We start from the raw sequence: 57671 nt of genomic DNA, 5'->3' as shown, positions 1-57671 counted from the left end.
ACACCTGCTACTGGGGAATCCGGCGCTGCTCAAACAACATCAGGTCGATATCACCGCAGGCGAAACGCTGATCAATGAGCAGGCTCAGCGCGGTATCACGCCGGTATTGCTTGCGGCAAATGGTCACATCATTGCGGTGTTTTCCATCCACGATCCGCTGCGAGCGGATAGCATCAGCGCCTTGCAGCGCCTGCACCAGCAAGGTTACCAGCTCGTCATGCTCACAGGGGACAACCCGCTCACGGCGAAGAGCATCGCGAAAGAAGCGGGTATCGACCAAGTGATTGCTGGCGTACTGCCAGACGGAAAAGCGGAAGCCATCAAAAAGCTACAGGCTCTGGGCAAGCGTGTGGCCATGATTGGTGATGGCATCAACGATGCGCCGGCACTGGCACAGGCCGATGTCGGCATTGCGATGGGCGGCGGCAGCGATATCGCGATTGAAACCGCCGCTATCACGCTGATGCGCCACAGCCTGCACGGCGTCGCCGATGCGCTGGCGCTATCCAATGCCACGCTGCGCAATATGAAGCAGAACCTGCTGGGCGCGTTTATCTATAACTCGCTGGGGATCCCCATTGCCGCAGGCGTACTCTACCCGCTGACCGGGACGCTACTTAGCCCAGTGGTAGCCGGTGCCGCTATGGCGCTATCCTCCATCACGGTGGTCAGCAACGCCAACCGCCTGCTGCGTTTTAAACCTAAAAGCCAGTAATGCAAACGCGGCGCGTTGTTGAGACGCGCCGCGTTTTCCTTTGCCGAAAACCATCGTGATTTTATCGCTGGCAACCAGACCTATTCACCCACGCTTACTCCAGTTCATGGCGTGCGGCTTCTGCCAAAAAATGGCTGCGATCGCGATAAGTACCCGGCTGCTCTCGCACGCGATTATCAATACGCTGTATCAACGTATCGGGAAGTGAAATGTTCAATCGCTGCGGTTTTCCCTCAAAAACCGATAAATCCACATCCAGCACGAACCAACTATCGTAGTCCGCAAAATCTGGCATTGCCGCATAGATGAGATGTCCAGCGTCATTAAGTCGTTTAATATCCAGATTTCCGCGGCTCACCGCTTCATCAATCAGGGTTAAAATCGCTTCCCGCGCCATGCGTGCAATCTCTTGTTGGCTGTCAGCTGCAGAGAAGCAGCCATAATCATCAGTACATAACGCCGGAACGATCAGCCCATATGCCGTAGCATCATCTTTTGGCGTTTCAACACCGACTGAAAAAAACATATTGCCTCCGAAAAGGCGGGGATCAAATCCCCGCCATTTTTTTGATGGATTTGACAGTTCCAAGTGGTAAATCCTTTTTTGGATGCGGCACTGGAAATGTTTTTCCAGTAATGGGTGACCACCATATTTGGTGACTCCCGCCGTTATGCCGTTTGCACTCACAACCTGCCGCTGCCAGCTCCTTTATCAGGTCAGTTGATTTCATGTATCCTCCTAACCTGATTTTCATTATACACACCAATACACACCCATCAATCTTTACGCATAGGGAGAATTGAGTAACCAAACACGTGGGCTTCCGTGCCCTTAAGATTGGTATACCTTGTATTGTTCCGCATCTAGCGTTTAGCATAGTTATTCCACATCAGGAGACGGAACCAATGGGGCAACTGCTGCGTAGAATCGCGACTTTTCTTGGCTTTATCTCACCGCTGGCTTACGCCTACCCAGCGATAGACGTTCAGCTTGCCAATGAACGGCAGCTGCATCTGGTCGGCAGCATTCATATGGGTAGCAAAGATATGGCACCGCTGCCCGATACGCTGCTGCAACAGCTCCGGCAGGCGACCGCACTCATCGTCGAAGCCGATATATCCGATTCACATTCCCCCTTCGGACACAGTGACGCCGAACCACCGCTCGAACAGCGCCTCAGCCCGGAAAACTACCGCCAACTGCAAAAAATCTGTGAGTCGCTTTCTTTCGATGAGAGCAATATCAGTACGCTTCCTGCCTGGCAGGCCGCACTGATGCTACAAGCGAGACAGGCACAGTTGCTGGGCTTACGCCCCGACTACGGTATCGATTATCAGTTAATTAACGCCGCGAAATCTTACGGTATTCAGGTTATCGAACTGGAAGGACAGCAGACGCAGGTTGATTTGTTACAACAACTACCGCAGGGCGGCCTGCTGTTGCTGGAGGATACGATTAAACACTGGCGCACTAACGCCCATTTGCTACAAACGATGGTGGGCTGGTGGCTAGACAGCAGACCCGGCAAATATACGCCGGATATCCCCACGACGTTCAGCAATGAAATGACCGACCTGCTGATGGGCCAGCGTAACCGCCGCTGGCAGCAGCAGCTTCAGGAATTGCCACCCGGAAATTACGTTGTGGCCGTAGGCGCACTGCATCTGTATGGCGATGAGAATTTACCCACGCTGCTCAAAAACGGTCATACCGCAACTCCATGAAAGAACACGTTATGACGCGTAGCCGCGTCCGCAAGATAAGGCCCGCAACAGGGTTAAGGATAGTGAAATCATGACACCCGCAGTCAATCTGCTCGAAAAAAACAAGGTCGCCTTTACGCTACACAGCTACCACCACGACAGCGATGAAACCAACTTTGGCGAAGAAGCGGCCAGAAAGCTGGGACTGAATAAAGAACAGGTTTATAAAACGCTGCTCGTTTCTCTGAATGGTGATGCGAAAAATCTCGCCGTGGCCGTTACGCCAGTCGCCGACATGCTGGATCTCAAGAAAGTCGCCCGTGCGCTGTCGGCTAAAAAAGCAGATATGGCCGATCCAGTCATCGCTCAGCGTGTCACAGGTTATCTGGTAGGAGGAATCAGCCCACTGGGGCAGAAGAAACTGTTGCCAACCGTGATTGATGAACCAGCACGCCAGTTCGGTACCATTTTCATTTCCGGCGGTAAGCGTGGGTTGGATATTGAACTATCGGCAGACGATCTGGCACGCCTGCTGCGCGCCACCTTTGCCGATATCGCCAGGCATGATTAATACTCGCGATTAAATGAGCATAACCTGCCTGACGATGTAGCATCAAAACGAAGCAGATAGCAGAGGACTCCACGGCCAGTGTGTCCCCTGCTACCGCTTCATAATCGATTACTGATCGACTTTCGCCCCTTTATCCAACTGCATCACTGGGCCTTCTTTCACATTCAGCGTCAGGCCTTTGGTCTGCAACTCCGCATTTCTTACGCGAATGCCTTTATCCGCATCAATACGCACATTATCAAAGTGGAAACCACTGAGCGGGGCTTCCGGTACGCCGATAATATACGCAGCGGCCTTGGTCTTACCGGTCGACTCCAGATTCTCGATCGTCACATTGCTGAAATGCGGCGTCTTGTACTGATCAAACGGCTGCTCTGGATCGGTATCCGGCGGATAAATTTGCTCCCCCATCGTGAAGCCACCTTCGGCCAGCATTTTGTCTACTTCAGCCTGCACAATCGGCGCGGCTTTGTAGTAAGCGGCAAAGACCAGCGGGATTTCAACATCCACCATTTTGGTATTACGGTAAGTGATGTTTTTCACTTCACCGCCTTTACCACGCAGGGTTTTAATACGGATACCGTACATGGAACCTTCGAACTGGTTATTTTCAACCAGCACGTTATTTACGCCGCCGGAGGTTTCGCTGCCGATAGAAATGCCGCGCCCCTGCTTCAGGATATTGTTGGCGATATAGATGTTATCCACGACGCCATTCGGGAAGCGGCTATCCGGCTTCTCGGCTTTTATCGCGATGTGGTCGTCATTACAGTCGATATAGTTATTGGTAATACGGATATTCTGGCTGTCGATCGGGTCGATAGCATCGGTATTTGGCGCATGCCACGGCGACAGAATCCGAGTACCGTTCACATCCACATCATGCGAGTAACGCATTACAACGTGGAAGCTCGGGGAATGCGTCAGCGTGACGCCATCCACCAGCACGTTATTAGAGCTTTTGATATAAATCAGACGTGGACGATCGGTGCCGCCTTTCTTGCCAGTTGCACGAATATTCTCGCGCCAGCGCTCCCACCAGACAGCGCCCTGCCCATCAATGGTGCCTTGGCCAGTAATAGCCACATTCTGTGCATCGGCAATACTGATAAAGGGAAGCCAGCCATTTTCCGCTTCAGCGTACTTGGTTTTTTCCGTCGCGCGATACGCTGCTTCTTCGGTCGACGCGACGATGGTCGCATCTTTTGCCAGATCCAGCCTTATGTTACTTTTCAGGAACAGCGGATCGACCAGATAGTTACCGCGAGGAACGTGTACCGTTCCGCCGCCAGCCGCAGCACAATCATCAATCGCTTTCTGGAAAGCCTGGGTATTCAGTGCGATTTGTAGGCGGCGGCCTTCGGCCCCGTATTGCGTTACGTCACAGATTTTATCGGGAAATTTCACTGAACTGGCCGCTTGTGCGGTACCCGCTTGAATACCCAACGTGATGCAGGAAGCCATTAATGACAGGGCAAGACCACTACGCATACTTAACCTCACTAAAAAATGAAATATCGTTTTAATAAAATACCACTCATATTCCATTAAAAAGCGAGAGGCGATCACGTTTTAGATGTATTCGTAATAATTACAATAAGGTAGGAATTTTTTTGTGCAATTGCACGATTCCCATCCTGCGAATGTATCTATGGCGAGGCAGTCCGCCGCATAAACAGAGCAAGGGGTGTAAAAGAAAGTAGGACCGAGGGAAATCGTGCTGGCCTGAGTGACCAGCACAGAGAAGATAAATGGCGTTATGCCGTCAGGCGAGCAAAAGCATCACGGATTTCCTGTTCAGGTAAATCCACACCGATAAACACCAGCACGCTCTTTCTTTCTTCATCAGCGTGCCATTCTCTGTCCCAGTCGGCGCTATACAAGCGCTGAACCCCCTGAAACAGCAGGCGGCGGTCATCACCGTTGATGGCCAGAATGCCTTTATAGCGCAGCAGATTATCGGAGAATTGCAGCAGCAGGTTTTCCATCACATCGGAAACAGACTGAAGCTCAACCGCCTTATCGAGATACACAACGATTGATTGCACGTTATTCTGCGCGGGGGCAACAAAGCGAAATACTGGCGTTTTCACGTCCAGCTTGTCGCTGAGGACAAAACCGTCAATGTTAAACAACACGCTCAGATCGATATCGCCATGGACGACAGGGTAGATCGGTGCACGCGCATTGATACGCTGAAGACGCGGTAGCAGCGTTTCGTCTTCGCTTGCCACGTCGGTTTTGGTTAGCAGTATGCGATCGGCATAGCCAATCTGCGACTGCGCGATGGTGAACTGATCGAGCTGCTGCTGCGCATGTACTGCATCCACCAGCGTGATAATCCCGTCCAGAACAAAGCGTTCACAGATAATTTCATGCGAGAAAAAGGTCTGCGCCACCGGCCCCGGATCGGCCATCCCGGTGCATTCAATAATGACGTGATCAAAATCGAGCGTGCCATTATCTACGCCATCAATCAGATCGAGCAGCGCATCGGCCAGTTCATTGGACTGCGTACAGCAGATGCAGCCATTGCTTAGGGTCGTAATTTGACTGGCGCGTTCTCCAATTAACGTATTATCAATCGGGACTTCGCCAAATTCGTTTTCAATCACGGCGATTTTATAGCCGTGCTCGGCATTCAGAATATGCCGTAATAAGGTCGTTTTTCCTGCACCAAGAAACCCAGTCAGAATAGTGACATACACGGGTTTAGTCACATCAGATGATAAAGGTTGAGTCATAACAGATCCCAAGTCGTTAACAGCAACGCATCCCGCCTTTGCCGTCTCCGCCGTAACGCGCCTGCTGGCGTTCGCGGAAGAATTCTTCGTACGTCATCGCAGGTTTATCCGGGTGATTAGTCTGCATATGCTGCACATAGGTATCATAATCTGGCATACCGACCAGCATACGCGCCGCCTGGCCCAAATATTTTCCTGCTTTTCCCAGATTGCCAAACATCATTACCTCCAGACTATCGCCTGCAATAGCAGCTAGATAAAAAATACCCTGTATAACGTTATACATTATACAGGGTATCTGTACCCGTCATCTTTCACGTTCAGCCTTGCTAGCTGTCTCGCAAAATCCGACGGGCGCGAGTCACTTAGTGGCCGGAAGAAACTTTAACGCCACCTTCAGGAACCGGAACATACGGGGTTTCCTGATCGGTACGTTCAGCCACTTTACGTGCAGCCAGTGCCGCTTTAATACCGTACGCAATAATACTGTACACCACGATCAGGAACAGAATGCTCAGACCGGCGTTGGTATAATTGTTAGTCACGATATGGTTCATGTTCGAAATCTGCTGCGCGCTCAGATCGGCACCGCCTTCCGCAATTTTGCCCTTGAACATGTTCGCCATGTAGAAGAAGCCTTCCAACTGAGGATTGTCGCTGAACAGTTTCAGGCCCAGCGCCCAAGTAGTACAGATCAGCAGCCAAATCGCCGGAACCAGCGTTACCCAGATGTACTGCGTACGTTTCATCTTAATCAGGATAACCGTGCCCAGAATCAGCGCCACGGCAGCCAGCATCTGGTTGGAGATACCGAACAACGGCCACAGGCTCTTCACGCCGCCCAGTGGATCAACCACGCCCTGATACAGCAGGTAGCCCCACAGACCGACGCAGCCCGCCGTACCGATCATACCAGCAATCAGAGAGTCGGTTTTCTTCAGGAACGGAACGAAGTTACCCAACAGGTCTTGCAGCATGAAACGGCCAGCACGCGTACCCGCATCCAGTGCCGTCAGAATGAACAGCGCTTCAAACAGAATACCGAAGTGATACCAGAAGCCCATGTTGGCACCAGGGATGATCTGGTGGAACACGTGTGCGATACCAACAGCCAGCGTAGGTGCACCGCCTGCACGGTTCAGAACGGAAGGTTCACCGATGTCTTTCGCCGTTTGCAGAATCTGCTCAGGAGAAATCACGAAGCCCCAAGAGCTAACGGTCGCCGCCGCGTGGGCGGATACATCCTGCAACTGTGCCAGAATCATCGGCGCATCTGCTGTACCCAGACGATGCAGATCCGGCATAGTAATACCCAGCGCCGCTGGCGGAGTATTCATCGCGAAGTACAGACCCGGTTCGATGATAGACGCCGCAACCAGCGCCATGACCGCCACGAAAGATTCCATCAGCATGGCACCGTAACCGATGAAACGCGCATCGTTTTCGTTAGCCATCAATTTCGGCGTAGTACCGGAAGCAATCAGCGCGTGGAAGCCAGACACCGCGCCACAGGCAATCGTAATAAACAGGAACGGGAAAAGCGTACCTTTCCAGACTGGACCGGTGCCATCCACAAACTGCGTTACCGCTGGCATTTTCAGATCGGGATTCAGAATCACGATACCAATCGCCAGGCCGACGATGACACCAATTTTCAGGAAGGTCGCCAGATAGTCACGCGGCGCCAGAATCAACCATACTGGCAGCAGTGCGGACACGAAGGCATAACCAATCAGGGTATAGGTGATGGTCGTATCTTTGAAGGTCAGCGCTGGGCCCCAGTACGGGTCATGTGCCACTACGCCACCAAACCAGATTGCCAGCACCAGCAATACGATCCCGATCACCGAGATTTCACCGACTTTACCCGGACGGATAAAGCGCATGTAGACGCCCATGAACAGCGCGATCGGCACCGTAGAACACACGGTAAAGACGCCCCACGGACTTTCTGCCAACGCTTTCACCACGATCAGTGCCAGTACGGCAAGAATGATGATCATGATAAGGAAGCAGCCGAACAGCGCAATCGTACCCGGTACTGGGCCTAATTCCTTCTTAACGATTTCGCCTAACGACGCGCCGTTACGACGGGTCGAAATAAACAGGACCATGAAGTCCTGCACAGCACCCGCCAACACCACACCGCCCAACAGCCATAAAGTGCCCGGCAAGTAGCCAACCTGCGCGGCCAGCACCGGCCCAACCAGCGGACCTGCACCTGCGATAGCAGCAAAGTGGTGCCCGAACAGGACGTTACGGTTCGTTGGCACATAGTTAAGACCGTCGTTATTCACAACGGCGGGGGTTGCTCTGGTCGGATCTAACTGCATGACTTTTTGTGCGATATACAGGCTGTAGTATCGATAAGCCACGAGGTAAACGGCGACAGAAGCAACAATAATCCATAATGCACTAATGTGCTCGCCGCGACGTAGTGCGACTACGCCGAGGCAAGCAGCCCCGATGATTCCAAGAATCATCCAAGGGATGTGTTTAAGAATGGCGTTGCTCTTCATAAGACATCCTTCAATTAAAAATCACAATCGTTTGATTTTGTTAGCTGTAGAAAAATAAACCCTGGTAATGCGTCGTGCGATAACGCGGGTTATCGCGTATTTCAGATAAAGGAAAATAGTGGCGGCACATTACGCCATCGCGTACGCGCGTGGGGCGGGTATTTGGGTAGGCGGCAGAATAGCGAGCTAAGCGGTTAGAATGACGCAGTGAGTGGCTGGGGATAAATTGGGCGGTATAAAACGAAAAGGCCGCGACGTTCGCGGCCAGTAGAGTGTTAATGTGATGGGCGATTACGGAACCTGATACGCCAGTTTGTAATTACCCGCCGTCGCGGTGCGGAATGTCACACTGTCGGTGCGCCAGCGGATTTCCACTTCCGCGGGTGACTGCGCTTTCCAAATGGAAGCATCGTTGACGTTCAGCACCAGTCGGTCAATGGTCGCGACATCTGCCGATGGATCGGTAATATCGAGTGCGAACGCAAACGCCAGTGAGTCCGGTACGCCGTTGTTAGATAAAAATAGTTGCGTCCACTGTGCCGCAGTAATGCCGCCAAACTCTGCGGGTGTCATGCCGTCAGCAATCAGTTTCGTTGCACCTGCGGTATCTGCTGACAGCGCACCCACATCGACCCACGCCCCGTTCCGCAAGACATGCCAGTTCACCAGATCCCGCGTCACAGCAACACGCACTTTGCCGTTACCCGTCTGCGTTGCTGTTAGCGTGGCAGCATTGATTTGAGCCCATAAACCAGCAGAGGCAGATAATAGAGATTTGTTGATAACAATTTGTGAATTCGGGAGATACGTCAATTTAATATTACGCTGATTCTCTGCATGTACTGAGAACGGAGAAATAGCAGAAACATCAGATCCATTAATCGTCCCAGATGATGAAAACCCACGACCAAAGTCAGCTGTTGCAATATTCTCCAGCAATCCATTATTAACCGTATACCATGCATTATCACTGCCATTAATCAACATGCGGGCATGAGGGAATAATTTAATGTTTTGTATAACAACATAGTTAGTATTTGGGTTTGATTCAGTGATAATAATTCGGTATGACGCATACGCTACTGATGAGGATATTCTGTACTCTCTGATAACCCCAGTGTTACTATTCGTATCATTATTAACAGAATGAAGGGATTCCCATGTAATCCCATCATGACTTCCCTCAAATCGCCATGATCGTGGGCTACTGATAACAGATGATAATCGATTCTGGATTGAATAGCCGCCGATAGCTTCTGGGTTCGGTAGATCTACCCGCAACCACTGAGGTGCTTCAGCTGTTGGTCCAACTTCAGAATTCCAAAAACCAGGATTGGTCGACGAAAACGCCATCCACCCAGAATATGCAGGAGTGTATATCGATGATGAAGAAATCGTATATCCGCTCGGAGATACATTTGATTCCATATCAGGGATAATGGATGTTGTTTCCATATCATCGATTGATAACGATTTAGCATCAGGTTTTATATCTGCAAAATATTCTCCACCTGATCCGACCAATTCGACAACTCCGCCCATATACGGCTGTACTTGCCCATCAAAAACAACCGCACTCGTTGCGTTATAACCTGACTCACTCGACGCATTAAAGTCATCAACAACGTAAGTCTGATTTACCGCCCCTGCTTCTTCTTTCAGCGCATACGCCGCGAGATTAAATGTATTCTGTGGGCGAATGCTGAACGCGTGGTTTTGCCCTGCCGTTGCGCTCAACCGTTCGGCAACAATATAACCCGAACCGCCGACGGAACCACCGCCTGCTGCACTAATAATGGTTTTCTCATTCGCTGGATTATAACTCAGCGTCACACCCGATCCGGCTTCCAGCGAGGAATGAATGAGCTGCTTTGTTTTTTGTGTGTAGTCGGTGATTTCCGCTGTGGTGTGCGTGTGATCTGCGGCCGCAACGCCCATCTGCGCTGGCGTCGGTGAAATATCGCCGCTGCCCAGCAGCGATTGGCCAAAGAGCGTGCGGATAGTGGTGCCAGAAATTAATGCATCCTGCTTCGCATTCCAGACTGCTTTTTCATCCGGCGAGGCAAATTTTCTGGTGGCGGTTTCGGTAATCTGATCGGCTGTATAGTCGCCAGTGTGTGCCGTTACAACGCCAGTCCGTCCGAATACGGAGGCAACGCCAGAGACACCGGGTTCTTGACCACCGCCATTGTCTGAATGGCAGCATGTATGGGGATGAACAGTGCATGTTGATTTTCCTGTACTGTCACAAACATTAATTTCAATATTGATATCTTTCATAGTATTGATGACTCCATTAATAAAAGGAATAAGGAGTATCACTTATTTATCCAGTGTATTATTTCAACGAACTTTACTAATCCACCTTTTCCTTTTATATAAAAAAGAAGCAAAAATGGCCGCAAATACGCGGCCAGTGAAATATGTTATCGGGTGAATAATTACGGAACCTGATACGCCAGTTTGTAATTACCAGCCGTCGTAGTGCGGAATGTCACGCTGTCCGTGCGCCAGCGGATTTCTACCTCCGCCAGGGTCTGCACTTTCCAACTGGAAGCGTCGTTGACGTTCAGCACCAGTCGGTCAATGGTCGCTACATCGGTGACCGGGTCAGTGATATCGAGTGCAAACGCAAACGCGAGTGAGTCCGGCACGCCGTTATTGGATGAAAACAGCTGCGTCCACTGTGCCGCCGTAATGCCGCCGAACTCCGCTGGCGTCATGCCGTCCGCAATCAATGCTTCTGCGCCAACTGTATCTGCTGACAGCGCCCCCACATCAACCCACGCCCCGCTCCGCAACACATGCCAGTTCACCAGATCCCGTGTGACGGCGACACGTACCTTGCCGTTGCCCGTCTGCGTCGCTGTCAGCACTGCGGAGTTGATTTGTGACCATAACGCCGCGCTCGATGCGACTTTCTGTATTGCAATTTGAGGATGCGGTGTATATAGCACTTTTGCATCAATATTTTTTGATGAAAAAATCGTTACTGGCTGTATTCCTGACAATGATGATTCAGGTATTACGCCAGATGACAAAAAACCAGTCTCATAAAAATCTGCCGCCACAGATGGTGCTGGGACCGATGTTAATATCCCATTGTTCGCTGAATACCACTTACCATCACTACCGTTAATCAACAGTCGCTCGCGGCGGAATATTTCAAACTCCCCAATTTGGACATGTGGGCCAGCATTTTGCGCGGTTATTAAAATACGGAATGATGAATACGGCGTGTTATTGGTGAACGTATATTCTCGAACCGCTCCCCTCCCATCACGAGTATCATTAGATACCGTATGTAACGTATCCCACGTTGTACCATCATTACTCCCCTGAAACATCCACGATTTCGGGCTGAGTGGCCCAGGATTCAGGTTTTCGTTTGTTATTCTGTATGTATCAATCAATACAGGAGCCGCCATAGTAATACGCAACCAATGTGGGTTAGCCACTGTTGGTACGGTTTTGGATGCCCAGTATCGATTTAACGTTCCATTGAATGCTGTCCACGCCGCGTATTGCGTTGAATACTCGGACGATGCGTCAACCATGTAGCCAACTGAACTATTATTTGCTGTCATCGCAGGAATCAACGTTTTATTAACAGCATCAATTTCAATGCTTTTACCGTCTGATTTAACTGGTGACGAATAAAAATTACCGGACTGCACCAGGTTATATAGCTTTCCGACATAGGGACGTAATGTGTTATCAAACACAGCAGCATGAGTTACGTTGTAGTTCCCTTCGCTAGACACGCCGAAATCATCCACCACATAAGTCTGATTCGTTGCGCCAGCGACTTCTTTCAGCGCATACGCCGCGAGATTAAACGTGCTTTGTGGGGTAATGTTGAATACGTGATTTTGCCCTGCCGTTGCGCCCTGACGATCGGCAACGATATAGCCAGAGCCACCGCTGCCCGAACCACCGCCCGTAGCACTGATTACCGTTTTCTCGTTCACCGGGTTATAACTCAGCGCCACCCCCGTCCCGGCTTCCAGCGAGGAATGGATGAGCTGCTTCGTTTTTTGCGTGTAGTCAGTGATGTCCGCGGTGGTGTGCGTGTGATCCGCGGCCGCAACCCCCATCTGCGCTGGCGTCGGTGAAAAATCACCGCTGCCCAGCAGCGATTGGCCAAAGAGCGTGCGGATAGTGGTGCCAGAAATTAATGCATCCTGCTTTGCATTCCAGATTGCTTTTTCATCCGGCGAGGCAAATTTTCTGGTGGCGGTTTCGGTGATCTGATCGGCGGTATAGTCGCCGGGTTGTGCAGTCACGATACCGGTACGCCCGAATACGGAAGCAACACCGGAAACACCGGGCTCCTGACCACCGCCGTTGTCTGAATGGCAGCAAGTATGGGAACCAGCTTGAATGAGGGGATTAACAGTACAGGTTGATTTTTCCGCGTTGCCACAGACGTTGATTTCAATATTTACGTTTTTCATCGTACCGACTACTCCGTTAGTTAGGGTGTATCAGGAGTATCGTGTATTTGGCAGGTCTTTTATTTTAAAGCACTTTACTAAACATAAGGTTATTTAATCAATTAAATCAGCAAATTAGATTTAATGCCTTTTGGTAGTTAAAGGTTTAAATGCGGCATGATTATCTCAGAATAACACCCAGAAAAAATGGCGGTTTATGTCATCAGTGAAGAGACAAAAACCGCCATCACTATTTGTTACTTATAAACGATCTCACCTTTCGGCGCGTAGGCTTCCGCATCCAGCGGTGAATGCTTCTCGATATACTGCTTCAGCACTTCAGCATCAACGAAACCGGTGTTCACATAGCCCGGCAGATTATCAAGGCGTGGGTAACCATCGCCGCCCATCGCATTAAAGTTCAGCGTTGCCATACGGTAAACTTTATCGGCCTGCAACGGCTCACCTTTGATCTTCACATTCTGCACACCCTGCCCGTCTGCCGTCAGGCTGACGTTGAGGAATTGCGCATAGGCACCGGAATCCACCTTTTTATTGGCGGCTACGGCCAGATATTTCTCGACGTCGCTACCTTTCATATCCACGTAAACCAGCGTGTTGGCAAACGGTTGAACCTTCAGCACATCTTTGTAGGTGATATCACCTGATTCAATCGAGTCGCGTACACCGCCGCCGCTCATGATGGCAAAATCAGCCCCTGCACGCTCAAGCTGTGCCGACAGCAGCACGTGCGCCAGATTGGTCTGACGGAAACGCACCTGATTGCGATCGCCTTCCAGTTTGCCTTTCACGCTACCGATCTTGATGCCCAACTGCGCCTGCCCTTTTTCCTGGAACGGCGTCAGCATTTTCATAACGTCAGGATCCTGCGTGATTTCATGCGTATAGAAAACACGCTCGGTCTTGCCGTCTTTCTCTACCTTTTTCTTCAGGTTGATCGGAATCAACTGGTAATGCTCAAGCTTCAACTCACCATTGCGGAATGTGAAATCGGCACGGCCGACATATTTACCCCACTCATGCGCTTGAACAATCCAAGTACCGTTCTGACGATCGGGTGCACAAGGCGTGCCCGGCACATAATCCACCTGCTTTTTATTTTCCTGCGCCATACAGACCGGATCCTGCGAGTGACCGCCGACAATCATGTCCAGATATCCAGCAGGCAGGCTACGCGCCATTTCCACATCACCCGGAGCATTAGAACCGTGATTACCGTCGTCATAGTGCCCCATGTGCGTCGCGGCAATAATCACATCCGGCTTTTCGCTCTTCCGCAACTGCTCAACAACCTGCTTTGCTTCCGTAGAAGGGTTACGGAATTCAATATCGGTAAAATACTCAGGATTGCCTAATTTGGCCGTATCGTCCGTTGTCAGGCCGATAACCGCGATTTTCACACCTTGCTTGTCGAATAGGGCATAAGGCTTAAATAAGCGCTGACTGGTACTTTTTTGATAGATATTGGCCGATAACAGAGGGAATTTCGCCCATTTCTCCTGCTGACGCAGGACAGACAGTGGATTATCAAATTCGTGGTTGCCGAGTGCCATGGCATCATAGCCGACCATGTTCATACCGCGGAAATCTGGCTCTGCATCCTGTAAATCGGACTCAGGCACGCCGGTATTAATATCACCGCCGGAAAGCAGCAGTACGCTGCCACCTTTACTCGCCACTTCCTGACGAATCTGATCGACCAGCGTTTTTTGCGCCGCTAGCCCATATTCACCGTGGTCGTTATGCCAGAAGTGGCCGTGATGGTCATTGGTATGCAAAATAGTGATGGCGTACGTTTTATCTTTTTCCCAAGCCATTGACATAACAGGTGTTAGCGCCAGCGATACCGCCAGCGCACATCCCAGAGCTTTTGTTGAAAAGCGCATGATAAATCTCCGTTTATTTTAAAGACCCAGTGGAACCACTGAGAAATTCACCACACAAATTAGCACAGCAAGATGAACAATGCGCGAAGCGCATTCACCCTGTCCGTCAGCAATGTGCGATAGCCGACAAAATCAGATTAGGTATAGCAGTTAGAGTGATATCGCGCTGACTCGACACTGTCGTCGTCCCGTCACGAACTCTTGCTAATATGGATGCTTCATCGGAATAATCCGGCATCACACCGCTTATCCCCTGTTTTCTGGCGTTTTACGCCAGTGGATAAAATTATTCCGCTGAATAGACAGAAAAGCAGTAAGGCATTACGACCAAGAACATCACTCTATCAGAATAATTACGCATGTTTATCAATGCTTATCGCGAGAAACCACCCTTAAATCTGTGTTACACTATCTTTAGCTGGATAAACTGATATTTTTCACAAAATACCACTTTTATCCAAGCAACATTTCGCTATATGCAATAGAATTTATCTATGCCCAGAATAATTGGCGTTGCAGCCAGACAGCAAACGAACGAATCCCAATACGCTTTTCGGTACATAATAAGAGTGATCAGGGTACGTAAGCGCCGCTAACCACGCTGTAGCATCAAGGCAAGAAGGGTAAATCCGCTCAATTACGTTTCACCTATGGCACAAGGAGTTGGGATGCATGCTGCAACACCGCTAATTTCTACTATCGCTGGGGGGCTGGTTCTTGCTTTCCTCCTTGGTATTCTGGCAAACCGCCTGCGAATCTCTCCCCTTGTTGGTTACCTTGCCGCAGGCGTACTTGTCGGTCCTTTTACCCCCGGCTTCGTTGCCGATACCTCACTGGCATCAGAACTCGCTGAACTTGGCGTCATCCTGCTGATGTTTGGCGTCGGCCTGCACTTTTCACTGAAAGACCTCATGGCGGTAAAGTCCATCGCCATTCCCGGCGCGATAGCCCAGATTGCCGTGGCAACGCTGCTTGGAATGGGGTTATCCACCATGCTGGGCTGGAGCCTGGCGAGCGGCCTGGTTTTCGGCCTTTGCCTCTCAACCGCCAGTACCGTCGTTCTGCTACGTGCGCTGGAGGAACGACAGCTTATTGATAGTCAGCGTGGTCAAATCGCTATCGGCTGGCTGATTGTGGAAGATCTGGCGATGGTCCTTACGCTGGTTCTGCTACCGGCCTTCGGTGACATGATCGGCTCTGAGCATGCCGACACCAGCAAACTGCTAACCGATTTGGCCTGGACCATCGGTAAAGTGATTGCGTTTATTACCCTGATGATTGTCGTAGGTCGTCGTCTGGTGCCTTGGGTATTGGCAAAAAGCGCCAGCACTGGCTCACGCGAGCTTTTCACGCTGGCAGTGTTAGCCATGGCACTGGGTATCGCCTTTGGCGCGGTGAAACTGTTCGATGTCTCCTTTGCACTGGGCGCATTCTTCGCTGGTGTGGTATTGAACGAATCTGAACTCAGCCAGCGTGCAGCGCACGATACGTTGCCGCTGCGCGATGCCTTCGCCGTACTGTTCTTCGTTTCCGTCGGTATGCTGTTTGATCCGATGATCCTGCTGAACGACCCGATTTCCGTACTGATCACGCTGGCGATTATCGTGTTCGGTAAGTCAGCCGCCGCTTTCGTGCTGGTTAGACTTTTTGGTCACTCTAAGCGGACAGCATTAACGATTTCCGCCAGTCTGGCGCAAATCGGTGAATTTGCCTTTATTTTGGCTGGACTCGGTATTGTGCTGGGGCTGTTGTCCGAAGAAGGACGGAATCTGGTACTGGCCGGTGCCATTCTCTCCATCATGATAAACCCGTTGCTGTTTACGCTGCTTGAACGCTATCTGGCGAAGAACGAAACAATAGAAGAGCAGATCGTGGAAGAAGCGATTGAGGAAGAGAAACAGATTCCTGTCGATATGTGCAACCATGCGCTGCTAGTCGGCTATGGTCGTGTTGGTAGCCTGATTGGTGCCAAACTGCATCAGGCAGGGATTCCCATCGTTGTCATTGAGAATTCACGTACACGCGTCGACGCACTGCGTGAACAGGGAATTAAAGCCGTATTAGGTAACGCCACCAAGCCTGAAATCATGGATATTGCGCGTCTGGACTGCGCCCGTTGGCTATTGCTGACCATTCCGAACGGCTATGAGGCGGGGGAAATCGTCGCGGCAGCCCGTGAGAAGCGTGCCGATCTGGAGATTATCGCCCGGGCGCACTATGACGATGAAGTCAGCTACATTATGGAGCATGGTGCCAACGAAGTGGTCATGGGAGAGCGGGAAATCGCCAACAGCATGATCACTATGTTGAAGCTGGATGACATGCCACCCGCGCCTCAGGCGTGTCCTATCTAAGTGGCTACACGCTGAATACGAAAATGGCGGGCAAATAAATGCCTGCCATTTTTTTTACGTTGTGCGATATACCCGTCAAGCATCGCCAGACAAAAACTGTCTTGCCCCTACTCTGCTTTGCTCACTAACTGTTCCAGCAGATCGATGTGCAGCGGATCGTCATTGAGCGCAGGAATATAGTGAAATGCCTCTCCGCCTGCGTGCAGGAAAATTTCACGGTTCTGTTCCTGAATCTCTTCCAACGTTTCCAGACAGTCAGCCGCAAAACCGGGGCACATGATCTGAATGTGCTTGATTCCCTGCGCGGGCAGCCCCTGCATGGTTTCATCCGTATATGGCGTCAGCCAGGGTTCACGGCCAAAACGCGACTGGAAAGTCATCATTATTTTGCCTTCCGGCAGCCCCAGCGCAGCAATCAGCGCCTCTGTGGTCGCTCGACAGCGCTGCGGATAGTCATCCCCTTCATTGGCATACCGCTCGGGAATACCGTGATAGGAGATCACTAATCTGTCGGGTTCACCATGTTCAGCAAAAGACTGCTCGACACGGTGCTTCAACGCTGCAATATAAGCAGGATGTTCGGCGTAATCACGGATAAAGCGAATCGCAGGCAACTGACGATTATCACGCAGTTGCGCCGCTAACCCATCCCACACGGCTGCTGTTGTTGAGCAGGAATACTGCGGATACATCGGCAAGACCACCAGTTGCGTTACGCCTTGCGCCAGTAGCTTATCCAGCGCCGAACGCAGACTGGGCGAACCATAGCTCATCCCCAGTTCAACAGGCGTTTCCGGCATACGTGCAGCCAGTGCCTGCTGCTGCCGACGGCTAATCACCAACAGCGGCGATCCCTCTTCCATCCAGACCGATTGATAGAGCTTCGCCACTCGCGGTGAGCGTGTTGGCAGGATGATACCGCGCAACAGCGGCCACCATAGCAGACGCGGCGTGTCCACCACGCGTCGATCGCTGAGAAACTCCGCCAGATAACGCCTCACCGCCTGCGGCGTCGGGGCATCGGGTGTCCCTAAGTTCACCATCAGCACGCCGTATTTCTCTTGTTTCATCGCCGTCTTCCTTTTATGGAGAAGCAGGCTTTCTCTCAGCCCGCCAGTGCGTAACATCAAATGTCTATTGTAGCGAAAAAAAGCTAAACAAATACGGGTAGATAGCAGGGATAACGCCGATGCTACCAATAGAGGAAACAAAGCAAACGAGGATTTCAGAACGAAAAAATGCCAGACGGTCGTCTGGCATTCAGGTGTTTGGTATGATTCGTGTAGAAAAATTAGCCCAGAATGGTTTCCAGTTCTGCGCGAACTTCTTCCACTTTACGCGTGCCTTCTACTTTGAAATAGCGCGTGTTACCCGCGTCAGCTTCTTTCTGATAGTAAGAAACCAGCGGTGCAGTTTGCTGATGGTACTCAACCAGACGCTTACGCACGGTATCTTCCTGATCGTCTTTACGAATAGTCAGATCTTCGCCCGTCACGTCGTCTTTGCCTTCAACTTTAGGCGGATTGAATTTTACATGATAGACACGACCGGACGCCGCATGAACGCGACGGCCAATGATACGATCGATGATCAGTTCATCAGGAACGGCAAATTCGATAACGTAATCCACATTGATGCCTGCATCTTTCATCGCATCAGCTTGTGGAATGGTGCGTGGGAAACCATCCAGCAGGAAACCGTTACGGCAATCCTCCTGGGCGATGCGCTCTTTAACCAGAGCAATGACCAACTCATCAGTGACCAGCTTACCTGCGTCCATGATTTCTTTAGCCTGCTTGCCCAATTCAGTACCCGCTTTTACCGCTGCACGCAGCATGTCACCCGTGGAAATCTGCGGAATACCGTATTTCTCCATGATGAATTGAGCCTGAGTACCTTTGCCTGCGCCCGGAGCGCCCAGCAGAATAATACGCATCGCGTAAATCCCCTTGCTATGTAATATTTATAAAATAAATTTGAAAAACGCTAAACCATACCATTCCAGACGCTTATGCTCAAGGAACGGGCTCGCTTCAGCAACACGCAGGCAGATGAAAAAAAGCCAGATACCTAAAAATTCGGTTTGCCGTCTGCCCAATGTTGCCATTCAGTGTAGACGAAGAAACACCCAATAGCGGAAGGAAGCGTAAAAGTCAGGGGAAAGACCCCGGCTATCACCGGGGTCTGGAAGATATCACTATCAGGCACTTAACAGCTGATTCATCCGGCGGATGAACAGGTTCGGATCGTCCAGCGTACCGCGTTCGGCCAGCAGAGCCTGATCCAGCAGCAGTTCAACCCACTCGCCAAACTCAGCTTCATCAGAAACGTCAGCCGCACGTTTAATTAACGCGTGCTCTGGGTTCAGTTCAAAAATGTACTTCACTTCCGGTGCCTGCTGGCCCGCTGCGGCGAACAGTTTCGCCATCTGCGTGCTCATCTCATCAGCATCCGTTACGACAATCGCAGGCGTATCGGTCAAACGGTAGGTGAAACGCACATCTTTAACGCGCTCGCCCAGCAGAGTTTTCACACGATCAACAAATGGCTCCAGCGCTTTTTGTGCTTCTTTCTGCGCATCGTTTTCTTCATCAGCCAGTTTGTCCAGCGTGTCATCTGCTTTGCTGACCGACTGGAAGGATTTACCGTCGAACTCGGTCAGGTAGCTCATCATCCATTCGTCAATGCGCTCGGACAATAGCAATACTTCGATGCCTTTCTTACGGAACAGCTCCAGATGCGGGCTGCTCTTGGCCGCCGCATAGCTGTCTGCGGTGATGTAGTAGATCTTGTCCTGACCTTCCACCATCCGGCTAACGTAATCTTCCAGCGATACCGTCTGTGCGGAGCTGTCGGATTGCGTAGTGGCAAAGCGCAGCAGTTTCGCGATCGCCTCGCGGTTGCTGCCGTCTTCCGCCGGGCCTTCTTTCAGCACCAGACCAAACTGTTGCCAGAACGTCTGGTATTTTTCCGCGTCGTCTTTCGCCAGTTTATCCAGCATTTGCAGCACGCGTTTAGTCAGCGCATTACGCAGGTTCTGCGTCACACGGCTGTCCTGCAAAATCTCACGGGAAACGTTCAGCGGCAGATCGTTGGAATCAATCAGGCCGCGCACAAAACGCAGGTAGTTCGGCATGAACTGCTCGGCGTCATCCATAATAAAGACGCGCTGAACGTACAGTTTCAAGCCATGTTTATGATCGCGGTTCCACATATCCCATGGTGCACGGGCAGGAATATAAAGCAGGCTGGTGTATTCCTGCTTACCTTCCACGCGGTTGTGGCTCCAGCTCAGCGGATCGGTAAAATCATGGGAGATGTGCTTATAAAACTCGTTGTACTCTTCATCGCTGACTTCAGATTTACTGCGCGTCCACAGAGCCTGCGCCTTGTTAATTTTTTCCCAGCTAACGGTGGACTCGCCGCCCTCTTCTTCGCTTTCTGTCTGGGATTGGATTTCTACTGGCAGCGCGATGTGGTCGGAATATTTGCTGATGACGGAACGCACACGCCAGTCATCCAGGAATTCGTCTTCACCTTCACGCAGATGCAGGGTGATTTCCGTACCGCGATCGTCTTTGGTGATGTCGGCGATGGTGTAATCCCCTTCCCCGGCAGATTCCCAGTACACGCCCTGATCGGCGCTCGCTCCCGCAGCACGGGTACGCACGGTCACTTTATCCGCCACGATGAAGGCGGAGTAGAAACCCACACCGAACTGACCAATCAGTTGGCTATCTTTAACCTGATCGGAACCCATAGATTCCAGAAAGGCCTTGGTGCCGGATTTCGCAATCGTACCCAGATTATCAATGACTTCGTCACGGCTCATGCCGATACCGTTGTCAGAAATCGTCAGGGTGCGTTTTTCTTTATCCGTAGACACACGCACGCGCAGATCGCCATCACCCGCATACAGCTCTGGTGTGGACAGCGCACGGAAACGTAGCTTGTCTGCCGCATCGGAGGCGTTGGAGATCAATTCACGCAGAAAAATTTCTTTGTTGGAATAAAGCGAATGGATCATCAAATGCAGGAGTTGCTTAACTTCGGACTGGAACCCGCGAGTTTCTTGGCCTTTCATACTCATTATTGCTTACCTCAATCCTAATATTATTCAGGCTGATTAAACTGACGATAAGTAGCAAATGGGGATAAACCGAGGGGATTTCAAGGGGTAAATTTCAGCGAAAAAAGAAAACGGTGAGATGAAAGAGGAAAACAAGACTGCGGCTGCCAGATAATGATGCTGGCAGCCGACAGATTAAAACCGGAAAGGCTGACGACCCGCGAGCGAATGGGAAAGCGTGGTGCCATCGACCATTTCCAGCTCACCACCAACGGGAACGCCGTGTGCAATGCGACTGGCCATCACGCCGTGTTGCGCGCACAGTTCCGCTATATAGTTTGCCGTAGCATCGCCTTCTACCGTCGGATTGGTAGCCAGGATCACTTCGCTTATCGATTCCACTTGCAGGCGCTCTTCCAGCCGCCCCAAACCGATATCGTCCGGGCCAATGCCATCCAGCGGCGACAAATGCCCCATCAGTACAAAGTACCGACCGGCAAACTGCCCCGTCTGTTCAATGGCATGAATATCAGCCGGGCTTTCTACCACGCAAATCTGCCCGTTTTGTTGGCGACGCGGGTTCGAGCAAATCGCACAAACGTCCTGCTCGGTGAATGTCCGACAATCGCTACAGTGACCGATTTCGGACATCGCCCGTGTCAACGCCTGCGCCAGACGCATACCGCCACTGCGGTTACGTTGCAGCAGTTGAAACGCCATGCGCTGCGCCGACTTGGGCCCAACGCCCGGCAGGCAGCGCAGCGCTTCCATCAGTGATTCAAGAAGCGGACTGGTCTGCATCAGAACGGCATCTTGAAGCCCGGCGGCAGTTGCATACCGCTGGAAACAGACGCCATTTTCTCTTTTTGCGTTTCAGCAATACGACGAGCGGCATCGTTGAACGCCGCAGCGATCAGGTCTTCCAGCATCTCTTTGTCGTCTTCCATCAGGCTTGGATCGATCTCAACACGGCGGCAGTTATGCGCACCGTTGATCGTGATTTTCACCAGACCTGCACCCGACTCGCCCGTGACTTCCAGATTCGCCACTTCTTCCTGCATCTGCTGCATTTTTTCCTGCATCTGCTGGGCTTGCTTCATCAGGTTGCCAATTCCACCTTTACCAAACATAGTTTTCTCTCTATCACGTCGGGCTGCGCACTCGCAGCGGTTAAACAGGGCGGATACTTTCTTCGTCCAGTTCCGCATCAAAGAAACGCCGCAGCGTTTGAATCGTTGTGTCGGCCAGAATCGACTGACGCGCCTGCGCCAGCTTCTCTTCATAGATAGCCTGACGCCACTCCAAAGGCGTTCGCACCGCAGGATTGTCGTCTTCAGTAATCAGTAATTCTACAGGATGCCCGTAGTGAGCCGTCAATGCGTCCGCCAGCGTCTTTTGCGCCGCAGGCGAATTCAGATGCCGCTGGGATGAACGCAGATGCAGATGAATCTTGTCTGCCTCTTCGCTCTCTTTAAACGCATTGAGTGCCAGCTGTTGTACCAGCTTTGGCAACGTCAGGCGATGGATTTCCGCCGCCCATGCATCTCGCTCCAGTGACTCTTCCGCCAGCCGTGCCGCCAGTTCTGGCGTTTTTTCGTGCTCTAATGCCGAACGCAGCGCTTTTGGCGTTGCGATGTCGACCTTCTCTTCTTCGACTTTATTCTGCGCCCGCCAACGATACGCTTCCGGCTTTTTGGGCTCGGAGGGGGACGTTTTCGCGTTTTGCCGTTGAATGCTGCGCTCAGTCACCGAAGCCAATCGCTCCAGCGCTGAGGTTGCCGGCCGCGTGTTGTCAGACGCTGCCGGATCAGCCTTTTTTGGTGGCGTACTCCCCTGTTTTCGCAAGAGCTGACTACGCGCCTGTAATAGCTGAGACGTCGCATCAGGCAATTCGCTCTCATCATGCTGCTCCGCTGAAGCGGGCGCTTCCCCTAACGGCGGCGCATAGGCAGAGGCATCCATCGGCGGCTCGGGAGAGTAAGATGACGGCGGCATATCTTCGGGAGCTGCTGTATTTTGTGGCACTGGCGCACGGACCGTCGCCGATACCGTCGCAACGGGCTGCTGCACAGAAGGCTGAATAGAAAGCACACGCGCAGTTTGAGCTGGCGCAGCGCTCACCGGCGCTACAGGCTCGGCGATAATCTGGCTGGGATGAAACGCCAACGCTCTCAGTAGCGTCATTTCAACGCCCATCCGACGATCGGGTGCAAAAGGCAGTTCTTTGCGACCAATGAGCATCGTCTGGTAGTAAAGCTGCACTTCTGCGGGCGGCAGCGCACGCGCCAAATCTCGCATACGCGCTTCAACTGCGGCGTAATCATCACCCAGCGCCGCAGGCAGCAGTTGGACCATCGCAATACGATGTAGCAGCGTCTGGGTTTCCACTAGCAGCGATTCCCAGTCTACTCCGCGTGCCGCGACCTGGTCTAACAGCGACATGACCTGTGCTCCATCGCCTTTCGCCAGTGCTTCAATGAGTGCCAGCGGTTGCTCATCGTCCAGCGTGCCCAACATTTGGCTGACTGAAGCGGTCGTGACCTGCCCTTGCCCCATGGCAATGGCCTGATCGGTCAAACTCAGCGCATCACGCAAGCTCCCATCAGCAGCACGCGCCAGAAGTTGCAGCGCCCGAGGTTCACTGACGAGGTTTTCTGCCTGTAATACCTGTTCCAGATGCGCACGAATCTGTTCGACATCCAGCGCTTTGAGGTGAAATTGCAGGCAGCGTGACAGAATGGTCACTGGCAGTTTTTGCGGATCGGTGGTCGCCAGCAGGAATTTGACGTGCGGAGGCGGTTCTTCCAGCGTTTTCAGCAGCGCATTAAAGCTGTGGCGCGATAGCATGTGTACTTCGTCAATCAGGTACACCTTGAATCGCCCACGCGCAGGCGCGTACTGCACGTTATCCAGCAGATCGCGCGTGTCTTCGACTTTAGTGCGAGACGCCGCATCGATTTCGATTAAATCGACAAAACGGCCCTGTTCGATTTCGCGGCAGTTGTCACACTGGCCACACGGCGTTGCCGTCACGCCCTGTTCGCAATTCAGCCCTTTTGCCAGCAAACGGGCAATCGACGTCTTCCCGACACCGCGGGTGCCAGAAAACAAATACGCGTGATGAATTCTGCCTAGGGAAAGGCCGTTAGCCAACGCGGTCAGGACATGTTCCTGACCGACAACATGGGCAAAGGTTTGGGGACGCCACTTACGGGCAAGAACCTGATAGCTCATCAATACCGCAACAGTCGAGTTATTGAGGCGATCATGCTAACACAGCCACGCCGCTATCGGCGAGACTGTTATGATTAATGTCCGGGGAAGTCAACCAGGCTATAGCAGGTGACACCCATCTCGGTCAGGCGTTGCTCGCCACCCAGATCGAACAAATTGATGATAAAAGCGGCATCGTTGACCGTACCGCCCAGACGACGAATCAATTTCACCGTTGCTTCAAGCGTACCGCCCGTTGCTAGCAGATCGTCGATCACCAGCACATTATCGCCAGCGGAGATTGCATCTGCATGAATTTCCAGCGTATCTGAACCGTATTCCAGTTCATAGCTTTCACTGATCGTCGGACGTGGCAGCTTGCCCGGTTTACGCACGGGAACAAAACCCACGCCCAGCGCCAGCGCAACCGGGGCGCCAAACAGGAAACCACGCGCTTCAGTACCGACAACCTTCGTCACACCGGTGTTGCGGTAACGGTTTGCCAGCATCTCAATACTGGCCGCATAGGCCACAGGATCTTCCAGCAGGCTGGTAACATCACGGAACAGTATGCCCGGCTTCGGATAATCGGGGATGCTTTTGATACTGTTTTTAATTAATTCTGCCTGCTGCTGCGCTGTTACGGTCGTCATAGTTGTGCCTGATAAAACGTTCTGAACATACAATGCCGGTCGCCACAAGGCTTCCATCATCGCATGACGTGATGAAGAGGCATTATGACAAAGAGGAAATGGCGACCCGCGCACGAAAACGGTCAAATCTAGTCAAAGTGACGGATAAATGCAACTGTCCACACTCTGGGTGCGTATTTTTTGTATTCCCGTCACAGAGGCCGCCGCTTACACTATCTTTTCGGATCCGCGCCCTGCGTTTGTTGTTCTGGATCAATCACAGGTAAACGAAGCATGAAGGTCAGCAAAATAGCCAAAATGACCAACAGCAAGATCCTGACCCAGACGAGCTTAACCAGCCAGAGTGAAAGCGCGAACGTTAACAGAATCATGGTGACAGCCTTCCATTTTGCCCCCGGCGGCAACGCCCGATGTTGCTGCCAATAGCGCAGATAGCTGCCAAACCAGGAGCGGTACAGTAGCCAGTCATGGAAACGCGGGGACGAGCGGGCAAAACACCAAGCGGCCAGTAACAAGAAAGGCGTTGTTGGTAATAAGGGCAACACGACACCCAACGTTGCCAGCACAACGGAAACCCACCCCAATATCATCAGCAACACGCGATACATATTCACCTTTCTGCTTTGTTCACTACCAATATGTTTTGTCTGCTCAATATATTTTTGTCTGCGACAATGTCCACCACACTTTATCACCACCTTGCCCGATGGATTAGTTAAGATATCCTCATGCAGTGCAGTAAAGCGGCGTAGACTAACGATATCGATCTATACCACGGGCCGACACACCGCGCGAGGCTAGCTCGCTGAATCATCAGCCTGACCGTAAGGGAAAAAAGTGAACACGCATCGATTGCTACAAGCGCTTGAACAACAAATTAACACGCTAGCGAAAGAGCTTGAGCCGCTGGCGGATAAAGCCGTGCCGCAATCACGCTTCGATCGTCAACTCTTTAGCAGCTACGGCACCCGGCTACGTGATTATCGCGCCGAAGTTGAACAAAATTTACAGGTGATAAAGCAGTTAGTTGCCGAACAGCGCACCGATCGCGTGGCGTTTCTGGCTGAAAAGTTGGTCAGCCAGATAGCCGCATTGCAGCGTGAGCTGGCAACACAGTCATTACGCAGGCAGGAGCAAAGTAATGCACCACAGCCGGAAGATCTGTATCACAAACTCGCGGAACATCAGGATTATGAACGCCGTCTGCTTTCCATGATTCAGGATAGAGAAAGCCTGCTCATCACGCAGACGCAATTCAGCGAGCAACAGCGACTACAGAAAGAGCTGGCGGCGCTGGAAGGACGGCTGTCACGCTGCCGTCAGGCGCTGGCACGTCTGGAACGTCAAATCGAACGCCGTGAGCAAGGATTGTAGTACGGCGGGTTCGCCAAGAAACGAGGAACTGATTCATGTCACTTGAAAACGCCCCACCCGAGGTCAAGCTGGCGGTCGATTTGATTATGTTGCTGGAAGAAAACCAAATCGAACCGCGTATCGCGCTGGCCGCCTTGGAGATTATACGTAACGATTTTGAGAAAAAACTCTCGCAAGAAGGTGGTGGCGCTAAATCCTCCGCCTAAGGTAACAATAGCTCCAGAGCTTAAAGGCAACAGGTATTAGCGCCGTCGATCAACGGCTTATTCAGCGAGTTTACGTAGCGCCGGGCTAAAATGCAGCATATCAATAAAAGCATCTACCAGCGCCGGGGCTTCCTGATCGAGATCGAAACTTTCCGGCATAAATAGCCAGTTTTCCATCACGCCGGAAAAATAGGCACGCATCGCGATTGCTGCACGACGTGGATGAATGTCCGTCGGCAACATCCCCACCCGGATGCACTTAATCAGGTTTTCTTCAATATCGACATAGCAGGAGAGATAAAGCTCTTTGCGCGCATTGTACGATTGCAACATTTCACCGACAAACTCACATTTGTGAAAAGCGATCTCCATAATGGATCGCCAATGTGTATCACTAACGGTTAAACGCAGCATATAAATCAATAATTCACGCATCACGCGGAGTGGATTATCAGGGAATTTTGTCTGATACTCTATTTCAAACTCATCTATTTTTGACTCAGCCAAGGCCCAGATTTCGTCAAAGATTTCGGCTTTGTTCTTAAAATGCCAATAAATAGCACCCCGTGTCACACCAGCAGCGGTGGCAATGTCAGACAATGAGGTCGCGGACACACCATGCTCAGAGAAGACTCTTAACGCAGTATCCAGTATATGTTGTCGGGTTTCCTGAGCCTGTTTTTTGGTTTTTCGTGCCATGATAATTTGGTTTTTCGTGCCATATCGCTGTATTTGAAGGAAAGCGTGATTTACATACATTCGAGAATGTATGTAACATAGCATGAACATAAGACTATAGCAGCAATGGGTTTTTAAGCTTGTGATCCATTGGTCAATTTCAAATCGGACACTTGAGGTTTATCTATGAACAAAAACAGAGGGCTAACGCCTCTGGCGGCAGTTCTGATGCTTTCTGGCGGCTTAATGCTCGCAGGATGTGATAGCGGCAATAATCAGCAAGGCGGCGCACAGCAGCAGATGCCTGAAGTGGGTATTGTGACGTTAAAAACGGAAGCACTGAATGTCATGACCGAGCTGCCGGGCCGTACAAGTGCTTACCGCATTGCCGAGGTTCGCCCACAGGTTGGCGGCATTATCCTCAAACGCAACTTCGTTGAAGGGTCTGACATTAAAGCTGGCGCATCGCTGTATCAAATCGATCCTGCGACATACCAGGCAAGCTACAATAGCGCCAAAGGCTCACTCGCTCAGGCACAGGCTCAGGCAGAAATTGCCCGCCTGACAGTTAATCGCTATAAGCCGCTTTTGGGCACCAACTACGTCAGCAAGCAGGATTACGATCAGGCTGTTGCCACCTCTCGTCAGGCTGATGCTTCGGTTCAGGCTGCTAAAGCAGCGGTTGACACCGCACAAATCAATCTGGCTTACACTAAAGTGAACTCGCCAATCGAAGGCCGCGTGGGTAAATCCACCGTGACGGAAGGCGCATTGGTAGCAACCGGGCAAGCAACGGCATTAACCACCGTGCAGCAGCTTGATCCGATCTATGTTGACGTCACGCAGTCCAGTAATGATTTCCTGCAACTGAAGAAAGAGCTGGAAAACGGTACGCTGAAACAAAGTGAAGGCAAAGCCAATGTCCGTCTACTGTTGGAAAACGGTAGCGAATATGCCGAAGCAGGTACATTGGAATTCTCTGATGTCACTGTCGATGAAACCACCGGTTCCATCACGCTGCGCGCTATTTTCCCTAACCCACAGCACAATCTTCTCCCTGGTATGTTTGTACGCGCCCGTCTTGATTCCGGCGTTAACCCGACAGCCTTATTAGTGCCGCAGCAGGGTGTCACCCGCGATCCGCGTGGTCAGGCCACGGCGATGGTGGTTGGAGAAGGCGATAAAGTAGAACCTCGCACGCTTAAAACCAGTAAGGCAATTGGTGATAAATGGTTGGTTACCGAAGGCTTGAAAGCGGGCGATCGCGTTATTGTCACTGGTCTGCAAAAAATCAGGCCCGGTGCGCAGGTGAAAGCTAAAGAAGTCGCTCCAGAAAATCAGCAGGCGCAACAAGCGTCAGCAGAACCCGCGAAGTCTTAAGACGTTCTAACAGGAGCCGGTACAATTCATGGCTAAGTTTTTTATAGATCGACCCATTTTTGCATGGGTGCTCGCCATCATGGTGATGCTGACGGGGTTGCTGGCAATTGTTAAATTACCGATTGCCCAGTATCCAACGATCGCACCACCCGCGATTGAAGTAACAGCAAATTATCCGGGGGCCGATGCATCGACGCTGCAAGATTCCGTGACGCAGGTTATCGAACAGAATATGAACGGTATCGATAACCTTATGTACATGTCATCAAGCAGTGACTCCTCAGGTACAGTGCAGATTACGCTGACGTTTGACGCGGGTACCGATCCGGACATCGCGCAGGTTCAGGTACAGAACAAACTGCAACTGGCAATGCCGCTGCTGCCGCAGGAAGTACAGCAGCAAGGGGTTAACGTTCAGAAATCAAGCAGTAGCTTCCTCATGGTTGCCGCCTTCATCAGTGAAGACGGCAAAATGTCACAGGAAGATATCGCTGACTACGTGGCTGCTAACGTTAAAGATCCCATCAGCCGTACATCCGGCGTAGGTGATGCACAGCTGTTTGGTGCCCAGTACGCAATGCGTATCTGGCTGGATCCGAACAAACTGAACAACTATCAGTTAACCGCAGGTGATGTCACCGCGGCGATCAGAGTCCAAAACAACCAGATCGCGGCAGGACAACTGGGGGGAGCGCCACCTGTTCCTGGCCAGCAGTTGAACGCCTCGATCATTGCGCAAACCCGACTGAATTCAGCAGAGGAATTTTCTAAAATCCTGCTGAAAGTTAACGCTGATGGCTCTCAGGTTCGCCTTAAAGACGTTGCCCGCGTTGAGCTAGGCGCAGAAAGCTACGACACCATTGCACGTTTCAATGGTCAGCCCGCTGCCGGTATCGGTATCAAGCTGGCGACAGGCGCAAATGCGCTGGATACCGCAACCGCAGTAAAAAACTCACTGACCAAATTGGAAGAGTTCTTCCCTTCTGGCCTGAAAGTGGTTTATCCGTACGATACAACACCCTTCGTTAAGATCTCGATCAACGAAGTCGTGAAAACGCTGGTGGAAGCCATCGTACTGGTATTCCTGGTGATGTATCTGTTCTTGCAGAACTTCCGTGCCACGCTGATCCCAACCATCGCAGTGCCGGTCGTGTTGCTGGGAACGTTTGCTATCCTCTCCGCGTTTGGTTATTCCATTAACACCTTGACGATGTTCGCAATGGTTCTCGCCATCGGGCTTCTGGTGGATGACGCCATCGTCGTCGTGGAAAACGTGGAACGTGTCATGGCGGAAGAAGGTCTACCGCCTAAAGAAGCAACAAAACGTTCCATGGAGCAGATCCAGGGGGCGTTGGTCGGTATTGCGCTGGTTCTGTCCGCGGTATTCGTCCCAATGGCGTTTACCGGTGGTTCTACAGGGGCAATCTACCGCCAGTTCTCCATCACGATCGTTTCGGCGATGGTGCTGTCGGTTCTGGTTGCGTTGATTTTGACGCCAGCGCTTTGTGCAACGCTGTTAAAACCGATCGCCAAAGGCGATCACGGTGAGAAGAAAGGCTTCTTCGGCTGGTTCAACAGACTGTTCGAGAAAAGCACGAGCCACTACACCGATAGCGTAGCAAATATTCTGCGCAGTACGGGCCGTTATCTGGTCATCTATCTGCTGATTGTTGTCGGTCTGGCACTGTTGTTCTTACGCTTGCCGACATCTTTCCTGCCGGACGAAGATCAGGGGGTTCTGCTGAACATCGTTCAGTTGCCTTCAGGTGCGACGCAGGAAAACACCCAGAAAATCATGGACAGAATGACGCAATACTATCTCGAAAATGAGAAAGGTAACGTCAAGTCCGTGTTTACCGTGACGGGCTTCGGGTTCTCTGGTCGTGGGCAGAATGCCGGCTTGGCCTTCGCCAGCTTGAATGACTGGAGTGAACGAAGCGGTGCAGAGAATAAAGTCCAGGCAATTGCGGGCAGAGCTAACGCGGTCTTCAGTCAGTATAAAGAAGCTATCGTGATTGCGGCCAACGTCCCTGCGATTATCGAACTGGGTACCGCAACAGGTTTCGACTTCCAGTTGATTGACCAGGCTAACCTTGGGCACGCAAAACTGACGGAAGCACGTAACCAGTTATTGGGCATGGCGGCACAACGTCCTGATACGCTGGTGCAAGTTCGTCCTAACGGGATGGAAGATACACCGCAGTTCCGCCTCGATATCGATCAGGAAAAAGCGCAGGCGCTTGGTGTGTCACTGTCGGATATCAGCTCAACGTTGGCAACCACGCTGGGTGGATCTTACGTGAATGACTTCATCGATCGCGGTCGCGTGAAGAAAGTTTACGTTCAGGCCGATGCACCTTTCCGTATGCTGCCAGATGACATCAAAAACTGGTACATCCGCGGTAGCAACGGACAAATGGTGCCTTTCTCTGCCTTCACGCAGAGCCACTGGGAATATGGTTCACCGCGTCTGGAACGTTATAACGGCCAACCATCCATGCAGATCCAAGGTGAAGCCGCTCCAGGTAAGAGTACCGGTGAAGCCATGGCATTGATGGAAAGTTTCGTGACCCAATTACCGCAAGGTATCGGCTACGAATGGACGGGTATGTCTTATCAAGAGCGGTTATCAGGCAACCAGGCACCCGCAATCTATGCGATTTCACTGATTGTCGTGTTCCTATGTCTGGCAGCGCTTTATGAAAGCTGGTCAATACCGTTCTCCGTCATGCTGGTTGTTCCATTGGGGATCATCGGTGCATTAATTGCGGCGAATATGACAGGTCTTGAAAACGACGTTTACTTTAAGGTGGGCCTGCTGACAACCATAGGGTTATCGGCGAAGAACGCCATATTGATTGTCGAATTTGCTAAAGATCTGATGGAAAAAGAAGGGAAAGGACTGATTGAAGCAACGCTCGATGCCGTTCGTATGCGTTTGCGTCCAATCCTGATGACATCACTTGCCTTTATCCTCGGTGTAATGCCGCTGGTCATCAGTAGTGGTGCAGGTTCCGGTGCACAGAACGCCGTTGGTACTGGCGTAATGGGCGGGATGATTACAGCAACCGTGCTGGCTATCTTCTTTGTTCCGGTGTTCTTTGTTGTTGTCCGCCGTCGTTTCGGTAAGAAAGTCGACGACACAACAGCACACTAAGACCGAATACCCTCCTATATCCCCTAAAAGGCCGCCTAGCGGCCTTTTTTACTTTCCAGCCCTATCTCCCCGGCTAACCCTTACCAACCGTGCACAGTGCCGTTTGCATCTTTATCCGCCTCTATAGTGGCGTAGAGAATGTTACGGCCTCACCACAACATAATGGTTGATCCTGATGTCAAAAAAGCGCAACATAACAGGTATGTTATAACATAACAAATGAGGCAACTATGAAAGCAGGTATTCATCCTGACTATCGCACGGTGGTATTCCATGACACCAGCGCGGATGTCTATTACAAAACAGGGTCAACGATTAAAAGCGATCGTACCATTGAACTAGAGGGTACCAGCTACCCTTACGTCACTATTGACGTTTCTTCGGCATCGCATCCCTATTACACCGGGAAGCAAAAAGAATATTCGAAAGAAGGCAGCACAGCGCGCTTCCAGCAGCGCTTTGGCAACTTCTTCAAGTAATCAGAGAGGGCTATTAAATGCAGGTGCTTAGTTCACTACGTTCAGCAAAGAATCGTCATAAGGATTGTATTGTGGTCCGCCGTCGCGGGCGAGTTTACGTTATATGCAAATCAAACCCGCGTTTTAAGGCCGTACAAGGCGGAAAAAAGAAAAAAGGTTAATCTTTCTCGACTTCATCCCGATACAGTCGGTGTTATGGCGCTAACCAGACTGTACGGGATGATTCGCATGAAAAAACAGCTGAAACAATAAGATAACGAGTATCAAAAGCCCTTATCCACTGAGCAATCTCTTCGCATTCCTTCTGTCATTTCTCATATTTTCAGATAGAAATAATTAAATAAGCCGCAGACGAGTTTATTCTATGCTCATTGTTACAACAAAAAAATCTGAGGATTAATCAAAATAAATAGCAGTGAAAACCTTACCTATTATCCGCGAATTTTACGAACGCTTTTGCTATAGTCATATATAGAATGACGTAATCGTAGCCAACTTGGTAGAACTATACTTAAGGTTAAGTCATGATATGTTGGTATTTACGCCAGCCCTATTTCGCGACATAGTAGATAGTAGGAGGTAAAAAATCTTTGTTATCTCATTCATTGCTGAAAAAATCACAATGGCTCAGCGCATTGCTTGTAACAGCATGAATACGAAACAATGCTAATGTCTTTATCTTGTAAGCTTCATCAGTCTACCTGTTTACCAGGTGTTAACCGCAGTAACACTGAATAACGGCTTAACGGAGGGATTGATATGGATGAGTACACACCAAAACATTATGATATTGCCCAACTCAGATTCTTATGTGAGAATCTGTGTGACGAAAGCATAGCGACGTTAGGCGATAGCAGTCACGGCTGGGTCAATGATCCAACATCTGCGATCAATCTCCAATTAAATGAACTTATTGAGCATATCGCTACGTTTATTCTCACATTTAAAATAAAATACCCTAACGAAAGTGAGCTTTCAGAGCAGGTTGAAAAGTATTTGGATGATACTTACGTCTTGTTTAGCAACTATGGCATTAATGATGCTGAACTACGGCGCTGGCAGAAGTCCAAAGCAAAATTATTCGGAATGTTCTCAGGGGAGAACGTCTGTACGCCTGCTAAAACTTAAGCAATAATTTATTTATATTTTTTAACCACCAGGTACTGTTTGCATAGGCCATTATGAAAAAAATCGACTATTTGATGCGTTTGCGTAAATGCACAACCATTGACACTCTCGAACGCGTTATTGAAAAAAACAAGTATGAACTCTCTAATGATGAACTGGAGATGTTCTTTTCCGCAGCCGATCATCGTCTGGCTGAACTGACAATGAACAAACTCTACGACAAAGTTCCTACCGCAGTATGGCGATACGTCCGTTAATTCCTAACGAAGCGTATACAAAAACTGACATTAAATACACTGCGCCGATAATATTATCGGCCTTTGTTTTTATTATCTTTTTAACGTATTAATTGCGTAAGACTTGTAACAAATTGTATTTTTTATATTAAGTAAAAATGAATTCGCCCTCACCTCTCACGCTTATTTCTCCGGCACTCATCGTTTATAACAATTGCATTGAGAGCATCCACGAATAGTATATCCCGTGATGAAAACAGGGGATGTAATAATTACCGCAATTATTACTCGCTAAGTAAAGATGCGCAGTCATCCTCTCGAAGAAACAGCGATCGGTAAATGACACCTATCGAGCAAAGAATGGCTGCTCAGCGGTTATGTATGTCAGAAAACGGATTTATGGCAGAGAATGGTGTTTATGTGCAGGAAATGAAGACCAGTCTGGCGATGAAGCGGCTAACGAGGGCAGAAATTGGTGGAGGCCCTGCCAGCTACATCCCGGCACACACGTCTCCTGCTGCGGCTGCTTCCTTCCGGACCTGACCGAATCCACAGGTTAGTGTTGCGGGAGAACCGACAGGGCCTCCATTGACGACTTTATAACAGTGTGCACATGATAATCGCAACGTGTCACAAAGCGGTGGGCATTATCGGCGATGGGATAAGCAATTGCAAGCTAACACCGACTAACCGTTGTTTTCTTACCCACCCCACTGTGCCACTATGATGTTCAATCGGTTTAGGAACAGCAGGAATATCCGCGGATGTCAGAAGAAAACGATAATTTCCGCCAGCGCGTTTTTCAAATCGTCGCGGCAATCCCTTACGGAAAAATAGCGACCTATGGCGACATCGCACAGCTTGCCGATTCACCCAGGGCATCCCGGCAAGTTGGCGGGGTATTAAAACGCCTGCCGAAAGACAGCAAACTCCCCTGGCATCGGGTAATCAATCGTAAAGGGGAAATATCGCTGGTCGGTGGAGACTATGTACGCCAGAAGTCAGCGCTACAGGCGGAAGGCATCATTTTCAATCGTCAGGGAAAAATTGATCTCGCTAAATATCGCTGGCAATACGCGCCATAGCGGCGCGTATCCAGATGAATTACCAGACTGGCTGCGGAGCCACAGATGACGAAGCAGGTTGCCCCTGAAGCATATGAGGAGTCTGATTCGCCGGATTAGACATCATTGATCCCTGATTTTTCGCCGGTAAGGGAACAGAGGCGACAGGGACCAGCACCAAATCGGCGTTATTCACCCCGTTGCTAATAACCGGCAAGACGTTTTCCGTCACCATCACGATGCGATTATCGATCGCAACCGCTGCGCTGAGTAAAATACGCGCGTTGGGCTGAATATCAGCCGGATTATACGGTAGCTCGAATTGGAAAGGTGCCTGCTTTCCTTCTGTACGCGTCACACGCTGGGTAATCACTTTTGAAGGTGCATCCGCCAGCGATGCATCAGACACGGTAACGGTCAAAACGGCGTTGTGAGGCAGCGCAATGCGCTGACGAATATTCACCGTACCGGTTACCGCAGGCATCGCGACAGCCGGGCGCTGTGAGGAAACACTGGTGACAGGTGCGCCAGTCTGAGGAGAAACGCCATAATCACTCCTCTGTGCACATGCAGCCAGAGTCATCGATAACGTGATACCGCCTAAGATATGCCATAATTTCATTCGGTCAGTCTCCCTTATTATTGTCAGACTACCGGTATCGAAAACCGGCACTCATAAATAGTATGATTCAACCAACACAATAATGATGGTGCAATATTCTGATATTTTCCTGAAATCCACACATTTATTGCAGTAAAAAGTCACAATCAGACATTTTACACATTACAAAACAAACAGATAACTAGCCATTCGCATACATTGGGGCCGATACCATGAGTCAATCACTACAACATCTTCTCGACCTCCTGCATTTAGAGAAGCTCGAAGAAGGGCTATTTCGCGGACAAAGCGATGATTTGGGGCTGCGTCAGGTCTTTGGCGGGCAAGTCGTCGGCCAAGCCATGTCGGCTGCCAAACAGACTGTCCCCGTCGAGCGCAACATTCACTCTTTCCACAGCTACTTTTTGCTACCCGGCGATAGCCAGAAACCCATTATTTATGACGTTGAAAACCTGCGCGACGGCAACAGCTTCAGCGCCAGACGCGTTAGGGCTATCCAGAATGGTCGCCCTATTTTTTATATGACGGCCTCATTTCAAAGTCATGAAGAAGGGTTTGAGCACCAGAATGTGATGCCAAACGTCGCACCGCCAGAGGAACTGAAATCCGAGCAGGAAATCGCACAAGACATGCAGCACCTTCTGCCGCCCCGCTTTCGCGATAAATTTATTCAGGCCAGCCCGATTGAGATGCGCCCGGTTAAATTTCATAACCCACTAAAAGGCGAAGTAGACGAGCCAGTGCGACACGTCTGGTGCCGTGCCAGCAGCCCGCTGCCGGACGATAAGCGTATTCACCAATATCTGCTCGGCTATACGTCTGACTGCAATTTCCTACTCACAGCGTTGCAGCCTCACGGCGTTGGCTTTTTGGAACCGGGTATGCAGGTCGCCACTATCGATCACTCGATGTGGTTCCACCGTGATTTCCGGCTGGATGACTGGCTGTTATATACCGTAGAAAGCACGTCTGCATCCGGTGCTCGTGGTTTCGTTCGTGGGCAATTCTATACTCGGGAAGGTGTGCTGGTTGCATCCAGCGTGCAGGAAGGCGTCATACGTCGCCGACAGCCATAAACCTTGCGGCAGCCTCGTAACGTAAAAGACCACCTCATCCGGGGGGTTGGTTTAAGACTGATAATAAAACAGGCGTGGAGTCTCCTCCACGCCTGTCTACTTGTATTAAGCCATCTCACTGACTAATTTAAGCGTTCTTATTGGTTGTAAGCGCTCTCGCCATGGCTGTTGACGTCCAAACCTTCGCGCTCTTGATCTTCAGGTACACGCAGGCCGACAACCATATCCGCGATCTTGAAGGCGACAAATGCCACCACGCCAGACCACACCAGACAAACAATCACGCTGAACAGCTGCACCCAAATTTGGTGTGCCATCGTCACGCCTTCCGCATAGCCAGTACCACCCAGTGATGCAGAGGTGAATACGCCAGTCAGGATACAGCCAACGATACCGCACACGCCGTGAACACCGAACACATCACATGGGTCATCCACACGCAGCCATCTTTTCAGTACCGTTACGCCCCACAGGCCTGCAACACCACCAGCCAGACCGATAATCAGTGCGCCACCCACGCCAACCGTACCCGCAGCTGGCGTGATTGCCACCAGACCAGCGACACAGCCAGAGCATGCGCCCAGCAGAGAAGGCTTACCGCGGACCATCCACTCACCGCCAACCCATGCCAGAATTGCAGCAGCAGTCGCAACAACGGTGTTCAGGAAAGCCAGGGCGGCGATACCGTTCGCAGCACCCGCAGAGCCCGCGTTGAAACCAAACCAGCCGATATACAGAATCGCCGTACCAATAAATACCATCGGCAGGTTATGCGGTTTGAAGGCTTCTTTGCCAAAACCAGCGCGTTTGCCCAGCAGGTAAGCACCCACCAACCCAGCAACCGCGGCGTTGATGTGAACCACCGTACCACCAGCGAAGTCCAGCGCGCCATCCGCAGCCAGATAGCCACCGCCCCATACCATGTGCGTCATCGGCAGGTAGGAGAACGTCAGCCACAGCGCAACGAAGATCAGCACAGCAGAGAAACGAATACGCTCAGCAATCGCACCGACAATCAGCGCGACGGTGATGCAGGCAAAAGAAGCCTGATACGCCACATGTACAAATTGATAGTAGGTGCCGCTGATGGACTCAATCCCGATGCCTTTCAGCATAAAGGTGCTGAAACCACCGAAGAAGGCGTTACCTTCGCTGAAGGCCAGGCTATATCCGTAAACGACCCACAGGATACAAACCATCGCGAACGTTACGCTCACCTGCGTCATCATGGACAGAACGTTCTTAGAACGAATCAGGCCGCCGTAAAACAGTGCAATGCCCGGTATAGTCATAAAGAGTACCAGTGCGGTACAAATCATAATAAAAGCGTTGTCCGCTTTATCAATCGTCGGTGTCGCAGCCATTGCCCAGGACGGGAGTAATGCCGCCACACCGAGACCTAATGAAGAGAGTAGTTTTTTCATTTTCATCCATCCCTATTTACGTATCTACGCTAGGTGTTGTTAAAGTGCGGCTTCGTCAGTTTCACCCGTACGAATACGGATAACCCTTTGCAACTCGGCGACAAAAATTTTGCCGTCACCAATTTTTCCGGTGTACGCGGCTTTGCTGATGACATCGATCACTTCATCCAGTTGATCGTCTGCAATCGCGATATCAATTTTTACCTTGGGTAAAAAATTAACGCTGTATTCCGCGCCGCGGTATAGCTCTGCGTGCCCTTTCTGACGACCAAATCCTTTCACCTCAGTGACGGTGAGTCCCTGGATGCCGACAGAAGATAACGCTTCACGTACATCTTCCAGCTTGAATGGTTTTATCACCACAGTAACCAGTTTCATTTATCTTCCCCCTAGCCATTACGTTCAGGCTTTCGCCCGTCACTTGTTCGATTACGTGCTCTATGAAGTAGGTCTACGTCATGACTAAAGCAAAGGGTGTGCCATAAATGATTTATCTGGCATAAATCAGGAAAGAGAACGCAATTAACGATAAGAAAGGGCAAAAAGAAAACAGTATGGGAAATAAATGCAGGAAGATTTGGGCAAAAATTGCACCAATGCAGTGCATGAAGAGTGTTTTTAGTGCAACTTGGGGGGAAACCAGAATCACGATGCTTATTGATGGTGCGAAGCCATGAATAGACTGTCAGTCTGCACCACACAAGGCGGTGCAGACCGGGATACTATCTCAGGTAAGTCTCAGTGCGCAGGGCAAGGTTCAGTGCTGGTAGCGGCAAGATCCTCTCCAGCGAGTTGCAACTGATACATTTGATAATAGCGCCCCTGCTGTTGCAGTAGTTGATCATGTGTTCCCCGTTCAACGGTTTGCCCATGATGGAGCACCATAATCGTGTCGGCCTCAACGATAGTGGAAAGCCGATGGGCGATGATAATCAAGGTCGTCTGTTCCCTGATGATACGGAGCGCCTTTTGCACCGCCTGCTCCGTACCTGAGTCAATATTCGCCGTCGCTTCATCGAGAATCAGGATCTTAGGCGTTTGCACCAGTACCCGCGCAATCGCCAGCAGCTGCTTTTGTCCGGTTGACAGGTTATTCCCCTGCTCACCAATGCGCGTATGCAATCCTTCAGGGAAAGCCCGAACCAGTTCGGCAAGCTGTACCACTTCCAGCACGCGCCAGACAGCCTCTTCGCTGATATCACGCCCCAGCGTCACATTCACAAACATGGATTCCGCCAGCACAACTGGATCCTGTTGCACCATTGCCACATTTTGGCGCAACACCGCATGAGAGAGCGTCGACAGCGGGCGGCCATCAAGCCGAATCTCACCCTCATCTGGCGCGTAATACCCCATAAGCAAACTGGCTAGCGTACTTTTCCCACTGCCGGTATGTCCGACCAGCGCGACGAACCCGCGCTCCGGGATCGTCAGAGAAATATTCTGTAGCACGCGTTTTTCTGTACCATATGAGAAAGAGACATCGTCAATATCGACACGCCCAGTCGCCAGAGGATGCTCATCATCGCCGTAGCTCTGCTTTTTGCCATCCATCAATTCAAAAATACGTTCACCGGCGACGACTGCCTGCTGCAACATGGACTGCTGGGTTGTCAGTTCAATCAGCGGTTCATTCAGACGGCCCAAATAGTTGATAAACGCGTACAAGACCCCGACGCCAACCGATCCAATTGAGCTGAAACCAAATTGGATTAACAAGCCACACAGCACCATTGCGGCAAACAGGCTCAGCAGCGGCCGCAGCAGGAAACCTTCCAGACGCAAAGCCTTCATCCGCGCTTCATAATGCTCATGGCTGGCGGCACCCAGTTTTTTGCCAAAGCGAGCCTGCTGGCGAAACTGCTGAATGACGCCCATGCCATTAATCACTTCATTAAAACCATCATTAATGTCGGCCAGATAGCTCCGTACCTTGCGCACAATCGGCGTACTAAAACGATGGTACAGCACCATGACCGTCGCGACCGCAGGGAAAATCATCAGTGCAACCAGCGCCATCTGCCAGTTCAGGCTAAACATCGCCACCAGCATCGCACCAACCAGCGCCGCACTACGTAATACCGTTGACACCACCATGACGTACAGGTCTTTTACCACCTCAGTGTCATTGGTGACGCGTGAAATCAGTTGCCCAACAGGTTGCGTATCAAATGTACTCAGTGGCTGGCGCAACGCCGCGTCCATCACATCAATACGCAGTTGCTGAACAACACCGACCGCAACGCGATTAAAGAGCAGCGTCTGAAAATAGTGCAGTGAAGCCGCCAGAATTTGCAGCAGGATATAGGCCATTGCCAGGCCAGCCGCAATCGCCAGCGGGAACTGACCTTTTGCTACCAAGTCGTCAATAAAATAGCTCACCAATACAGGGCCTGAAACTTCAGCAATTGCGGCAATCCACAGCATCAGGACACCCTGTAACAGCGGTTTTCGCCAAGGTGAACCATAGGCCAGCAGACGTTTCAGGGTTGGCCAAAACTGTTGAGGGCTATTCATTTTTCGTTCCTTCCAACTGCGGCACATCATCCAGCGCCGCTTCCAGCTGTTGATAACGGTACATATCCCGATACCAGCCAGGTTGTGCCGCCAGCGTCCGGTGTGTGCCACGCTGCACCGTTTGTCCTTGCTGCAACACCACGATTTCATTCGCTTCGGTTAGGGCTGACAAGCGATGTGCGCTGATGATCAGCGTCCGTTTTTCGCCCCACGTTTTGAGATTCTGCAAAATCTGGTGTTCCGTTCGCCCATCAACCGCAGACAGCGCATCGTCCAGCACCAGAATTTCAGCATCCAGCAGTAATGCACGGGCAATCGCGATCCGCTGTTTTTGACCGCCTGATAGCATCACGCCGCGCTCTCCGACCTCCGTCTGGTACCCTTGAGGCAAACGCAAAATATCGTCATGAACGCTGGCAAGCCGTGCCGCCTGTTCAATCTGTTGTTGGGTAGCATCAGGCCGACCCAGTGCAATGTTTCGTGCCACGGTATCAGAAAACAAAAAGGGCATTTGCCCCACAACGGCAAAACGGCTTCGCAGTTCATCCAACCGAATGGCGCTCAATGGGCGATCGTGATAACGAATCTCTCCCGATTGGGTATCGAAATGACGTAATATCAACGCCAACAGCGTACTTTTCCCCGATCCTGTCGGCCCACATAGCCCCAGCATATTGCCCGGCGCTAGCGTAAACTGAATATGTTGTAAAGCATCACGAGCATTATCCGGGTAGCGAAACGCGGAGATATTCACGTCCAGCACGCCCCGCTCGGCAGGCAAGGATTCCTCACCGTCTTTCACCACGAGATCTTCCGCAAGCAGCTGTCGAATACGGCTATATGCCGCACTACCACGCTCAACAATATTAAACATCCAGGCCAGCGCCAACATCGGCCAGATCATCAACCCCAGATACATGACGAAGCTGGTCAATAAGCCTAACGTCAGCGAACCGTTAATCACCATCCAACTGCCGCCGCCAATCGCCAGCAAATTCGAAAGCCCAACGGCAATATAAATGGTGGGATCGAAGCGGGCATCAACGCGAGCGACGTGCATATTTTTAGCCCCCGCATCCGCCGCAACCTGCGCAAAACGCGCGGACTGGTAGTTTTCCAGCCCAAAGGCTTTAATCATCCGAATGCTGGTCAAGCTTTCCTGCGCCTGATCGTTCAGCGAAGAAAACGCCGCCTGTGCGGATTTAAAACGGTTATGCAACTGGGTGCCGTAGCGTTTGATGAAAATCGCCATGAACGGCATAGGAAGCAACGCCAGCAAGGTGAGTTCCCAACTGATCTGTGTACACATGACAACCAGCACAGCGCAGCCCATTACCATCGAATCGACCAGCGTCAGCACGCCCTCTCCGGCGGCAAAGACCACGCGATCGACATCGTTAGTCGCACGCGCCATCAGATCGCCAGTACGGTGACGTTGGTAAAATGCAGGATGCTGACGACTCAGTTGACGGTAAAAATCCTCTCGTAGCTCAACCGCCAACTGGTATGACGCGCCAAACAGGAACACGCGCCACACATAGCGCAGCAGATAGACCATGACGGCAGTCAGCAGCATCACTCCAATCCACTTCATCATTTCGGCCATCGACATGCCGTGCTGCGTCACACCATCGACAATCACGCCGACCAGTTTAGGGGGGAGTAATTGCAGAATGGCAATCGCAATCAATAGCGCAATAGCCCCCAGATAGCGCCGCCATTCGCGGCGAAAATACCAACTCAGTTGAGCAAACAGTCTCACGCGGTTTTCATTCCAATAGCCAGACGGGTCATGACAGACTCAGAAAGGTGATTATACAAAAGACGGATGAACGATAAATCACAGGGATAAGGGCAATGCCGTGGTATGTTTGATTCGTTCCATAGCAAAGCTAGATGTTACATCGACCAGCCCGGGAATACCATTCACCAGCCGCTTATAGAAATCATCATAGCTTTTCATATCAGCGACCTGAACCTGCATCAGGTAATCGTATTCACCAGCCATACGATAGAAAGCCAGCACCTCCGGCATGTCGGATACCACGCGGGTGAAAGTCTGATACCAGTCGCGGTTGTGCTGTTGCGTCTTCAATAAGACAAACGCCGTCAGCCCTAACCCCAGACGTTCATTATCCAACAGCGCCACCTTAGCCCGGATGATCCCTTCCTCTTCCAGACGTTTCAATCGTTTCCAGCATGGCGTAGATGTCAGATTAACCGCCTCGGCCAGCGTCTGTAGCGAAAGCGTGCAATCCTGTTGCAACATATTCAGCAGTGTGCGATCAATTTTATCCAACATAGTTATACCTAATATGGTTTTACCTAATGTAGTTTTACCTAAGAATAGCGCCGCCGATAGAAACCTCCCCTACTGTCCCCCATTAAGAGAGAAAAGTAATGTTCTTCCCATCCAGAATTGTGGTGATAGCATTATTGGCAACATCGACATAGCAATGACCTTACCGGCCTTCGTTACACAAACCCCGCCGTTGCCATAATTTTCGAGATAGCGACTCACCATACACCTCAGTAGAAAAATAGCCCACACAGGAAGAGTAAAAGGGTAAATAATTCCCTTAAATTACCCACAAGGAGATAAAAAGGTAATTTTTTTATCCTGAAAACTCGTTACTCTATTCGCATCACTGCCTAACCGAGTTTTCATCATGACCAATGCCTGGGTTAAAAATGCCATCAGCGCTATCGAAGCAGATTTTCAGCGTTCGGCTGATACGCATCTTATCCGACTGACCCTGCCGGATTATCCCGGTATCTATTTTTATCTCAAAGATGAAAGCACCCACCCCAGCGGTAGCCTGAAGCATCGCCTGGCTCGTTCCTTATTTCTCTACGGGCTGTGCAACGGTTGGATTAAAGAAGGCACGCCAATTATCGAAGCGTCATCCGGCAGCACTGCCGTGTCAGAAGCCTATTTTGCACGTTTACTTGGCCTGCCGTTTATCGCCGTCATGCCCTCCTGCACCGCAAAAAGAAAAGTCGAGCAAATCGCTTTCTATGGCGGACGCTGCCATTTTGTCGAACAGGCAGGACAAATCTATGCCGCATCCGAACAGCTCGCACAAGAGATGAACGGCCATTATATGGATCAGTTCACCTATGCGGAGCGCGCCACCGACTGGCGCGGCAACAACAATATTGCCGACAGCATTTACCGCCAAATGGCACGTGAACCGCATACCGTGCCGGATTACATCGTGATGAGCGCAGGAACTGGCGGTACGTCAGCCACGCTCGGACGCTACATTCGCTATCAGGGGCTAGATACACAACTGGTCGTCGTCGATCCAGAACACTCCGTCTTCTACGACTGTTACCAACAGCGGGATCGCTCCATCACTGGCCCATGCGGTAGCCGGATAGAAGGTATTGGTCGCCCGCGTGCCGAGCCTTCTTTTATTCCTGACGTCATTGATAGCATGATCAAAGTGCCGGATGCCGCCAGCATCGCAACACTGTACTGGCTGGAAAGCGTGTTAGGCCGCAAAGCGGGAGCCTCTACCGGCACCAACGTCTGGGGTATGCTGCAACTGGCCAAAGAGATGGTGAGCCGGGGTCAAAAAGGCGCGATTGTGACCCTGCTCTGCGACAGCGGCGAACGCTATCTGGACACCTACTACAACAGCAGTTGGGTAGAAAAAAATATTGGTGACATTAGCCCTTATCTTGATGCCCTGAACACACCAGAAATGTCGCCTATCATGCCGGAACTCAGCCCAGTGTGAGTCTGGTGTATTCAGCACACAGCCGCGGCGCTGAATACGGGCTATTTTTCAGGTAACATAGCGGCTTTACATCACACCCCGCATTAAGGTGAATGAAGAATGAAGCGTGCTGTTGTCGTTTTTAGCGGTGGACAAGATTCCACAACCTGCCTGATTCAGGCTCTGCAAGATTATGATGACGTCCACTGCATCACCTTCGATTATGGGCAACGTCACCGTGCTGAAATTGATGTCGCTCGGGAACTCAGCCAGAAACTGGGGGCAACGGCGCATAAGGTTCTGGACGTCGGTTTACTGAATGAACTCGCCACCAGCAGCCTGACGCGTGACAGCATTCCAGTCCCCGATTACGACGCCAATGCACAGGGCATCCCCAACACCTTTGTTCCAGGAAGAAACATTCTCTTTCTGACGCTCGCCTCTATCTACGCCTATCAGGTTGGTGCAGAAGCGGTCATTACCGGTGTATGTGAGACCGACTTTTCTGGCTACCCAGATTGTCGCGACGAATTCGTCAAGGCACTGAATCAGGCCGTTGTTTTAGGTATTGCCCGTGATATTCGTTTTGAAACCCCGCTGATGTGGCTTAACAAGGCTGAAACCTGGGCGCTGGCAGATTATTACCAGCAACTTGATACCGTTCGTTACCACACGCTAACCTGCTATAACGGCATCAAGGGTGATGGATGTGGTCAGTGTTCCGCCTGCCATTTACGAGCAAACGGGCTCGCGCAATATCAAAACGACTCCGCCGCTATCACGGCATCGCTGAAACAGAAAACCGGGTTACGCTGATACTTCACGTCACCACGCAGAAACGCCACACCAAGTAAAAAACAGGCCACGCCGTGCAGCAATGGCCTGTTGTTTCATGTTAACGACGAATCTCGTTTAGGTGTTCCAGCAGTTCTCCCTCCAACGGCAGTGCTTTTTGCGTCAATAAATCAATGCAGACAAACGTCAGCGTGGCATCGGCCACGTCGCTTTCATCAGACACTCGGGTTATCTTCTGACAGATCACGCCACTTTTCGTATTCATCTGTAGCAGTTCGCTATCAATACGCAGCACGTCACCGAGAACGGCAGGCTTGCGATAGTTGATATTGATATTCACCACGACGAAAGCAATCTTGTTGCTATGCATCCAGCCAAAAGCGGGCAACGTTTCCAGCCATTGCCAACGCGCCTCTTCCAGAAACTCCAGATAGCGCGCGTTATTAACGTGCTGATAAACATCAATGTGATAACCACGAACGGTAATGAAAGTCTGCATCTCGGTAATACTCCTGTGACAAAATCAGTAACTGGTATGACCTGATAATTAGCCTAGCAGAGGTTCGTAGCCCAGAGGAAGTGCTCGACTGGACTGCGACTGATATCACAGTTTTAAACGAGAGAGATTTCTCTCAACCAACGCTGCCCCAATTCCTGGGACCTCCGTTAATTGATCGATCTGGGTAAAAGGGCCATTTTGCTCACGATAGCTAACGATCGCTTCCGCCTTTTTAAGGCCGACACCGTTCATTATTTCAGCCAAATCAGCCGCGCTTGCTGCATTAATGCTTACCTTATCCTCATCACCATCAGGAAGCGTTGCTTTTTCCGCTTTCTGATCTGCTGGCGCAGACTTCACCGCTGTCGCCGTACTGTCGGCGGCTTTAGGTGCCGCCTGACCCAGCAATGGCAACCCTGACAAACTCATCCCAATGATTAAGCACAGTGCTTTTATTCCTGATTTTTTCATGCTGTTTCCTCCTTGTGTGTGACAGCACGGCTACCTTGCCGCAGACCCATCAACACCGCAAACAGCAGAATTTAAATGTGGAAAAGGCCGCGAAAGCGGCCTTTTGTTGTTGCAACGATTTGCAAATTTTTGCGGAGCTTATTGCTGTTCTTGCGCCGCATTGCCCATCTTGATTTTCGCTTCACTACGCAAGCTGGACAGCAGAGAATCAAACAGCGCGCCCAGAGAACCTTGCTGAACCTGGCTGGCAAACTGTTTTTTCTGCTCATCGTTTAGCTGATGTGGTGTCACGCTATCCAGCGCAACCAGCACGACATTACCGGCCTGATCCTGAGTAATCGCATAAGATGGCTTATCCTTTTCTGGATGTGGCATAGCAAAGATTGCTTCGGCCGTTGCATCACCCTGAGAGATAGAAGACATCGTTTTTGCTTCACCAAAGCTCAGACCTGCCGCTTTAAGCGCATCGTCTTTACCTTGCTTCAGCTCAGCCAGAATTTTTTCAGCGTCTACACGAGTCTGCTGTTCAGCCTTCTGACGTTTCAACACCTCAACGATCTCAGTACGCACCTGATCCAGAGGGCGAGTACTTTCAGGCTTGTGCTCAGTGATACGCAGAACGAAAGCACGATCGCCGTCGACGTTAATCACATCGGAGTTATTGCCCGCAGCACCGTTTTCGCCCAACAGCGCACCGCTAAAGATAGCCTGCGTTACCGGCTGGAAGTTCAGCGCAGCGGGAACTTTCTCACGCGTAAACCAGTCGGTCTGCGTGGCTTTCACACCGGCGGCTTCTTCTGCTGAGGCCAGAGACTCGTTGTCATTGCTTGCCGCTTCGCTGATTTTTTGTTGCAGCGCATAGTAACCATCCTGCGCTTTCTCATGCTTCACTTTCTCAGCGATCTCGGCACGGACTTCGCTCAGGGGTTTGACCTGCTGCGGCTGAACATCATCCAGACGCACAATCAGATAGCCAACAGAGGATTTAATCGCTTCGGAAACCTGACCTTTCTCCGTCAGTTTTGCCTGCTTCAGCTCATCAATCATGCTGTTTTCGTCCATCCATCCCAGATCGCCACCGTTGCGGCGCGAGATAACGTCCGTTGATTTTTCTTTCGCCAGCGTAGCGAAATCACCACCTTGCTTCAGCGCATCCAGAACAGACGTTGCATCGGCCTCATTCTTCACCTGAATAACGCTGAATTTTTTGCGCTCAGGCTGGGAATAGTCACTCTTGTTCTGTTCGTAGAAATCGTTGATAGCAGCATCGTCTACTTTCACGCCGTCCATGATGCTTGCCGCATCCAGCGTGATATAGCTAACTTTGAATTCTTCTGGTGCGATGAAATTCCCTTTGTTTTGATCGTAATAACTCTGGACTTCATCGTCAGCAACCGTCTGGGCTTTCGCCTTAGCAGCAATATCAATGGTTGCAACACGGACAACACGATCTTGTGCAGCCAGTTTCACCAGGTTATCGATCTCCTGCGGCAGCAGGAACGCGGTATTGCCAAAACCGCGAATCAGCTGCTGTGAAGTCAGTTGCTTACGCAGCATCAGAGCATACATATCCGGCGTTACGCCAAGGCGACGAACCTGATCCAGATACTTTTCATTATCAAAGCGGTTGTTGGTCTGAAACGAAGGAACGTCAAAGATCGCCTGTTTGATTTGCTCATCACTGATGTTCAGACCCAGCTTGTTGGCATACTGATCCAGCAAGGTTTCATCAATGAGTTGGGAGAGTGCCTGCTTACGCAATTGCTGCATGTAGCCGTCATTACTCGCCAGAAGAGAGAAATTCTCACCCAAGGCTTCCTGCTGACGACTGCGTTCGTTCTGTACCGCCTGCTCAAGCTGTGCGCGGGTAATTTCTTGCCCGTTCACCTTTGCAGCGTAATCTCCTGAACCACCAATAAGATAATCACCAACGCCAGTTAGAACGAATGATGCGATGATCAAAGCAAGAATAATTTTGAGCACGACGTTATTCGCGGCCGTACGTAAATTGTCCATCATAATGTGACAACACTCCGCTGTAGAATGGATAAAACTCCCTGCGCTGGCCGGAGCCATGCATCCTTGCGATTGCTATAGCCCAATACAAGGCTAGGGCGCACTTAAGCTTATTGCCCGCCACGTTCTGCCATGTGTCGGGTATGTATATCCCCGTCATACTTCAAGTTGCATGCGCGTTGGCTACGTTCAGTCACCCGAATCACTTACTTAAGTAAGCTCATCGGGATTCCCTCTCTTGCCGCCTTCACGCAACTCGAATTATTTAGGGTAAAATCCTATATAAATAAAAGGCACATCATAAAATGATGCGCCTCGTATCTTACCCTACCAATATCATTGCGTCAGGTATTGTTTGGCACCCAAAGTGGTTATCAGCCAAACCTGTGACGTAATAATCAGTTAACGGCGTCTTTCAGCGTTTTACCAGCACGGAATCCTGGTACTTTCGCCGCAGGGATACTGATTTCCTTACCAGTTTGCGGGTTACGGCCGGTACGAGCAGCACGTTCACGCACTGAGAAAGTACCAAAACCGACCAAAGCAACATCGTCCCCTTCTTTCAGGGATTCGGTAACGGAACCAATAATTGCATCTAACACACGCCCTGCTGCCGCTTTGGAAATATCAGCATCTGCAGCAATTTTGTCGATCAATTGTGACTTGTTCACTCTGTCATCCCCTCTGGAATTCTCTTATCGCGCTTCAATGTCCCAAGACGCGACACGTAACTTATTATCAAGGCTGTCATGCTTAGCCAGTTACGGCTAAAACTAACAGTGCTCTAACTTAGCGGTACAAAAAAAAGCTGGCAAGCACGATTTCACTCACCAGCCCTGATTTTCTCAAGGGTTTTTGCGACAGGTCACTATTTTGCCTTGGCTTTGGTCTTGGCTTTAGGCGTCGAGACCACTTGCATGCCAGAAGGCGAATTCTGTAACGCGAACGCTAACACTTCCTCAATACGTTTCACCGGATGGATTTCCAGATCGGCAATCACGTTCTGTGGGATATCCTCCAGATCGCGCTTGTTGTCATCTGGAATCAATACCGTCTTGATACCACCACGGTGTGCGGCCAGCAGCTTCTCTTTCAGACCACCAATCGGCAGCACCAGACCACGCAGGGTAATTTCCCCTGTCATCGCCACATCGGCACGCACCGGGTTCCCGGTCAAACAAGAAACCAGCGCGGTACACATCGCGATACCCGCACTCGGACCGTCTTTTGGCGTCGCACCTTCTGGAACGTGAACGTGGATATCACGTTTCTCGTAAAAATCAGCGTTGATGCCTAATTTTTCCGCTCTGGCACGAACCACAGTAAGTGCAGCCTGAATCGACTCCTGCATGACCTCACCCAACGAACCGGTATAAGTCAGCTTACCTTTGCCCGGCACGCAGGCCGTTTCAATCGTCAGCAGGTCGCCGCCCACTTCCGTCCAGGCCAGTCCGGTCACCTGCCCTACGCGATTTTCATCGTCCGCACGACCATAGTCAAAACGTTGTACCCCAAGGAAATCCTTAAGGTTATCGCCCGAAATCTGGATATGCTTAGTAGATTTATCCATCAACAGCGTTTTTACTGCTTTACGGCACAGCTTGGAGATTTCACGCTCAAGGCTACGCACGCCAGCTTCACGCGTGTAATAACGGATAATGCCAACAATCGCGCTGTCTTCTACCGACAGCTCACCATTTTTCAGCGCATTACGTTCGATCTGTTTCGGCAGCAGATGCTGTTTGGCGATATTCAGTTTTTCGTCTTCGGTATAGCCGGAAAGACGAATGACTTCCATACGGTCAAGCAGCGGTGCCGGGATGTTCATGGAGTTAGACGTCGCAACAAACATCACATCAGACAGATCGTAGTCGACTTCCAGATAGTGATCGTTAAACGCCACGTTCTGCTCAGGATCGAGCACTTCCAGCAAAGCAGAAGCCGGATCGCCACGCATGTCGGAAGACATCTTGTCGATCTCATCCAGCAGGAATAGCGGGTTTTTCACACCGACTTTCGCCATTTTCTGGATCAACTTGCCTGGCATTGAACCGATATAGGTACGGCGATGCCCACGGATCTCCGCTTCGTCGCGCACGCCACCCAGCGCCATGCGCACATACTGACGTCCGGTCGCTTTGGCGATGGATTGACCGAGCGAGGTTTTACCCACGCCAGGAGGCCCCACCAGACACAGAATCGGCCCTCTGATCTTGCTGACACGGCTCTGTACTGCGAGATATTCGAGGATACGTTCTTTCACGCGATCCAGACCATAATGGTCGGTATCCAGCATTTCCTGCGCTTTCAGCAAATCTTTCTTCACTTTGCTGCGCGCATTCCATGGCACCTGCACCATCCAGTCGATATAGCTGCGCACTACCGTCGCTTCTGCCGACATCGGAGACATCATTTTCAGCTTTTGTAACTCGGCTTCGGCTTTCTCACGCGCGTCTTTCGGCATTTTCGCCGCTTCAATCTTGCGCTTTAACGCTTCGTGTTCATCCGGAGCGTCATCCATCTCACCCAGCTCTTTCTGAATAGCTTTCATTTGCTCATTCAGATAGTACTCACGCTGGCTTTTTTCCATTTGCTTCTTAACGCGGCCACGAATCCGTTTTTCTACCTGCAACAGGTCGATTTCGGATTCCATCATCGCCATCAGGTACTCCAAACGTTCAGTGATATCGAACATTTCAAGTACAGACTGCTTATCAGCCAATTTCAGCGGCATGTGCGCAGCAATGGTGTCGGCTAAACGCGCAGCGTCATCAATGCTGTTCAGAGATGTCAGCACTTCTGGTGGGATCTTCTTGTTTAGCTTGATGTATCCCTCAAACTGATTGATCGCCGTGCGCATAAGCACTTCCTGCTCGCGTTCATCAATCGCAGGGGAATCAAGATATTCTGCGTGTGCAGCGAAATGCTCACCGCTGTCAGAAAGCGTCGTAATACGCGCACGCTGTAACCCCTCGACCAGCACTTTTACCGTGCCGTCTGGCAGTTTCAGCATTTGAAGAATTGAGGCTACCGTCCCTACCGAGAAAAGATCGTTAATACTTGGCTCATCCGTTGAGGCTTCTTTCTGTGCCACCAGCATGATCTTCTTATCATGATCCATTGCGGCTTCAAGGCACCGAATCGATTTCTCACGACCAACAAATAACGGAATGACCATGTGCGGATAAACCACCACATCGCGCAATGGCAATACGGGGATTTCTATGCGTTCGGAACGCTCAGGGTTCATAGAGCTCTCTCTTAGTTTCGTTTCCGCCAGGTTATGGGAATCTCATGAAACGCGGTTTTCACGGGTTTCATCAAATAGGTATTTGAGTATATGGGGATAAATGTCTCACATTCAACGACCAGCATGCGTGTAAAAAACAAATGGGGGATAAATCCCCCATTTTTATTTTTTGATACAGCCAAATTGATTAATTATTCGCCGGAAGCCTGCTGTGTCTCAGGTTTGCCATAGATCAACAATGGCTCGGACTGGCCCGCAATAACAGATTCATCAATGACGACTTTATCCACGCTATCCAGCGACGGCAGGTCATACATGGTATCCAGCAGAGCCGCCTCAACGATAGAACGCAGGCCACGTGCACCGGTTTTACGCGCCATCGCTTTCTTGGCAATCGCCGTGAGCGCTTCATCGCGGAATTCCAGCTCAACGCCTTCCAGATTGAACAGCGCCTGATACTGTTTGGTCAGCGCATTCTTCGGCTCACGCAGAATCTGAATCAATGCGTCTTCGCTCAATTCTCTCAGCGTCGCAACGACTGGCAGACGACCGATAAACTCAGGAATCAAACCGAATTTAATCAAGTCCCCCGGTTCCACATTGCTTAACAGCTCGCCTTCTGTTGCTTTGTCAGCCGATCCTTTAACCGTTGCATTAAAGCCGATACCGCGACCTGTATCAGTACGCTGCTCAATCACCTTGTCCAGACCCGCGAACGCACCGCCGCAGATAAAGAGGATCTTGGAAGTATCCACCTGCAAGAACTCCTGCTGCGGATGCTTACGGCCACCCTGCGGCGGAACCGCTGCAATGGTGCCTTCAATCAGCTTCAGCAATGCCTGCTGCACGCCTTCACCAGACACATCACGGGTGATCGACGGGTTATCGGACTTACGAGAAATCTTGTCGATTTCATCGATGTAGACAATGCCGCGTTGCGCTTTCTGCACATCGTAATCGCACTTCTGCAACAGCTTCTGAATGATGTTTTCAACGTCTTCACCGACGTAACCCGCTTCAGTCAGCGTGGTCGCATCCGCCATGGTGAACGGAACATCGAGGAAACGCGCCAGCGTTTCAGCCAGCAGCGTTTTACCGCTACCTGTCGGACCGATCAGCAGGATGTTACTTTTACCCAGTTCGATCCCGTTGCTGCTGTCACCATTACGCAAGCGTTTATAGTGGTTATACACCGCAACAGCCAACACCTTCTTGGCCTGTTCTTGACCAATGACGTAATCGTCAAGGTGGCGGCGAATTTCGTGTGGCGTCGGCAACGCACTGCGCTCACGGTGTGGCGCCACTTCTTTAATCTCTTCGCGAATAATGTCGTTACACAAGTCAACACATTCATCGCAGATATACACCGACGGCCCGGCAATCAGCTTACGCACTTCATGCTGGCTTTTGCCGCAAAAAGAGCAGTACAGTAACTTTCCTGAACCGTCTTTGCGCTTATCTGTCATGAGTTAAACCTCTTTTTCGTCTTTTGCCCGCAGGCCAACCACAGCGATACCGCTACAACGAACGCCGATACTTATAGCCAATACGCGTAAAATAACCTCGCACAACAGACTATCGGTCGAACACTGATCTTTAGCTACACCAGACCGCTAATATGGCGAATTATTACCCACGGTTAGTGAATACGGAGTCTACCAAACCGTAGTCTACTGCCTCACTGGCAGAGAGGAAACGATCGCGCTCGGTGTCTCTCTCTATCGCTTCGAGAGGCTGACCCGTATGTTTCGCCATCAGCTCATTCATCTTGGCTTTCACTTTCAGTATTTCTTTGGCATGGATTTCAATATCCGTTGCCTGCCCTTGGAAACCACCCAATGGCTGGTGAATCATGACGCGCGAGTTAGGCAGGCAAATACGTTTGCCTTTGGCTCCCGCAGTCAACAGGAACGCGCCCATGGAACAGGCCTGTCCCATACAGATCGTGCTAACATCTGGCTTGATAAACTGCATGGTGTCGTAAATGGACATACCGGCAGTAATGACGCCACCTGGAGAGTTAATGTACAGATAAATGTCTTTTTCTGGGTTTTCGGCTTCCAGAAACAGCATCTGTGCCACAACCAGATTCGCCATGTGATCTTCCACCTGACCAGTCAGGAAGATTATCCGTTCTTTTAGCAGACGGGAATAGATATCGTAAGAACGTTCCCCACGCGAGGTCTGTTCAACCACCATCGGCACTAATGCCATATGAGGTGCTTGTCTTTCTTGTTCGCCACTGTATGACATTCACGTCTCCTAGATAAAATGCGTCCGGCACTCTTAGCGTTGTTCAATCATTGCGCGGTTCAATCATAGTATTACTCAATTCTACTAGAGATAGAGAGGGATGACTATGGAACCCTGCCCCGCCTTAGTTGAACAACCCATCCGGCCGAGAATCCTTACCTGCTGTGCCCACTTTTCCTCTTCAGTGAGTGGGGGCACACGCATTGTATTTCAAGCTTACACTATCAATCGTTCTCTATTAAAGAGCCAATTATTTTATTCTTAACACGTTATCGGCACGGCAACGCAGTGGTTTAACTCGTTGCCTGACCTAGCAAATTCTTTACCTGACTTAATAGTAGTGCAATTTCAGGCGACCATCTCTCGTCGATTCACAGGAGGAAGCGAAGGCGCTAAACGCCGGAGTTAAGTACGACCTAAACGACAATCATCAGTATTGCGAACGCTACAAGCAAAAAGCCCGCGCCATAAGGCACGGGCTTTTGATAGGGAAGCATCCCCGCTACGCAATAAACAATGTTGATATCAACAAGATTTATGCAGTAGTCGTTTGGTTCATCAGTTCGTTGAAGCTTACTGATTTCTCAACAACTTTCGCTTTAGCAAGTACGGTTTCTACCGCTTGCTCTTCCAGAGCAACGTTACGCATGTTGTTCAGCAGCTCTTTGTTTTTGCTGTAGAACTCGATAACTTCCTGCGGATCTTCATAAGCAGAAGCCATCTCTTCGATCAGCGCATTAACGCGTGCTTCGTCAGCTTTCAGCTCATTGGTGCTGATCACTTCGCCCAGCAACAGACCGATAACAACACGGCGTTTAGCTTGCTCTTCGAACAGCTCACGCGGTAATTCCTGCGCTTGCTTCTCGTTGCCGCCAAAACGCTGTGCAGCCTGGCGACGCAGAACGTCGATTTCGCCATCGATCAGTGCAACTGGAACGTCGATTTCGTTGGCGTTGATCAGTCCGTCCAGAACCTGGGTTTTCACACGGTTACGCACCGCGCCTTTCAGCTCACGTTCCATATTTTTACGAACTTCAGCACGCAGACCTTCCTGAGAACCATCAGCCACGCCGAAACGTTTGATGAATTCTTCAGTCAGTTCAGGCAGCTCACGCTCTTCAACTTTCTTCAGGACGATAGCGAACTGTGCCGCTTTTCCTTTCAGGTTTTCAGCGTGGTAATCTTCTGGGAAGTTCACGTCGATAGTGAATTCTTCACCCGCTTTGTGTCCAACGATGCCATCTTCAAAGCCTGGGATCATGCGGTTCTGGCCCATTGCCAGAACGAAGTCGGACGCTTTTCCGCCTTCAAAGACTTCACCGTCGATAGAGCCAGTGAAATCGATCGTTGCACGATCTTCCGCTGCCGCAGCGCGGTCGGTTTCTTTCCAGGTTGCCTGTTGCTTACGCAGCGTGTCCAGCATGGTATCAACGTCAGCATCAGTCACTTCAACAACCGGTTTTTCAACTTCGATCGCATCCAGACCTTTCAGTTCGATTTCCGGGTACACGTCAAACTCAACAGAGTAAGTGAAGTCGCCGCCTACAGCATATTCGCCAGGGATATAGTTAGGCGCGCCAACCGGATTAATTTTTTCTTTGATGATAGCGTCAACAAAGTTGCGCTGCATCAGGTCACCCAATACGTCCTGACGCACGGAGGCACCATAACGCTGAGCAACAACATTCATCGGCACTTTGCCTTTACGAAAACCGTCAATACGTACTTTTTTGGCCGCGTTGACCAGCTCGCTCTTCACCGCACTCTCAATGATGTCAGCAGCAACGGTAATCGTTACGCGACGTCCCAGACCTTGAGTGGTTTCAACTGAAACTTGCATCTTGTTACCTCAAAAAATCACAGTGATCGGTCAACCCCAAAACTATTCTCGCGACGAAAACTCTCACGACAGCAGGGCTGATTCAGCGCTGGCACCAAGGCGCACAGGCTTAAATAAACCTCGCAGAACCGGGAAATTGCCAACCCCGTCCCTGTAGTCAGAAGCGTCCCGAATACATTCAGGAAAAATAGACGCAGCATTATAGCGATATAGACGGGATGAGTCGAGAACGGCGGGCAGACTATTACAGCAACGGATTCACACTTTTGTTAGTAACCCGTCCCGATATGTCAGGAACGGGTCATATTAATGACTTAAGAAAGGATGCCAGCGCCACCGCAAGGCGGTGAAGAAGGTACGGCATTTTGCAAGCTGACCCACTCTTTTGTCGAATAGGTATGTAACGCTAACGCATGCACCGAACCTGCCAGTTCCTCAGCCAGTACGGCATAGACTGCGCGATGTCGCCCAATCACACGTTCGCCCGTGAATTTATCGCTGACCAGCACAACTTTAAAATGACTTTCTGCTCCTGCTGGCACGTTGTGGCGATAGCTCTCATCAGTCACTTCTAAATGAACGGGTTCAAAACCCACACGCAGCTTTTCTTCTATCGTTTCACGCATCATACGGCTACCCTTTCGGCTTGGGGAAAATGTGATATCAACGCGACATTGCTGCCACTCAAACTGCAACTTACCGATGCCCGAATCAGTATAACCTTAGCGTTTTTTCAATCTGTTATGCGTAAAAGCGGCATAACGAAGAAGAAAAAGGGTCGCGAAGGGTTGATATATCATCGGCGGTATTGATGTGATAAAAACGGTTTTTCCGGGTCAACGGCATGAAAAAGATGAATTTCAGGACAATTTACCTGCTATCGGCTCTTTTTCCTGCCTGTGGCGATGATATGATATCAACAATATTTGTCAGCTCACCACACTAATCATTACTGAGAAAATACGAATGTTAAAAAAATTATTTTTCCCTCTTCTGGCCGTCATTCTGCTTGCAGGATGTGCAGCAAAAAGCAACACGCTGAACATCACCCCAAAAATTAGCGTACCTTCCCAGGATCCGACCCTGATGGGCGTAACGATTAGTATCAATGGTGCAGACCAACGCGCCGATCAGGCTCTGGCGAAAGTGAATCGCGATGGCCAACTGATTACGCTGACGCCTTCTCGCGATCTACGTTTCTTGTTGCAAGAAGCGTTGGAGAAACAAATGACCGCACGTGGTTACATGATCGGTACTGGCGGCCCGGTAGCCTTGCAGATCGTGGTTAACCACCTGTACGCCGATGTCTCTGAAGGGAACCTGCGCTACAACATCACGACCAAAGCAGATATCTCCATCATTTCTCAGGCGGCAAACGGCAACAAGCAGGTGAAAAACTACCGTTCAACCTATAACGTTCAGGGTGCTTTCACCGCCAGCAACGACAAAATTACCGATGCTGTTAACACTGTGCTGGGTGATGTCATCAACGACATGGCACAAGACACCAGCGTAAGCAGCTTTATTAAAGAAAACGCCCGTTAATTTCTGCACGCCGCTTCCCTTGCTTCTGAACGCTTTCGGAGCAAGGGAAAGGACTCTCCATGTTTAGTCGCATCATTGCTTTGTTCAGCCAACGTAATTCGCTTTTTATGCTGTTGCTTGGCTTCGCTTCCGGTTTACCACTGGCATTGACATCCGGCACATTGCAAGCCTGGATGACCGTCGAGAATGTCGATCTGAAAACCATTGGTTTCTTCTCTTTGGTTGGTCAAGCCTACGTATTCAAGTTTCTGTGGTCCCCCCTGATGGACCGCTATACTCCGCCGTTCCTTGGCCGACGCCGTGGCTGGCTAATACTCAGTCAACTTCTGCTGATCGCTGCCATTATTGGTATGGGATTTATGAACCCGGCTCGCGATCTCTGGTGGCTGGCTGCGCTGGCGGTTCTGGTCGCGTTCTGCTCCGCGTCTCAGGATATTGTTTTTGATGCTTATAAGACGGATTTACTTCCTCCAGAAGAACGCGGTACGGGCGCAGCCACCTCGGTATTAGGTTATCGTCTGGCGATGCTGGTTTCTGGTGGACTAGCGTTGTGGATGGCCGATCGCTATTTCGGCTGGCAGGCCACCTATTGGTTAATGGCAGGACTCATGCTGATCGGTGTGTTCGCAACCCTGTTAGCACCGGAACCACTGAATAGCCAGCCAGCGCCGCGCAGCATGGAGCAAGCAATTGTTGCCCCCCTGCGCGATTTCTTTGCACGCAACAATGCCTGGCTCATTCTTCTGCTTATCGTGTTATACAAGCTCGGTGACGCCTTTGCGGTCAGCCTGACGACAACCTTCCTGATACGCGGCGTTGGTTTTAATGCTGGTGATGTCGGGCTGGTTAATAAGACGCTTGGACTCTTCGCCACCATCGCGGGAGCCATTTACGGCGGATTATTGATGCAGCGGCTCTCGTTGTTCAGAGCCCTGATGCTGTTTGGTATTCTTCAGGCCGTGTCCAACGCGGGATACTGGCTGCTGGCTATCACAGCCAAAAGTCTGTTCACCATGGCTACCGCTGTTTTTCTGGAAAATCTCTGCGGCGG

At 50.7% G+C, this 57671-nt stretch carries 51 protein-coding genes and 1 other RNA gene (2 of these 52 only partly in view); 18 read left to right on the top strand and 34 right to left on the bottom strand.

All coding sequences use genetic code 11. The features are described 5' to 3' along the window. Window positions 1-715, top strand: the 3' end of a protein-coding gene (copA, locus tag BUB06_RS08860; protein WP_039472424.1) for a copper-exporting P-type ATPase CopA. 2009 nt of this gene lie to the left of the window's left edge; the window shows 715 of its 2724 coding nt (coding positions 2010-2724); the start codon falls outside the window, past its left edge; it ends in the stop codon at window positions 713-715. Between the two features lie 94 nt (window positions 716-809). Here copA and BUB06_RS08855 read toward each other — a convergent pair whose 3' ends face one another. Together BUB06_RS08855 and BUB06_RS08850 are read right to left on the bottom strand one after the other, a co-directional pair. After that, the gene (locus BUB06_RS08855; protein WP_039472423.1) at window positions 810-1241 is read right to left on the bottom strand and encodes a type II toxin-antitoxin system HicB family antitoxin; all 432 of its coding nucleotides are present in this window, start codon (window positions 1239-1241) and stop codon (window positions 810-812) included. Window positions 1242-1263: 22 nt separating this feature from the next. Continuing rightward, entirely contained in the window at window positions 1264-1446 is a 183-nt protein-coding gene (locus BUB06_RS08850) for a type II toxin-antitoxin system HicA family toxin (RefSeq protein ID WP_039485998.1), read from the bottom strand. A 175-nt stretch (window positions 1447-1621) separates the two neighbouring features. Here BUB06_RS08850 and BUB06_RS08845 point away from each other — a divergent pair, with 175 nt between their 5' ends. Both BUB06_RS08845 and ybaK read left to right on the top strand, forming a co-directional pair. Beyond that, the gene (locus BUB06_RS08845; protein WP_039472421.1) at window positions 1622-2440 is read left to right on the top strand and encodes a TraB/GumN family protein; all 819 of its coding nucleotides are present in this window, start codon (window positions 1622-1624) and stop codon (window positions 2438-2440) included. Window positions 2441-2510: 70 nt separating this feature from the next. After that, window positions 2511-2990 (top strand): Cys-tRNA(Pro)/Cys-tRNA(Cys) deacylase YbaK, encoded by a 480-nt coding sequence (gene ybaK, locus BUB06_RS08840; protein ID WP_039472419.1) that lies wholly within the window; start codon window positions 2511-2513, stop codon window positions 2988-2990. A gap of 108 nt (window positions 2991-3098) precedes the next feature. On the opposite strand, the gene BUB06_RS08835 is transcribed toward ybaK, so the two are convergent. The 7 genes from BUB06_RS08835 to ushA form a co-directional block, all read right to left on the bottom strand. After that, window positions 3099-4481, bottom strand: a complete 1383-nt coding sequence (locus BUB06_RS08835) for a glycoside hydrolase family 28 protein (protein WP_039472418.1) — start codon at window positions 4479-4481, stop codon at window positions 3099-3101. 266 nt (window positions 4482-4747) lie between these two features. Continuing rightward, on the bottom strand, window positions 4748-5734 hold the full coding sequence (yjiA, locus tag BUB06_RS08830; RefSeq protein ID WP_039472416.1) for a GTPase: 987 nt from the start codon (window positions 5732-5734) through the stop codon (window positions 4748-4750). Window positions 5735-5750: 16 nt separating this feature from the next. Beyond that, window positions 5751-5954, bottom strand: a complete 204-nt coding sequence (locus BUB06_RS08825; protein WP_005976130.1) for a YbdD/YjiX family protein — start codon at window positions 5952-5954, stop codon at window positions 5751-5753. Between the two features lie 145 nt (window positions 5955-6099). Then, window positions 6100-8253 carry a carbon starvation CstA family protein gene (locus tag BUB06_RS08820; RefSeq protein WP_039472414.1) on the bottom strand — a complete coding sequence of 718 codons (2154 nt, stop codon included), beginning with the start codon at window positions 8251-8253 and terminating at the stop codon, window positions 6100-6102. Window positions 8254-8544: 291 nt separating this feature from the next. Continuing rightward, window positions 8545-10533, bottom strand: coding sequence for a discoidin domain-containing protein (locus BUB06_RS08815; protein WP_039472412.1), 1989 nt, complete (start codon window positions 10531-10533; stop codon window positions 8545-8547). 161 nt (window positions 10534-10694) lie between these two features. Continuing rightward, on the bottom strand, window positions 10695-12710 hold the full coding sequence (locus BUB06_RS08810; RefSeq protein ID WP_039472410.1) for a discoidin domain-containing protein: 2016 nt from the start codon (window positions 12708-12710) through the stop codon (window positions 10695-10697). A 236-nt stretch (window positions 12711-12946) separates the two neighbouring features. Next, window positions 12947-14596 carry a bifunctional UDP-sugar hydrolase/5'-nucleotidase UshA gene (ushA, locus tag BUB06_RS08805; protein WP_010303056.1) on the bottom strand — a complete coding sequence of 550 codons (1650 nt, stop codon included), beginning with the start codon at window positions 14594-14596 and terminating at the stop codon, window positions 12947-12949. 668 nt (window positions 14597-15264) lie between these two features. Here ushA and ybaL point away from each other — a divergent pair. Further along, window positions 15265-16950 carry a YbaL family putative K(+) efflux transporter gene (gene ybaL / locus BUB06_RS08800; protein ID WP_010303052.1) on the top strand — a complete coding sequence of 562 codons (1686 nt, stop codon included), beginning with the start codon at window positions 15265-15267 and terminating at the stop codon, window positions 16948-16950. Window positions 16951-17057: 107 nt separating this feature from the next. Here the strand turns inward: ybaL and hemH are convergent, their stop codons facing one another. The 8 genes from hemH to BUB06_RS08760 form a co-directional block, all read right to left on the bottom strand. Then, window positions 17058-18020, bottom strand: a complete 963-nt coding sequence (gene hemH, locus BUB06_RS08795; RefSeq protein WP_010303048.1) for a ferrochelatase — start codon at window positions 18018-18020, stop codon at window positions 17058-17060. A gap of 221 nt (window positions 18021-18241) precedes the next feature. After that, a complete protein-coding gene (adk, locus tag BUB06_RS08790) occupies window positions 18242-18886 on the bottom strand; it encodes an adenylate kinase (RefSeq protein WP_010303043.1) in 645 nt (214 codons plus the stop codon). A 264-nt stretch (window positions 18887-19150) separates the two neighbouring features. Further along, entirely contained in the window at window positions 19151-21034 is a 1884-nt protein-coding gene (htpG, locus tag BUB06_RS08785; RefSeq protein WP_174435938.1) for a molecular chaperone HtpG, read from the bottom strand. Between the two features lie 180 nt (window positions 21035-21214). Beyond that, window positions 21215-21820 (bottom strand): recombination mediator RecR, encoded by a 606-nt coding sequence (recR, locus tag BUB06_RS08780; protein WP_014914551.1) that lies wholly within the window; start codon window positions 21818-21820, stop codon window positions 21215-21217. After that, the gene (locus BUB06_RS08775; protein ID WP_005976112.1) at window positions 21820-22149 is read right to left on the bottom strand and encodes a YbaB/EbfC family nucleoid-associated protein; all 330 of its coding nucleotides are present in this window, start codon (window positions 22147-22149) and stop codon (window positions 21820-21822) included. Before BUB06_RS08775 ends, recR begins: the two co-directional genes overlap by 1 nt. Before the next feature lie 40 nt (window positions 22150-22189). Next, on the bottom strand, window positions 22190-24253 hold the full coding sequence (dnaX, locus tag BUB06_RS08770) for a DNA polymerase III subunit gamma/tau (protein ID WP_039472407.1): 2064 nt from the start codon (window positions 24251-24253) through the stop codon (window positions 22190-22192). Window positions 24254-24327: 74 nt separating this feature from the next. Then, complete coding sequence (gene apt / locus BUB06_RS08765; protein WP_010303030.1) at window positions 24328-24885, bottom strand: adenine phosphoribosyltransferase; 558 nt, start codon at window positions 24883-24885, stop codon at window positions 24328-24330. Between the two features lie 212 nt (window positions 24886-25097). Beyond that, complete coding sequence (locus BUB06_RS08760) at window positions 25098-25493, bottom strand: DUF454 family protein (protein WP_039472405.1); 396 nt, start codon at window positions 25491-25493, stop codon at window positions 25098-25100. A gap of 229 nt (window positions 25494-25722) precedes the next feature. On the opposite strand from BUB06_RS08760, the gene priC reads away from it, so the two are divergent. Together priC and rsmS are read left to right on the top strand one after the other, a co-directional pair. Then, a complete protein-coding gene (priC, locus tag BUB06_RS08755; protein ID WP_039472403.1) occupies window positions 25723-26259 on the top strand; it encodes a primosomal replication protein PriC in 537 nt (178 codons plus the stop codon). A 35-nt stretch (window positions 26260-26294) separates the two neighbouring features. Continuing rightward, on the top strand, window positions 26295-26465 hold the full coding sequence (gene rsmS / locus BUB06_RS08750; RefSeq protein WP_010303027.1) for a pleiotropic regulatory protein RsmS: 171 nt from the start codon (window positions 26295-26297) through the stop codon (window positions 26463-26465). A 57-nt stretch (window positions 26466-26522) separates the two neighbouring features. Here the strand turns inward: rsmS and acrR are convergent, their stop codons facing one another. Continuing rightward, the gene (gene acrR, locus BUB06_RS08745; protein ID WP_010303026.1) at window positions 26523-27164 is read right to left on the bottom strand and encodes a multidrug efflux transporter transcriptional repressor AcrR; all 642 of its coding nucleotides are present in this window, start codon (window positions 27162-27164) and stop codon (window positions 26523-26525) included. 165 nt (window positions 27165-27329) lie between these two features. Here acrR and BUB06_RS08740 point away from each other — a divergent pair, with 165 nt between their 5' ends. The 6 genes from BUB06_RS08740 (at window position 27330) to BUB06_RS08715 (ending at window position 33544) form a co-directional block, all read left to right on the top strand. Next, window positions 27330-28523, top strand: coding sequence for an efflux RND transporter periplasmic adaptor subunit (locus BUB06_RS08740; RefSeq protein WP_039472399.1), 1194 nt, complete (start codon window positions 27330-27332; stop codon window positions 28521-28523). Window positions 28524-28551: 28 nt separating this feature from the next. Continuing rightward, a complete protein-coding gene (locus tag BUB06_RS08735) occupies window positions 28552-31680 on the top strand; it encodes an efflux RND transporter permease subunit (RefSeq protein WP_039472398.1) in 3129 nt (1042 codons plus the stop codon). 230 nt (window positions 31681-31910) lie between these two features. Beyond that, window positions 31911-32159, top strand: a complete 249-nt coding sequence (locus BUB06_RS08730; RefSeq protein ID WP_039472395.1) for a type B 50S ribosomal protein L31 — start codon at window positions 31911-31913, stop codon at window positions 32157-32159. A gap of 17 nt (window positions 32160-32176) precedes the next feature. Continuing rightward, window positions 32177-32320, top strand: coding sequence for a type B 50S ribosomal protein L36 (ykgO, locus tag BUB06_RS08725; protein WP_005976091.1), 144 nt, complete (start codon window positions 32177-32179; stop codon window positions 32318-32320). A gap of 598 nt (window positions 32321-32918) precedes the next feature. Next, window positions 32919-33287, top strand: coding sequence for an Hha toxicity modulator TomB (gene tomB, locus BUB06_RS08720; protein ID WP_005976089.1), 369 nt, complete (start codon window positions 32919-32921; stop codon window positions 33285-33287). A gap of 53 nt (window positions 33288-33340) precedes the next feature. After that, complete coding sequence (locus tag BUB06_RS08715; protein ID WP_005976087.1) at window positions 33341-33544, top strand: HHA domain-containing protein; 204 nt, start codon at window positions 33341-33343, stop codon at window positions 33542-33544. A 461-nt stretch (window positions 33545-34005) separates the two neighbouring features. Here BUB06_RS08715 and ffs read toward each other — a convergent pair. After that, window positions 34006-34102, bottom strand: an RNA gene (ffs, locus tag BUB06_RS08710) — signal recognition particle sRNA small type. 185 nt (window positions 34103-34287) lie between these two features. Between ffs and BUB06_RS08705 the strand changes: the two genes are divergently transcribed. Continuing rightward, window positions 34288-34608: an MGMT family protein gene (locus tag BUB06_RS08705; protein ID WP_015839360.1), complete on the top strand. Its 321-nt coding sequence runs from the start codon at window positions 34288-34290 to the stop codon at window positions 34606-34608. Between the two features lie 19 nt (window positions 34609-34627). Here the strand turns inward: BUB06_RS08705 and BUB06_RS08700 are convergent, their stop codons facing one another. Further along, on the bottom strand, window positions 34628-35209 hold the full coding sequence (locus BUB06_RS08700) for a YbaY family lipoprotein (RefSeq protein WP_010303016.1): 582 nt from the start codon (window positions 35207-35209) through the stop codon (window positions 34628-34630). Between the two features lie 212 nt (window positions 35210-35421). On the opposite strand from BUB06_RS08700, the gene tesB reads away from it, so the two are divergent. Further along, window positions 35422-36285: an acyl-CoA thioesterase II gene (tesB, locus tag BUB06_RS08695; RefSeq protein WP_039472390.1), complete on the top strand. Its 864-nt coding sequence runs from the start codon at window positions 35422-35424 to the stop codon at window positions 36283-36285. Between the two features lie 137 nt (window positions 36286-36422). Here tesB and amtB read toward each other — a convergent pair whose 3' ends face one another. From amtB to BUB06_RS08665, 5 genes are all read right to left on the bottom strand, one after another. Beyond that, window positions 36423-37709, bottom strand: coding sequence for an ammonium transporter AmtB (gene amtB / locus BUB06_RS08690; protein ID WP_039472387.1), 1287 nt, complete (start codon window positions 37707-37709; stop codon window positions 36423-36425). 39 nt (window positions 37710-37748) lie between these two features. Further along, the gene (gene glnK / locus BUB06_RS08685; RefSeq protein ID WP_002208627.1) at window positions 37749-38087 is read right to left on the bottom strand and encodes a P-II family nitrogen regulator; all 339 of its coding nucleotides are present in this window, start codon (window positions 38085-38087) and stop codon (window positions 37749-37751) included. 360 nt (window positions 38088-38447) lie between these two features. Further along, window positions 38448-40226, bottom strand: coding sequence for a SmdB family multidrug efflux ABC transporter permease/ATP-binding protein (locus BUB06_RS08675; RefSeq protein ID WP_039472386.1), 1779 nt, complete (start codon window positions 40224-40226; stop codon window positions 38448-38450). Further along, window positions 40219-41988, bottom strand: coding sequence for a SmdA family multidrug ABC transporter permease/ATP-binding protein (locus tag BUB06_RS08670; protein ID WP_039472384.1), 1770 nt, complete (start codon window positions 41986-41988; stop codon window positions 40219-40221). Before BUB06_RS08670 ends, BUB06_RS08675 begins: the two co-directional genes overlap by 8 nt. 78 nt (window positions 41989-42066) lie before the next feature. Then, on the bottom strand, window positions 42067-42528 hold the full coding sequence (locus BUB06_RS08665) for an Lrp/AsnC family transcriptional regulator (RefSeq protein ID WP_010304571.1): 462 nt from the start codon (window positions 42526-42528) through the stop codon (window positions 42067-42069). A gap of 367 nt (window positions 42529-42895) precedes the next feature. On the opposite strand from BUB06_RS08665, the gene BUB06_RS08660 reads away from it, so the two are divergent. Further along, entirely contained in the window at window positions 42896-43972 is a 1077-nt protein-coding gene (locus tag BUB06_RS08660) for a PLP-dependent cysteine synthase family protein (RefSeq protein ID WP_039472382.1), read from the top strand. Between the two features lie 99 nt (window positions 43973-44071). Continuing rightward, the gene (gene queC, locus BUB06_RS08655) at window positions 44072-44767 is read left to right on the top strand and encodes a 7-cyano-7-deazaguanine synthase QueC (RefSeq protein ID WP_039472379.1); all 696 of its coding nucleotides are present in this window, start codon (window positions 44072-44074) and stop codon (window positions 44765-44767) included. A gap of 79 nt (window positions 44768-44846) precedes the next feature. On the opposite strand, the gene BUB06_RS08650 is transcribed toward queC, so the two are convergent. The 9 genes from BUB06_RS08650 to bolA all read right to left on the bottom strand — a co-directional run bounded on the left by BUB06_RS08650 (window position 44847) and on the right by bolA (window position 55704). Then, a complete protein-coding gene (locus BUB06_RS08650) occupies window positions 44847-45245 on the bottom strand; it encodes an acyl-CoA thioesterase (RefSeq protein ID WP_039472377.1) in 399 nt (132 codons plus the stop codon). 105 nt (window positions 45246-45350) lie between these two features. Then, window positions 45351-45716: a helix-hairpin-helix domain-containing protein gene (locus BUB06_RS08645; protein ID WP_010304561.1), complete on the bottom strand. Its 366-nt coding sequence runs from the start codon at window positions 45714-45716 to the stop codon at window positions 45351-45353. 138 nt (window positions 45717-45854) lie between these two features. Beyond that, window positions 45855-47735 (bottom strand): peptidylprolyl isomerase, encoded by a 1881-nt coding sequence (gene ppiD / locus BUB06_RS08640; RefSeq protein ID WP_039472375.1) that lies wholly within the window; start codon window positions 47733-47735, stop codon window positions 45855-45857. A 395-nt stretch (window positions 47736-48130) separates the two neighbouring features. Beyond that, the gene (gene hupB / locus BUB06_RS08635; protein WP_005976031.1) at window positions 48131-48403 is read right to left on the bottom strand and encodes a nucleoid-associated protein HU-beta; all 273 of its coding nucleotides are present in this window, start codon (window positions 48401-48403) and stop codon (window positions 48131-48133) included. A 197-nt stretch (window positions 48404-48600) separates the two neighbouring features. Next, entirely contained in the window at window positions 48601-50982 is a 2382-nt protein-coding gene (lon, locus tag BUB06_RS08630; RefSeq protein ID WP_039472374.1) for an endopeptidase La, read from the bottom strand. A 191-nt stretch (window positions 50983-51173) separates the two neighbouring features. Continuing rightward, on the bottom strand, window positions 51174-52448 hold the full coding sequence (gene clpX / locus BUB06_RS08625; RefSeq protein WP_010304180.1) for an ATP-dependent protease ATP-binding subunit ClpX: 1275 nt from the start codon (window positions 52446-52448) through the stop codon (window positions 51174-51176). A 163-nt stretch (window positions 52449-52611) separates the two neighbouring features. Beyond that, the gene (gene clpP, locus BUB06_RS08620) at window positions 52612-53235 is read right to left on the bottom strand and encodes an ATP-dependent Clp endopeptidase proteolytic subunit ClpP (protein WP_010282141.1); all 624 of its coding nucleotides are present in this window, start codon (window positions 53233-53235) and stop codon (window positions 52612-52614) included. 535 nt (window positions 53236-53770) lie between these two features. Then, on the bottom strand, window positions 53771-55075 hold the full coding sequence (gene tig, locus BUB06_RS08615; RefSeq protein ID WP_010304174.1) for a trigger factor: 1305 nt from the start codon (window positions 55073-55075) through the stop codon (window positions 53771-53773). A gap of 314 nt (window positions 55076-55389) precedes the next feature. Then, a complete protein-coding gene (gene bolA / locus BUB06_RS08610; RefSeq protein ID WP_010304170.1) occupies window positions 55390-55704 on the bottom strand; it encodes a transcriptional regulator BolA in 315 nt (104 codons plus the stop codon). A 337-nt stretch (window positions 55705-56041) separates the two neighbouring features. On the opposite strand from bolA, the gene BUB06_RS08605 reads away from it, so the two are divergent. Together BUB06_RS08605 and ampG are read left to right on the top strand one after the other, a co-directional pair. Continuing rightward, complete coding sequence (locus BUB06_RS08605; protein ID WP_039472373.1) at window positions 56042-56620, top strand: lipoprotein; 579 nt, start codon at window positions 56042-56044, stop codon at window positions 56618-56620. Between the two features lie 59 nt (window positions 56621-56679). After that, window positions 56680-57671 carry the 5' portion of a muropeptide MFS transporter AmpG gene (ampG, locus tag BUB06_RS08600; protein ID WP_039472369.1) on the top strand. The gene runs 496 nt beyond the window's last position, so 992 of the gene's 1488 nt are visible here — the first part of the coding sequence; the start codon lies at window positions 56680-56682; its stop codon lies beyond the right edge, outside the window.

The sequence above is a fragment of the Pectobacterium carotovorum genome (genome assembly GCF_900129615.1).
Lineage (GTDB): Bacteria > Pseudomonadota > Gammaproteobacteria > Enterobacterales > Enterobacteriaceae > Pectobacterium > Pectobacterium carotovorum.
Note: the sequence above shows the minus strand (reverse complement) of the source record. Positions and strands in the feature narration are given on the sequence as shown.

Coding starts and splice junctions, on each gene's coding strand:
- BUB06_RS08855 (WP_039472423.1), bottom strand. CDS start 1,241: ATGTTTTTTTCAGTCGGTGTTGAAACGCCAAAAGATGATGCTACGGCA.
- BUB06_RS08850 (WP_039485998.1), bottom strand. CDS start 1,446: ATGAAATCAACTGACCTGATAAAGGAGCTGGCAGCGGCAGGTTGTGAG.
- BUB06_RS08845 (WP_039472421.1), top strand. CDS start 1,622: ATGGGGCAACTGCTGCGTAGAATCGCGACTTTTCTTGGCTTTATCTCA.
- ybaK (WP_039472419.1), top strand. CDS start 2,511: ATGACACCCGCAGTCAATCTGCTCGAAAAAAACAAGGTCGCCTTTACG.
- BUB06_RS08835 (WP_039472418.1), bottom strand. CDS start 4,481: ATGCGTAGTGGTCTTGCCCTGTCATTAATGGCTTCCTGCATCACGTTG.
- yjiA (WP_039472416.1), bottom strand. CDS start 5,734: ATGACTCAACCTTTATCATCTGATGTGACTAAACCCGTGTATGTCACT.
- BUB06_RS08825 (WP_005976130.1), bottom strand. CDS start 5,954: ATGTTTGGCAATCTGGGAAAAGCAGGAAAATATTTGGGCCAGGCGGCG.
- BUB06_RS08820 (WP_039472414.1), bottom strand. CDS start 8,253: ATGAAGAGCAACGCCATTCTTAAACACATCCCTTGGATGATTCTTGGA.
- BUB06_RS08815 (WP_039472412.1), bottom strand. CDS start 10,533: ATGAAAGATATCAATATTGAAATTAATGTTTGTGACAGTACAGGAAAA.
- BUB06_RS08810 (WP_039472410.1), bottom strand. CDS start 12,710: ATGAAAAACGTAAATATTGAAATCAACGTCTGTGGCAACGCGGAAAAA.
- ushA (WP_010303056.1), bottom strand. CDS start 14,596: ATGCGCTTTTCAACAAAAGCTCTGGGATGTGCGCTGGCGGTATCGCTG.
- ybaL (WP_010303052.1), top strand. CDS start 15,265: ATGCATGCTGCAACACCGCTAATTTCTACTATCGCTGGGGGGCTGGTT.
- hemH (WP_010303048.1), bottom strand. CDS start 18,020: ATGAAACAAGAGAAATACGGCGTGCTGATGGTGAACTTAGGGACACCC.
- adk (WP_010303043.1), bottom strand. CDS start 18,886: ATGCGTATTATTCTGCTGGGCGCTCCGGGCGCAGGCAAAGGTACTCAG.
- htpG (WP_174435938.1), bottom strand. CDS start 21,034: ATGAAAGGCCAAGAAACTCGCGGGTTCCAGTCCGAAGTTAAGCAACTC.
- recR (WP_014914551.1), bottom strand. CDS start 21,820: ATGCAGACCAGTCCGCTTCTTGAATCACTGATGGAAGCGCTGCGCTGC.
- BUB06_RS08775 (WP_005976112.1), bottom strand. CDS start 22,149: ATGTTTGGTAAAGGTGGAATTGGCAACCTGATGAAGCAAGCCCAGCAG.
- dnaX (WP_039472407.1), bottom strand. CDS start 24,253: ATGAGCTATCAGGTTCTTGCCCGTAAGTGGCGTCCCCAAACCTTTGCC.
- apt (WP_010303030.1), bottom strand. CDS start 24,885: ATGACGACCGTAACAGCGCAGCAGCAGGCAGAATTAATTAAAAACAGT.
- BUB06_RS08760 (WP_039472405.1), bottom strand. CDS start 25,493: ATGTATCGCGTGTTGCTGATGATATTGGGGTGGGTTTCCGTTGTGCTG.
- rsmS (WP_010303027.1), top strand. CDS start 26,295: ATGTCACTTGAAAACGCCCCACCCGAGGTCAAGCTGGCGGTCGATTTG.
- acrR (WP_010303026.1), bottom strand. CDS start 27,164: ATGGCACGAAAAACCAAAAAACAGGCTCAGGAAACCCGACAACATATA.
- BUB06_RS08740 (WP_039472399.1), top strand. CDS start 27,330: ATGAACAAAAACAGAGGGCTAACGCCTCTGGCGGCAGTTCTGATGCTT.
- BUB06_RS08735 (WP_039472398.1), top strand. CDS start 28,552: ATGGCTAAGTTTTTTATAGATCGACCCATTTTTGCATGGGTGCTCGCC.
- BUB06_RS08730 (WP_039472395.1), top strand. CDS start 31,911: ATGAAAGCAGGTATTCATCCTGACTATCGCACGGTGGTATTCCATGAC.
- ykgO (WP_005976091.1), top strand. CDS start 32,177: ATGCAGGTGCTTAGTTCACTACGTTCAGCAAAGAATCGTCATAAGGAT.
- tomB (WP_005976089.1), top strand. CDS start 32,919: ATGGATGAGTACACACCAAAACATTATGATATTGCCCAACTCAGATTC.
- BUB06_RS08715 (WP_005976087.1), top strand. CDS start 33,341: ATGAAAAAAATCGACTATTTGATGCGTTTGCGTAAATGCACAACCATT.
- BUB06_RS08705 (WP_015839360.1), top strand. CDS start 34,288: ATGTCAGAAGAAAACGATAATTTCCGCCAGCGCGTTTTTCAAATCGTC.
- BUB06_RS08700 (WP_010303016.1), bottom strand. CDS start 35,209: ATGAAATTATGGCATATCTTAGGCGGTATCACGTTATCGATGACTCTG.
- tesB (WP_039472390.1), top strand. CDS start 35,422: ATGAGTCAATCACTACAACATCTTCTCGACCTCCTGCATTTAGAGAAG.
- amtB (WP_039472387.1), bottom strand. CDS start 37,709: ATGAAAAAACTACTCTCTTCATTAGGTCTCGGTGTGGCGGCATTACTC.
- glnK (WP_002208627.1), bottom strand. CDS start 38,087: ATGAAACTGGTTACTGTGGTGATAAAACCATTCAAGCTGGAAGATGTA.
- BUB06_RS08675 (WP_039472386.1), bottom strand. CDS start 40,226: ATGAATAGCCCTCAACAGTTTTGGCCAACCCTGAAACGTCTGCTGGCC.
- BUB06_RS08665 (WP_010304571.1), bottom strand. CDS start 42,528: ATGTTGGATAAAATTGATCGCACACTGCTGAATATGTTGCAACAGGAT.
- BUB06_RS08660 (WP_039472382.1), top strand. CDS start 42,896: ATGACCAATGCCTGGGTTAAAAATGCCATCAGCGCTATCGAAGCAGAT.
- queC (WP_039472379.1), top strand. CDS start 44,072: ATGAAGCGTGCTGTTGTCGTTTTTAGCGGTGGACAAGATTCCACAACC.
- BUB06_RS08650 (WP_039472377.1), bottom strand. CDS start 45,245: ATGCAGACTTTCATTACCGTTCGTGGTTATCACATTGATGTTTATCAG.
- BUB06_RS08645 (WP_010304561.1), bottom strand. CDS start 45,716: ATGAAAAAATCAGGAATAAAAGCACTGTGCTTAATCATTGGGATGAGT.
- ppiD (WP_039472375.1), bottom strand. CDS start 47,735: ATGATGGACAATTTACGTACGGCCGCGAATAACGTCGTGCTCAAAATT.
- lon (WP_039472374.1), bottom strand. CDS start 50,982: ATGAACCCTGAGCGTTCCGAACGCATAGAAATCCCCGTATTGCCATTG.
- clpX (WP_010304180.1), bottom strand. CDS start 52,448: ATGACAGATAAGCGCAAAGACGGTTCAGGAAAGTTACTGTACTGCTCT.
- clpP (WP_010282141.1), bottom strand. CDS start 53,235: ATGTCATACAGTGGCGAACAAGAAAGACAAGCACCTCATATGGCATTA.
- tig (WP_010304174.1), bottom strand. CDS start 55,075: ATGCAAGTTTCAGTTGAAACCACTCAAGGTCTGGGACGTCGCGTAACG.
- bolA (WP_010304170.1), bottom strand. CDS start 55,704: ATGATGCGTGAAACGATAGAAGAAAAGCTGCGTGTGGGTTTTGAACCC.
- BUB06_RS08605 (WP_039472373.1), top strand. CDS start 56,042: ATGTTAAAAAAATTATTTTTCCCTCTTCTGGCCGTCATTCTGCTTGCA.